This window comes from Butyricicoccus sp. AF18-9LB, from assembly GCF_027684505.1.
GTDB classification, from domain to species: Bacteria; Bacillota; Clostridia; order Oscillospirales; family Butyricicoccaceae; genus Agathobaculum; species Agathobaculum butyriciproducens.
In genome coordinates this window covers 1-57,671 of sequence record NZ_JAQCWA010000001.1, presented here as the reverse complement: position 1 = coordinate 57,671, position 57,671 = coordinate 1, and the positions used below count along the sequence as shown (strand labels likewise).

The 57,671-nt window shown below is 56.6% G+C and carries 51 protein-coding genes, 7 tRNA genes, 1 other RNA gene and 1 riboswitch (1 of these 60 running past the window's edge); of the genes, 43 read left to right on the top strand and 16 right to left on the bottom strand.

The annotated features are described in order from the left end of the window. The 15 genes from PGY33_RS00295 to PGY33_RS00220 all read left to right on the top strand — a co-directional run. Positions 1-3,945, top strand: the 3' portion of a protein-coding gene (locus tag PGY33_RS00295) for a PolC-type DNA polymerase III (RefSeq protein WP_270476857.1). The gene continues 429 nt to the left of window position 1, outside the view; 3,945 of the gene's 4,374 nt are visible here — the last part of the coding sequence; its start codon lies off the left edge, out of view; it ends in the stop codon at positions 3,943-3,945. A 15-nt stretch (positions 3,946-3,960) separates the two neighbouring features. Continuing rightward, the gene (locus PGY33_RS00290; protein WP_118285354.1) at positions 3,961-4,302 is read left to right on the top strand and encodes a DUF6054 family protein; all 342 of its coding nucleotides are present in this window, start codon (positions 3,961-3,963) and stop codon (positions 4,300-4,302) included. After that, entirely contained in the window at positions 4,289-5,269 is a 981-nt protein-coding gene (locus PGY33_RS00285; RefSeq protein WP_118480428.1) for a DUF3658 domain-containing protein, read from the top strand. The genes PGY33_RS00290 and PGY33_RS00285 overlap by 14 nt, the downstream gene beginning before the upstream one ends. Before the next feature lie 85 nt (positions 5,270-5,354). Continuing rightward, positions 5,355-6,989 carry an ATP phosphoribosyltransferase regulatory subunit gene (gene hisZ, locus PGY33_RS14430; RefSeq protein WP_118480430.1) on the top strand — a complete coding sequence of 545 codons (1,635 nt, stop codon included), beginning with the start codon at positions 5,355-5,357 and terminating at the stop codon, positions 6,987-6,989. 108 nt (positions 6,990-7,097) lie between these two features. Further along, positions 7,098-8,399, top strand: a complete 1,302-nt coding sequence (gene hisD, locus PGY33_RS00270) for a histidinol dehydrogenase (RefSeq protein ID WP_118480432.1) — start codon at positions 7,098-7,100, stop codon at positions 8,397-8,399. Further along, positions 8,386-8,961 (top strand): imidazoleglycerol-phosphate dehydratase HisB, encoded by a 576-nt coding sequence (gene hisB / locus PGY33_RS00265; RefSeq protein WP_270476856.1) that lies wholly within the window; start codon positions 8,386-8,388, stop codon positions 8,959-8,961. Before hisD ends, hisB begins: the two co-directional genes overlap by 14 nt. A gap of 78 nt (positions 8,962-9,039) precedes the next feature. After that, positions 9,040-9,657, top strand: a complete 618-nt coding sequence (gene hisH, locus PGY33_RS00260) for an imidazole glycerol phosphate synthase subunit HisH (protein WP_270476854.1) — start codon at positions 9,040-9,042, stop codon at positions 9,655-9,657. Further along, a complete protein-coding gene (gene hisA / locus PGY33_RS00255; protein WP_270476852.1) occupies positions 9,654-10,367 on the top strand; it encodes a 1-(5-phosphoribosyl)-5-[(5-phosphoribosylamino)methylideneamino]imidazole-4-carboxamide isomerase in 714 nt (237 codons plus the stop codon). The genes hisH and hisA overlap by 4 nt, the downstream gene beginning before the upstream one ends. A gap of 48 nt (positions 10,368-10,415) precedes the next feature. Further along, a complete protein-coding gene (hisF, locus tag PGY33_RS00250) occupies positions 10,416-11,180 on the top strand; it encodes an imidazole glycerol phosphate synthase subunit HisF (protein WP_270476850.1) in 765 nt (254 codons plus the stop codon). Between the two features lie 73 nt (positions 11,181-11,253). Next, positions 11,254-11,586, top strand: a complete 333-nt coding sequence (hisI, locus tag PGY33_RS00245) for a phosphoribosyl-AMP cyclohydrolase (RefSeq protein WP_118646253.1) — start codon at positions 11,254-11,256, stop codon at positions 11,584-11,586. A gap of 15 nt (positions 11,587-11,601) precedes the next feature. After that, positions 11,602-11,925 (top strand): phosphoribosyl-ATP diphosphatase, encoded by a 324-nt coding sequence (gene hisE, locus PGY33_RS00240; protein WP_118285349.1) that lies wholly within the window; start codon positions 11,602-11,604, stop codon positions 11,923-11,925. Between the two features lie 114 nt (positions 11,926-12,039). Continuing rightward, positions 12,040-12,525, top strand: coding sequence for a pyridoxamine 5'-phosphate oxidase family protein (locus PGY33_RS00235; protein ID WP_118480440.1), 486 nt, complete (start codon positions 12,040-12,042; stop codon positions 12,523-12,525). Positions 12,526-12,527: 2 nt separating this feature from the next. Further along, on the top strand, positions 12,528-13,748 hold the full coding sequence (locus tag PGY33_RS00230; RefSeq protein ID WP_158575167.1) for a CapA family protein: 1,221 nt from the start codon (positions 12,528-12,530) through the stop codon (positions 13,746-13,748). A 395-nt stretch (positions 13,749-14,143) separates the two neighbouring features. Next, entirely contained in the window at positions 14,144-14,767 is a 624-nt protein-coding gene (locus tag PGY33_RS00225) for a TetR/AcrR family transcriptional regulator (protein ID WP_158575169.1), read from the top strand. A 153-nt stretch (positions 14,768-14,920) separates the two neighbouring features. Next, positions 14,921-16,231: an MATE family efflux transporter gene (locus PGY33_RS00220; RefSeq protein ID WP_243022923.1), complete on the top strand. Its 1,311-nt coding sequence runs from the start codon at positions 14,921-14,923 to the stop codon at positions 16,229-16,231. Between the two features lie 469 nt (positions 16,232-16,700). Here the strand turns inward: PGY33_RS00220 and murD are convergent, their stop codons facing one another. Further along, positions 16,701-18,062, bottom strand: coding sequence for a UDP-N-acetylmuramoyl-L-alanine--D-glutamate ligase (gene murD / locus PGY33_RS00215; RefSeq protein WP_270476845.1), 1,362 nt, complete (start codon positions 18,060-18,062; stop codon positions 16,701-16,703). Positions 18,063-18,166: 104 nt separating this feature from the next. Here murD and rnpB point away from each other — a divergent pair. From rnpB to PGY33_RS00200, 3 genes are all read left to right on the top strand, one after another. Then, positions 18,167-18,506: RNase P RNA component class A (rnpB, locus tag PGY33_RS00210), an RNA gene on the top strand. A 229-nt stretch (positions 18,507-18,735) separates the two neighbouring features. Then, complete coding sequence (locus tag PGY33_RS00205) at positions 18,736-19,380, top strand: hypothetical protein (RefSeq protein ID WP_270476844.1); 645 nt, start codon at positions 18,736-18,738, stop codon at positions 19,378-19,380. A gap of 235 nt (positions 19,381-19,615) precedes the next feature. Continuing rightward, positions 19,616-20,227 (top strand): CpXC domain-containing protein, encoded by a 612-nt coding sequence (locus tag PGY33_RS00200; protein ID WP_116704948.1) that lies wholly within the window; start codon positions 19,616-19,618, stop codon positions 20,225-20,227. Between the two features lie 72 nt (positions 20,228-20,299). Here PGY33_RS00200 and PGY33_RS00195 read toward each other — a convergent pair whose 3' ends face one another. Continuing rightward, positions 20,300-21,148, bottom strand: a complete 849-nt coding sequence (locus tag PGY33_RS00195) for a putative manganese transporter (RefSeq protein WP_147356922.1) — start codon at positions 21,146-21,148, stop codon at positions 20,300-20,302. Between the two features lie 150 nt (positions 21,149-21,298). Between PGY33_RS00195 and PGY33_RS00190 the strand changes: the two genes are divergently transcribed. From PGY33_RS00190 to PGY33_RS00170, 5 genes are all read left to right on the top strand, one after another. Continuing rightward, positions 21,299-23,017: a DEAD/DEAH box helicase gene (locus PGY33_RS00190; RefSeq protein WP_270476841.1), complete on the top strand. Its 1,719-nt coding sequence runs from the start codon at positions 21,299-21,301 to the stop codon at positions 23,015-23,017. Positions 23,018-23,243: 226 nt separating this feature from the next. Next, positions 23,244-24,425: a phosphodiester glycosidase family protein gene (locus tag PGY33_RS00185; RefSeq protein WP_118480456.1), complete on the top strand. Its 1,182-nt coding sequence runs from the start codon at positions 23,244-23,246 to the stop codon at positions 24,423-24,425. A gap of 86 nt (positions 24,426-24,511) precedes the next feature. After that, positions 24,512-24,602: transfer RNA gene (locus PGY33_RS00180), tRNA-Ser, on the top strand. Positions 24,603-25,042: 440 nt separating this feature from the next. Further along, a tRNA-Leu gene (locus PGY33_RS00175) sits at positions 25,043-25,127 on the top strand. A 22-nt stretch (positions 25,128-25,149) separates the two neighbouring features. Next, positions 25,150-25,235, top strand: a tRNA-Leu gene (locus PGY33_RS00170). 165 nt (positions 25,236-25,400) lie between these two features. Here the strand turns inward: PGY33_RS00170 and PGY33_RS00165 are convergent. Further along, positions 25,401-25,718, bottom strand: coding sequence for a site-specific integrase (locus tag PGY33_RS00165; RefSeq protein ID WP_270476840.1), 318 nt, complete (start codon positions 25,716-25,718; stop codon positions 25,401-25,403). A gap of 52 nt (positions 25,719-25,770) precedes the next feature. Beyond that, positions 25,771-25,873: riboswitch (THF riboswitch) on the top strand. Between the two features lie 69 nt (positions 25,874-25,942). Here PGY33_RS00165 and PGY33_RS00160 point away from each other — a divergent pair. The 3 genes from PGY33_RS00160 to PGY33_RS14425 all read left to right on the top strand — a co-directional run bounded on the left by PGY33_RS00160 (position 25,943) and on the right by PGY33_RS14425 (position 28,932). Next, positions 25,943-26,524 (top strand): folate family ECF transporter S component, encoded by a 582-nt coding sequence (locus PGY33_RS00160; RefSeq protein WP_118285340.1) that lies wholly within the window; start codon positions 25,943-25,945, stop codon positions 26,522-26,524. 526 nt (positions 26,525-27,050) lie between these two features. Further along, positions 27,051-28,673, top strand: a complete 1,623-nt coding sequence (locus PGY33_RS00155; RefSeq protein ID WP_227109226.1) for a mannitol dehydrogenase family protein — start codon at positions 27,051-27,053, stop codon at positions 28,671-28,673. A 109-nt stretch (positions 28,674-28,782) separates the two neighbouring features. Next, on the top strand, positions 28,783-28,932 hold the full coding sequence (locus PGY33_RS14425; protein ID WP_413814495.1) for a putative holin-like toxin: 150 nt from the start codon (positions 28,783-28,785) through the stop codon (positions 28,930-28,932). Between the two features lie 421 nt (positions 28,933-29,353). On the opposite strand, the gene PGY33_RS00150 is transcribed toward PGY33_RS14425, so the two are convergent. The 4 genes from PGY33_RS00150 to PGY33_RS00135 are packed head-to-tail and all read right to left on the bottom strand — an operon-like array spanning position 29,354 to position 32,684. Next, on the bottom strand, positions 29,354-30,778 hold the full coding sequence (locus PGY33_RS00150) for an MATE family efflux transporter (RefSeq protein WP_442865555.1): 1,425 nt from the start codon (positions 30,776-30,778) through the stop codon (positions 29,354-29,356). After that, the gene (locus PGY33_RS00145; protein ID WP_118360453.1) at positions 30,733-31,218 is read right to left on the bottom strand and encodes a DNA-deoxyinosine glycosylase; all 486 of its coding nucleotides are present in this window, start codon (positions 31,216-31,218) and stop codon (positions 30,733-30,735) included. Before PGY33_RS00145 ends, PGY33_RS00150 begins: the two co-directional genes overlap by 46 nt. A 3-nt stretch (positions 31,219-31,221) precedes the next feature. Next, the gene (locus PGY33_RS00140; protein WP_270476839.1) at positions 31,222-32,265 is read right to left on the bottom strand and encodes an A/G-specific adenine glycosylase; all 1,044 of its coding nucleotides are present in this window, start codon (positions 32,263-32,265) and stop codon (positions 31,222-31,224) included. Beyond that, a complete protein-coding gene (locus PGY33_RS00135) occupies positions 32,262-32,684 on the bottom strand; it encodes a PaaI family thioesterase (RefSeq protein ID WP_110436509.1) in 423 nt (140 codons plus the stop codon). Before PGY33_RS00135 ends, PGY33_RS00140 begins: the two co-directional genes overlap by 4 nt. 1,300 nt (positions 32,685-33,984) lie before the next feature. Here PGY33_RS00135 and PGY33_RS00130 point away from each other — a divergent pair. The 3 genes from PGY33_RS00130 (at position 33,985) to PGY33_RS00120 (ending at position 34,905) form a co-directional block, all read left to right on the top strand. After that, a complete protein-coding gene (locus tag PGY33_RS00130; protein WP_118480460.1) occupies positions 33,985-34,644 on the top strand; it encodes a helix-turn-helix domain-containing protein in 660 nt (219 codons plus the stop codon). A 79-nt stretch (positions 34,645-34,723) separates the two neighbouring features. Further along, positions 34,724-34,799, top strand: a tRNA-Thr gene (locus PGY33_RS00125). A 21-nt stretch (positions 34,800-34,820) separates the two neighbouring features. Continuing rightward, positions 34,821-34,905, top strand: a tRNA-Tyr gene (locus PGY33_RS00120). 853 nt (positions 34,906-35,758) lie between these two features. Here the strand turns inward: PGY33_RS00120 and tsf are convergent. Further along, entirely contained in the window at positions 35,759-36,691 is a 933-nt protein-coding gene (gene tsf, locus PGY33_RS00115) for a translation elongation factor Ts (RefSeq protein ID WP_270476837.1), read from the bottom strand. Between the two features lie 119 nt (positions 36,692-36,810). Continuing rightward, positions 36,811-37,536, bottom strand: a complete 726-nt coding sequence (gene rpsB / locus PGY33_RS00110) for a 30S ribosomal protein S2 (RefSeq protein WP_110436512.1) — start codon at positions 37,534-37,536, stop codon at positions 36,811-36,813. A gap of 599 nt (positions 37,537-38,135) precedes the next feature. Between rpsB and PGY33_RS00105 the strand changes: the two genes are divergently transcribed. Further along, entirely contained in the window at positions 38,136-38,996 is an 861-nt protein-coding gene (locus PGY33_RS00105; RefSeq protein ID WP_270476836.1) for a polysaccharide deacetylase family protein, read from the top strand. Then, on the top strand, positions 38,997-39,242 hold the full coding sequence (locus tag PGY33_RS00100; protein ID WP_118480466.1) for a YlmC/YmxH family sporulation protein: 246 nt from the start codon (positions 38,997-38,999) through the stop codon (positions 39,240-39,242). It abuts the gene before it with no gap. A gap of 116 nt (positions 39,243-39,358) precedes the next feature. Here the strand turns inward: PGY33_RS00100 and PGY33_RS00095 are convergent, their stop codons facing one another. Further along, positions 39,359-39,913: a FumA C-terminus/TtdB family hydratase beta subunit gene (locus tag PGY33_RS00095; protein WP_118480468.1), complete on the bottom strand. Its 555-nt coding sequence runs from the start codon at positions 39,911-39,913 to the stop codon at positions 39,359-39,361. A gap of 2 nt (positions 39,914-39,915) precedes the next feature. Continuing rightward, positions 39,916-40,662 carry a hypothetical protein gene (locus tag PGY33_RS00090; protein WP_118480470.1) on the bottom strand — a complete coding sequence of 249 codons (747 nt, stop codon included), beginning with the start codon at positions 40,660-40,662 and terminating at the stop codon, positions 39,916-39,918. A gap of 183 nt (positions 40,663-40,845) precedes the next feature. Here PGY33_RS00090 and ilvA point away from each other — a divergent pair, with 183 nt between their 5' ends. From ilvA to PGY33_RS00060, 6 genes are all read left to right on the top strand, one after another. Continuing rightward, the gene (ilvA, locus tag PGY33_RS00085; RefSeq protein ID WP_118646328.1) at positions 40,846-42,057 is read left to right on the top strand and encodes a threonine ammonia-lyase; all 1,212 of its coding nucleotides are present in this window, start codon (positions 40,846-40,848) and stop codon (positions 42,055-42,057) included. A gap of 323 nt (positions 42,058-42,380) precedes the next feature. Then, the gene (locus tag PGY33_RS00080; RefSeq protein WP_117751837.1) at positions 42,381-44,732 is read left to right on the top strand and encodes a phosphoketolase family protein; all 2,352 of its coding nucleotides are present in this window, start codon (positions 42,381-42,383) and stop codon (positions 44,730-44,732) included. A 290-nt stretch (positions 44,733-45,022) separates the two neighbouring features. Beyond that, entirely contained in the window at positions 45,023-45,394 is a 372-nt protein-coding gene (locus PGY33_RS00075) for a GntR family transcriptional regulator (RefSeq protein WP_118753390.1), read from the top strand. Beyond that, the gene (locus PGY33_RS00070; RefSeq protein ID WP_118753389.1) at positions 45,391-46,290 is read left to right on the top strand and encodes an ABC transporter ATP-binding protein; all 900 of its coding nucleotides are present in this window, start codon (positions 45,391-45,393) and stop codon (positions 46,288-46,290) included. The genes PGY33_RS00075 and PGY33_RS00070 overlap by 4 nt, the downstream gene beginning before the upstream one ends. Positions 46,291-46,309: 19 nt before the next feature. Next, the gene (locus PGY33_RS00065; RefSeq protein WP_270476832.1) at positions 46,310-48,430 is read left to right on the top strand and encodes a DUF6449 domain-containing protein; all 2,121 of its coding nucleotides are present in this window, start codon (positions 46,310-46,312) and stop codon (positions 48,428-48,430) included. Then, the gene (locus PGY33_RS00060; protein ID WP_118480478.1) at positions 48,427-48,960 is read left to right on the top strand and encodes a VanZ family protein; all 534 of its coding nucleotides are present in this window, start codon (positions 48,427-48,429) and stop codon (positions 48,958-48,960) included. Before PGY33_RS00065 ends, PGY33_RS00060 begins: the two co-directional genes overlap by 4 nt. Before the next feature lie 908 nt (positions 48,961-49,868). Here the strand turns inward: PGY33_RS00060 and PGY33_RS00055 are convergent. The 5 genes from PGY33_RS00055 to rpmB all read right to left on the bottom strand — a co-directional run bounded on the left by PGY33_RS00055 (position 49,869) and on the right by rpmB (position 51,521). Beyond that, a tRNA-Tyr gene (locus tag PGY33_RS00055) sits at positions 49,869-49,953 on the bottom strand. 21 nt (positions 49,954-49,974) lie between these two features. Continuing rightward, positions 49,975-50,050: transfer RNA gene (locus PGY33_RS00050), tRNA-Thr, on the bottom strand. Positions 50,051-50,223: 173 nt separating this feature from the next. After that, positions 50,224-50,553, bottom strand: a complete 330-nt coding sequence (locus PGY33_RS00045; RefSeq protein WP_117492285.1) for a branched-chain amino acid transporter permease — start codon at positions 50,551-50,553, stop codon at positions 50,224-50,226. A 1-nt stretch (position 50,554) separates the two neighbouring features. Continuing rightward, on the bottom strand, positions 50,555-51,241 hold the full coding sequence (locus PGY33_RS00040) for an AzlC family ABC transporter permease (protein ID WP_270476830.1): 687 nt from the start codon (positions 51,239-51,241) through the stop codon (positions 50,555-50,557). Positions 51,242-51,332: 91 nt separating this feature from the next. After that, complete coding sequence (rpmB, locus tag PGY33_RS00035; protein ID WP_110436524.1) at positions 51,333-51,521, bottom strand: 50S ribosomal protein L28; 189 nt, start codon at positions 51,519-51,521, stop codon at positions 51,333-51,335. Positions 51,522-51,785: 264 nt separating this feature from the next. On the opposite strand from rpmB, the gene hprK reads away from it, so the two are divergent. The 6 genes from hprK to PGY33_RS00005 all read left to right on the top strand — a co-directional run bounded on the left by hprK (position 51,786) and on the right by PGY33_RS00005 (position 57,304). Further along, positions 51,786-52,718: an HPr(Ser) kinase/phosphatase gene (gene hprK, locus PGY33_RS00030; protein WP_117492289.1), complete on the top strand. Its 933-nt coding sequence runs from the start codon at positions 51,786-51,788 to the stop codon at positions 52,716-52,718. A gap of 72 nt (positions 52,719-52,790) precedes the next feature. Next, positions 52,791-53,333 (top strand): hypothetical protein, encoded by a 543-nt coding sequence (locus PGY33_RS00025; RefSeq protein ID WP_270476829.1) that lies wholly within the window; start codon positions 52,791-52,793, stop codon positions 53,331-53,333. Positions 53,334-53,501: 168 nt separating this feature from the next. Next, the gene (locus PGY33_RS00020) at positions 53,502-54,887 is read left to right on the top strand and encodes a copper amine oxidase N-terminal domain-containing protein (RefSeq protein WP_270476827.1); all 1,386 of its coding nucleotides are present in this window, start codon (positions 53,502-53,504) and stop codon (positions 54,885-54,887) included. Between the two features lie 34 nt (positions 54,888-54,921). Then, entirely contained in the window at positions 54,922-55,455 is a 534-nt protein-coding gene (locus tag PGY33_RS00015; RefSeq protein ID WP_270476825.1) for a hypothetical protein, read from the top strand. A 17-nt stretch (positions 55,456-55,472) separates the two neighbouring features. After that, the gene (locus PGY33_RS00010) at positions 55,473-56,321 is read left to right on the top strand and encodes a hypothetical protein (protein WP_147356397.1); all 849 of its coding nucleotides are present in this window, start codon (positions 55,473-55,475) and stop codon (positions 56,319-56,321) included. 86 nt (positions 56,322-56,407) lie between these two features. Further along, on the top strand, positions 56,408-57,304 hold the full coding sequence (locus tag PGY33_RS00005; protein ID WP_270476824.1) for a hypothetical protein: 897 nt from the start codon (positions 56,408-56,410) through the stop codon (positions 57,302-57,304). Positions 57,305-57,671 lie beyond the last annotated feature (367 nt).

The window sequence follows — 57,671 nt, the reverse complement described above, 5'->3', positions numbered from 1 at the left end:
GGGAGAAGCTGTCCGGTGCACGCGGTCCGCGCGGATGCACAGGATTTTGCACCCGCACCCGAGCAGGAGGAGAGCCGCGAGGAAATTCTGCACAAGGCTGTGGAGCAAGCAGCGGCAGCCGCAGCGGAAACGCCCAAGCCGAAAAAGCCGCGTCCGGCGCCGCAGCAGCACACCGGCTATCAGCGTCCGCGCGCCGAGAAGGTGCGCGAGGACGACCTCATCTTCGGCAAGCTGATTCAGGACCCCATTGTTTCGGTCAACGAGGCGATTGCCGCCTATGATATGGTGACGATTCAGGGCGAGGTGTTCTTCACCGACAACAAGGACATCCACAGCAAGAAAACCGGCAAGGATTACGTCAAGATTGCGTTTGACATAACCGACCGCACCAATTCCGTGCGCGTTTCCAAGTTCCTTGCGGCGGACAAGGCGGGCGATACGGCATCTAAAATCAAGAAGGGTCTGTACTGCACCGTGCAGGGCAAGATGGTGTATGACACCTTTGCCAAGGAGATGGTGCTCGAGCCGACCGGCATCGTCAAGGCGAAAAAGCCGGAGCGAAAGGACACCTACGAGGGCATGAAGCGCGTGGAGCTGCATCTGCACACCAACATGAGCGCAATGGACGGCATGAGCAGCACCGCATCTCTGCTGTGCCGCGCCGCCAAGTGGGGACACCGCGCGATGGCGATTACCGACCACGGTGTGGCGCAGGCGTTCCCCGAAGCACTGCACGCGCAGGAGGGCAAGCAGAAGGACACCATCGGTGACATGAAGATTATTTATGGCATCGAGGCGTACTACATCAACGACGAGAACAGTATTTCGGTCGTGCGCGGCAGGAGCGCCGAGCCGCTCGACGGCACGTTCATCGTGTTCGACCTTGAGACCACCGGACTCAATCCGGCGAGCGAGGAAATTACCGAGATTGCTGCTGTGCGCGTTGTGGAGGGCGAGATTCGTGATTCCTTCCAGACCTATGTCAACCCGCACAAGCCGATTCCGGCGGAAATCACCGAGCTGACCGGCATTTCGGACGAGACGGTAGCGGACGCGCCCGACCTCGACAAAGCCGTGCCGGAATTCCTCGCATGGGCAGGCGAGGGACAGTACCCGCTTGTGGCGCACAACGCAGGCTTCGATATGGGCTTCCTGCGGACGGCCTGCCAGAGACTGGGCATCGAGCGGGAGTTTACAAGCATTGATACCCTCGAGATGAGCCGCCTGATGCTGCCGCACATGCACAAGTTCAAGCTGAACATTCTGGCGAAGGAGCTGCAGGTCGGCCCGTTTGAGCACCACCGCGCGAGCGAGGATGCCGCCGTGCTCGGCCGCATTTACGTCAAGCTGCTGAAAAGGCTCAGGGAGGAGATGCACGCGGTTACGACTGCGGATATCAATCCGGTGCTGGCGGCGACGACCGACCGCAAGAACAAGCTGAAAAACCTGCCGCGCTATCACTTTATCATTCTGGTGAAGAACCAGGCGGGACTGCGCAACCTGTATCAGCTGATTTCCAAGAGCTTTCTGGAATATTACAACAAGCGCCCCATTATGCCGCGCAGCGAACTCATCCGTCACCGTGAGGGACTGATTTTCGGCTCGGCGTGTGAGGCGGGCGAGGTGTTCCGCGCGCTGACCAAGGGCGAGCCGTGGGAGGAGATCAAGCGGCTGGCGTCGTTTTACGACTATCTGGAGATTCAGCCGATCGGCAATAACAACTTCATGATCGCAAAGGGTATGGCGAAGGACGAGGAGCAGCTGCGCGACTGGAACCGCGATATTCTCCGCCTGGCGGATGAATTGGGAAAACCGTGCTGCGCCACCGGTGACGTACACTTCCTCGAACCCGAGGATGAGGCGTTCCGCCGTATTCTGATGGCGGGTCAGGGCTTCTCCGATGCGGACAATCAGGCGCCGCTGTACTTTAAGAGCACGGATGAAATGCTGAAGGAGTTCTCCTATCTCGGGGAGGACCGGGCGTATGAGGTGGTCGTGAAGAACACCAACATGATCGCCGACATGTGTGACGTGATTCGTCCGGTGCCGAGGGAAAACTACCCGCCGCACATCGACGGCTGTGAGGACGACCTGCGCAACATGTGCTACGAAAAGGCCAAGCGTATCTACGGCGATCCGCTGCCCGAGCCGGTGCAGGCACGGCTTGACCGTGAGCTTGGCTCCATCATCGGCAACGGCTATGCGGTTATGTACATTATCGCGCAGAAGCTGGTTACCAAGTCGCTCGCGGACGGCTATCTGGTCGGCTCGCGTGGTTCGGTCGGCTCGTCGCTCGCGGCGTTCATGTCGGATATCACCGAGGTAAATTCGCTCGCCCCGCACTATCTGTGCCCGGACGACAAATATCTCGAGTGGCACGAGGATTACTCCTGCGGTGTCGATCTGCCCGATAAGATCTGCCCGAAATGCGGTAAGCCGCTCACCAAACAGGGCTTTAACATTCCGTTCGAGACCTTCCTCGGCTTTGAGGGCGACAAGGTGCCGGATATCGACCTGAACTTTGCGGGCGAGTATCAGTCGCGCATCCACTGGTACACCGGCGAGATCTTCGGTCATGACCATGTGTTCCGAGCGGGCACCATCGGCACGGTTGCCGAGAAAACCGCGTTCGGTTATGTCAAAAAGTACATGGAGGAGCGCGGTGTTGAGTGCTCCCGTGCGGAGGAAAACCGCCTTGCGGCGGGCTGCACGGGCGTGCGCCGCACCTCGGGTCAGCACCCGGGCGGCGTTGTCGTTGTGCCCAAGGAGATTGAGATTTACGACGTCTGTCCGATTCAGCATCCGGCAGATGACCCGGATTCCGATATCATCACCACCCATTTCGAGTATCACTCCATTGACGCGAACCTGCTCAAGCTGGACGAGCTGGGACACGATGACCCGACCATTATCAAGCATCTGGAGAACCTCACCGGCGTGAACGCGCAGGAGATTCCGCTCGACGACCCGGAGACCATGAGCCTGTTCCATTCGTGCAAGGCGCTTAAGTACAAGGGCGAAAACCCGGATACCGATCCGATCCTCGGTGACCTCGGCTGTGTGGCCGTGCCCGAGTTCGGCACCAAGTTCGTGCGCGGCATGGTAAAGGAGACGCACCCATCCACGTTCGCGGAGCTGGTTTCGATTTCCGGCCTGTCGCACGGCACGGACGTTTGGCTCGGCAATGCCGCAGAGCTGGTCCGCAAGGGCATTCCGCTGTCCGGCTGTATCTGCTGCCGAGACGATATTATGAACTACCTGATCCTGCAGGGCGTCAAGCCCAAGCTGTCGTTCAAGACGATGGAGTCCGTCCGAAAGGGCAAGGGACTGACCGAGGAAATGGAAGCCGCCATGAACGAGCAGCATGTGCCCGAGTGGTACATCGACTCGTGCAAGAAGATCAAGTATATGTTCCCGAAGGCGCACGCCGTTGCCTACGTTATGATGGCGTTCCGTATCGCGTGGTTCAAGGTGCATCGTCCGCTTGCGTTCTATTCGGCGTACTTTTCCATCCGTGCCAAGGGCTTTGATGCGTCCTGCATGATCAAGGGCGACAAGGTCTGTCTGGACAAGATGACCGAACTGCGCGGCAAGGAGCGCGATAAGACGATTTCAGCGGCGGAAAAGGACATGATGACGACCCTTGAGGTCTGCCACGAGTTTTACCGGCGCGGATTTACGTTCGAGCCGATGGACGTTTATAAATCGGACGCAACGCGCTTTCTCGTGACGGAAACCGGTTTGATTCCGCCGTTTACATCCATGCCGGGCATCGGTGAGCAGGCGGCGCTCAGCATCGTGGAGGAGAGAAAGAATGGTAAGTTCCTCTCGGCGGAAGAGCTGATCGTCCGGTGCCCGAAGGCGTCCAAGGCGGTCGTCGAGCTGCTCGAGCAGATCGGCGCGCTTGGCTCCATGCCGAAAACAACGCAGATGACCCTCTTTTAGAAAGGTGTGACGATTATGGCAAAGTACGAAAAGCATCTGACGGGAAATTTTGACGAGCTGCTGGAGCTTGTAACGGACGGCGTGCTGAACGGCAGCATGTCTGCGTCCTACGAGAACGGCTCGGATTGGACAAACGGCACGGTCCGCTGCGCGGTGCGTGTGTTCGAGCGTTACAGCTACATGGGCGGCAACCGCGTCAGCATGAATGTCACTCTGGTCGGCAACGACCGCGATCTGTTTCTCTCCGCCATCACTTCGGGCGGCAGTCAGGCCGTGTTCTTCAAGCTCAATACCCTCGGCGAGGAGAGCTTTCTGGAAAAGCTGGTGCCGATCGTGGAGAACTATGCAAGACGGTAAACATTCGTGCTGGTTCTGCTGGGGAGACAGCGCGCACGCCCTTCTGCGGGAAGCGCAGATATGCTATCCCTCTGTGTTCCCAAAAGCCGAGGTTTTCGGCCCGCAGGACGATCTCAGCGAAGGCACACTGCAAAACTGGAACGATCCGGCGGCGCGTGAGCAGATGCTTCGGGTACGCTATGCGGATTTTGATGCGGACACGTCCGATGCCTTCGTGCGCGAGAACGAGCGGGCGGCGACTGCGCTCGATACCGCGGATGAAATCGTGCTATGGACGGCGCAGGACTGCCCCGCAGAGCGGTGCATGATGCTGTCCCTTATCAACCACTTGCAGGGAAGGGACGTTCCGATCTGGCTGGTCGAGGTGAGCGAGATGCCGCTCATCGAACTGCGCGAGCCAGAGGGCACGATCGGCGGCGCGACTGCCATCGCCGTCATGATGGATGATAAGATACCGTGGTATTGGCGGCTGTTCCGCCATCCGCTGACGTGGTGGTATCTGCGAAAACGCAAAAAGCTGGCGCGTCAGGAGACCCGCGCGGGCGGCACGGTGCGCTACGGCCTTGTCGGCGAGATGGAGTATCGTGCCGCGCCGTATTTCTGGGAAAAGCGGCGGCGGCTCACCGATGAGGAACGCCAGCGCGCCGCCGAACAGTGGGCGCAGCTTGTGCGTGAGGACGCGATGCTCCGCGCGGTCGTGAATGGGGAGGTGCGCTCGGTCGGTGAGGATTTCTACGACGAGATCATCCTTTCCTGCGTCAGCAAGACAGAAAAAACAGCGGCCATCGCCATCGGCAGCGCAATGGCAAAGATCGATGCTGAAATGTGCAGCCGCGTCGGTGACCTGCTGATCTACCGCCGTCTGCGCGCGCTGGCAGATGCAGGACGGGTCGCGCTCGTGCGCACCGAGCCGCAGGAGGCTGGCGGCGCACCGTATTGGGGCGTCAGCGTCAAGCGCACCTGCTGAGCGGATGCGAAATAAGGACTTGACAGACCTTGGTTTGATATGGTATCATTTCATCATGATAAAGCGATAAAGGAGCAGCGGAGCCATGAACCGTTTTCGTATTTCCACCCCGGAGGGTACCCGAGATCTGTTATTTTCCTCGTGCCGTGCGCTGCGGCAGACGGAAAATGCTGTGCGCGACGCGCTGGAGGAGCGCGGCTACAGCGAGATCATCACCCCGGCGGTTGAGTATTTTGATGTATTTGCGCAGGCAAACCCCGAGCTGGATCAGGATCAGATGCTGAAGATCATCGACAAGTCCGGCCGCATTTGCGTGGCGCGTCCGGATAACACCACGCCGATCGCGCGTATCGCGGCCACCCGACTGGATGACGCAGCGCTGCCGGTCCGGCTGTATTACAGCCAGAAGGTGTTTCGCTCGGTGTCCGGCGACCACGGCCACAAGGGCGAGTTCCTGCAGGTCGGCGCGGAATTTATCGGCGCGGACGGTCTGGAGGCCGACAAGGACATTCTCACGGCTGCGTTTGCCGCACTCAGCAAGACCGGTGCGGACAACTTCCGCGTAGAGCTTGGTCACGCTGAGATCTACAAGGCGCTGATGGATGAGCTTGGCGCGGATGCACAGTCCGCCGAGGGCATCCGCCGCCTGATCGAGAACAAGTCGTTTGCCGCGCTCGGTGACGCACTTGAGCCGTTTAAGGGCAAGCCCGCCGCAAAGGCGCTCAGCGCTATGCCGAATCTGTTCGGCGGCATCGAGGTGCTCGACGAGGTCGAGTCGCTCACCGGCAACGTGCGCGTGCTCGGCGCGACCGCTTATCTGCGCCGGCTGTATCAGGCACTGGATGAGGCAGGCTACGGCGACCGCATCATGATCGACCTCGGCCTTGTCCACGAGATGGATTACTACACCGGCATCATGTTCCGCGGCTACATCGGCGGTGCGGGCGCGGCGATTCTCGCAGGCGGCCGTTACAACGCGCTGTGCGCCAAGTTCGGCAAGGATATGCCCGCGGGCGGCTTCGGCATTGACGTGGAGAGCGTCGCGGACAGCCTTGCAGGACAGAGCCGTCCTGAGGTCGCAACCCGCCGGGATACCGTGCGTATCGCACTGACCAAGGGCCGTCTGGAGAAGAAAACGCTCGCGCTGCTCAAGGCCGCAGGCTACGATATCTCCGAGCTGGAGGCCGGAACGCGCAAGCTCATCTTCACCCTGCCGGACAGCGGCGTGGAGATCGTGCTTTCCAAGGCCGCGGACGTAATCACCTACGTTGAGCACGGCGTGTGCGACATGGGCGTGGTCGGCAAGGATACCATCATGGAAAAGGGCGGCAGTTTCTATGAAATGGTAGACCTCGGCTTCGGCAAATGCCGCTTCGCCCTCGCCACCAAGAAGGGCAAGGACGTGTACGGCGGCTATAAGACCCCGGTGATCGCTACCAAGTATCCGGCGGTCACCAAGGCCTTTTTCAATAAGAAGAATATGGACGTTGAGACTATCAAGATCGAAGGATCGGTCGAGCTGGCGCCGCTGCTCGAGCTGGCGGACGGCATTGTGGATATCGTGGAGACCGGCACGACGCTCAAGGAGAACGGCCTCGAGGTCGTTGAGAATGTAGCGCCCATCTCGGCAAGAGTTATCGTCAATCTCGCCAGCGCGAAGATGAAGAAGGCAGCGATTCAGAAGGTTATTGCAGAACTGGAAAGTGGCCTGGAGAGGTAAGCCAATACCTATATAACATAAATCATATCCATAGGGCGGGGTGCCCTGCGGAATATTGATACCAATGCCGGTGGACGAAAACGGTTGACACAAAAGGGGAATACCACAATGTTTATGAAAACAGTCCTCGCGGACGGACAGGCAGAGCAGCAGGTCATCCGCGAAATGAAAGCCCGTGCGGCTGGTGCGCGCGGCGATATTGAGCAGATTGTCCGCGGTGTGATGGCGGACGTACAGCAGCGCGGCTGGGATGCGGTCGTGGAGTACGCCGAGCGGTTTGACGGCAAGGCGCCGTACATTGTCGAGCCGAAGGTGCTGGACGATGCGTACAACGCCTGCGACCCGAAGCTGATCGCGGCGCTGGAAAAGGCGGCGACGAACATCCGCGACTACCACGAGCAGATGCTCGTCAAAACGTGGGAGTGGAACCGCTCGGGGGGCGAAACGCTCGGTCAGACCGTGCGCGGGCTTTCGCGCGTCGGCATTTATGTGCCGGGCGGCACGGCAGCGTATCCGTCGAGCGTGCTGATGAACGCCATTCCGGCCAAGGTTGCCGGTGTCGGTGAGCTGATTATGGTCACGCCGCCGACCGAAAACATGTCCAACGAAGTGCTTGCGGCGGCGAAGATCGCCGGTGTAGATACCGTTATTGCCATCGGCGGCACGCAGGCGATTGCCGCGCTGACCTACGGCGCAGGCTTTATCCCACAGGTGGACAAGATCGTCGGCCCGGGCAACGCCTTTGTTGCGGCAGCCAAGAAGCTGGCGTTCGGCACGGTCGATATCGACATGATCGCCGGTCCGTCCGAGGTGCTGGTCATTGCCGATCACACCGCCAACCCGACCTACGTTGCCGCCGACCTGCTCAGTCAGGCCGAGCACGACAAGCTGGCTTCCGCCGTCCTGCTGACCGATTCCATGGCGCAGGCGCAGGCGATTTCCTGCGAGATGGAGCGGCAGGCAAAGCTCCTCCCGCGGTGGGACATCATCAAGGAGAGTGTGGCGAACTACGGCTGCGCCATCGTGTTTGACGACCTGAAAGACGCCTGCAGGATGGCTGATGTGGTTGCACCCGAGCATCTGGAGGTCGTAACCGCCGCTCCGCGTGAGCTGCTGCCGTACCTGCACAACGCAGGCGCGATCTTCCTCGGTCAGTATGCGCCCGAGCCGCTTGGTGACTATATGGCAGGCCCGTGTCACGTTCTGCCGACCTCGGGCACGGCAAGATTCTTCTCGCCGCTGTCCACGGACACGTTTTTGAAGAAAACCAGCGTTATCGAGTACACGCGGGACGCGCTCGAAAGCTATGCACAGGATATTATCGCGCTCGCGCAGAGCGAGCATCTGGACGCGCACGCAAACTCCATCGCGGTGCGCTTTGCGGAGGAAAACAACGATGAGAACCGCTGAAATCAAACGAAAGACCAAGGAAACCGACATTTCGCTCAAGCTGACGCTCGAGGGCGGCGAACGCAAGATCGACACCGGCATCGGCTTTTTCGACCATATGCTGAACAGCTTTGCCGTGCATTCCGGCTTCGGTCTGGAACTGACCTGCAAGGGCGATCTGGAGGTGGACGGTCACCATTCGGTCGAGGACTGCGGCATCGCGCTCGGTCAGGCACTGGCACAGTGCGTCGGTGACAAGGCGGGTATCGCGCGTTTCGGACAGGCGTTCGTGCCGATGGATGAGGCGCTCGGCTTCTGTGCGCTGGATATCTCCGGCCGCCCGTACCTCGTGTTCGACGCACCCATGCCGCAGCCGATGTGCGGTCAGTACGACACCTGCCTGACGGTCGAGTTCATGCGTGCGCTGGCGGTACACGCCGGACTGACGCTGCACCTCAAGTGCGAGTACGGCGAGAACGCGCACCATATCACAGAGGCGCTGTTCAAGGCGCTTGCACGCGCGCTCAAGCAGGCCGTTACCGTGACGGGCGGCGGTGTTCTGAGCGCGAAGGGTGTTCTCTAAATTTCAAAAACATGGCGCCAACCGTTACGGCAGGATGAGGTCATCCCGCCCTGCGGAACAGATTCCGAGAGGTACAACATGAGTTATATTGCAATCGTAGATTATGGCGCAGGCAATCTGATGAGCGTACACAACACGCTTGATTACCTGGGTTATGAAAATAAAATCGCGGCTTCGGCGGACGTGATCGAGAACGCCGCGGGCGTGATCCTGCCCGGTGTAGGCGCATTTCCGGATGCGATGGCGGCGCTCGAGCACTCCGGTTTGACGGAGGTCGTGCTGAAAGCTGCAAAAGGGAAACCGTTCCTCGGCATCTGCCTCGGTATGCAGATGCTGTTCGAGGAGTCGGACGAGGTGCGCCCGTGCAAGGGTCTGGGATTGCTCCCGGGCCGCATCGAGCGCATCGAAACCGAGCTCAAGCTGCCGCAGATCGGCTGGAACGCGCTGGACATCCTGCGCCCGAACGCCATGACCGAGGGACTGGAAAACGGCAGTTATGTGTATTTTGTGCACAGCTTCATGGCGCATCCGGCGGATGAGAACGACCTTGCCGCCGTGACGGATTACGGCACGCGCGTGCCGGCGATGGTGGCACGAGGCAGCCTGTTCGGGTGCCAGTTTCATCCGGAAAAGAGCGGTGAAGTGGGACTTCGGATGCTCCAAAACTTTGCAAAACTGACGGAGGTGGGAAAATGAGAGTTATCCCGGCGATCGATTTGAAAGACGGACAGTGCGTGCGCCTGCAAAAGGGCGACTACGGCACTGCACATAAAGTGGCAGAGAACGCAGTTGAAACCGCGAAGCGGTTTCTCGAGGCGGGTGCGACACTTGTCCACATGGTAGACCTTGACGCAGCCAAGGACGGCTCGCACGCGAATTACGGCGTGGTAGAGCAGGTCATCCGCGAAACCGGCGCGACGGTCGAGCTCGGCGGCGGCATCCGCTCTATGCAGGACGTTGAAACCGTGCTTGCACTGGGCGTTTCGCGTGTCATTATCGGCTCGGCGGCGGTGCGTCATCCGGAGTTCGTGGCCGAGGCCGTGAAGAAGTACGGCGACAGGATCGTGGTCGGCATCGATGCCAAGAGCGAAACCGTCCGCACGGACGGCTGGCTGGATGACAGCGGCGAGAATTACATCGCGTTCGCGGAGCGCATGGAGGCGATGGGCGTGAAGCACATCATCTTCACCGACATCGATAAGGACGGTATGCTGGCAGGCCCGAACTTCGACCAGCTGGCCGCGCTGCGCGCCTCGGTTTCGTGCGAGATCATCGCCTCGGGCGGCGTTTCCACCCTTGAGGACATCGCAGGACTGAAAAAGCTCGGCATCGACGGCGCTATCGCGGGCAAGGCGGTGTATACCGGCACCCTCGATTTGGCAAAGGCCATCGAACAGGCCAAGTAACCGCCCTACGGTTACGATTGAACCTTCGATTTGAACGGAGTGAAAAACTTGTTAGCAAAACGCATCATCCCCTGTCTGGACGTAAAGGACGGGCGCGTGGTAAAGGGCGTGAACTTTGTCGGGCTGCGCGACGCAGGCGACCCGGTCGAGCTGGCAAAGTTCTACTCGCAGGAGGGCGCGGACGAGATCGTGTTTCTCGACATCACCGCCACGAGCGACAACCGCGACACCATTGCCGACGTTGTGCGCCGCACCTGCCGTGAGGTATTCGTGCCGGTCACGGTTGGCGGCGGCATCCGCACCGTGGACGATTTCCGCGAGATTTTACGCGCCGGTGCAGATAAAATTTCCATCAATTCCTCGGCGGTCAAGAATCCCGATCTGGTGAACGCCGCTGCGGAGAAGTACGGCAGCCAGTGCGTTGTGGTTGCGATCGACGCGCGTGCGAACGCCGAAATGCCGTCCGGCTTTGAGGTTTACGTTGCAGGCGGCCGCACCCCGACCGGCAAGGACGCGGTTGCGTGGGCGAAAGAGGTTTACGAGCGCGGCGCAGGCGAGATCCTGCTGACCTCGATGGACAAGGACGGCACCAAGTCCGGCTTTGACCTAAAGCTGACCAAGGCGGTCGTGGACGTGGTCGGCATTCCGGTCATCGCGTCCGGCGGCTGCGGCTCGCTCGAGCATTTCTCCGAGGTGTTCGAGAAAACCGGCTGCGATGCTGCACTGGCGGCCAGCCTGTTTCATTATCGGGAGCTCACGGTCGGTGAGGTCAAAAAACACCTGAAAGAGAAGGGTATTCCGGTTAGAAAATAAAGCACAGGCTATACCGTAGTCGGCGCACCCTACGGTAAACATGAATCATTACCTTAATAGGGAAGTGAATATTTTGGATTTAAGCAAATTTTTTGTAAAGGCACCTCTGGTTCCTGTCGTGTGCCAGGATGAGCGAAACGGCGAAGTCCTGATGCTCGGCTACGCGAACGAGGAGGCCCTGCAGCTGACGATGGACACCGGCACGGCGTGGTTTTTCTCGCGCTCGCGCCAGAAGCTGTGGAACAAGGGCGAGACTTCGGGCAATTTTATCTTTGTCAGCAGGATTCTGTCCGACTGCGACGATGACACGCTCATCTATGTCGGCACGCCCAAGGGTCCGGTCTGCCACACCGGACACCGTACCTGCTTTTTCACCACGCTGTGGGAGAAGCCGGAAGAAAAGTAAAAGGAGAGCAGTATTATGAATTCGTTTGAGCAAATGGAAGCCGTTATCGCGCAGCGCCGCGCCGAGCCGCAGGAAGGCTCGTACACCTGCTATCTGTTTGAGAAGGGCATTGACAAGATTCTCAAGAAGGTCGGTGAGGAGTGCGCCGAGACCATCATTGCAGCCAAGAACGGCGACAAGACCGAGCTGGTCGGTGAGATCAACGACGTATTCTACCACATGATGGTAATGATGAACGAGTGCGGCGTGACCATGGAGGATGTCTGCAAGGAAATGGACATCCGCGCCCAGAAGATCGGCAACCTGAAGAAATTCCACGTTTCCGACCACAACACCTGATTTAGACTGCTGCAAGACTGCAGTTTCGAGATAATATAGGACCTGTGCCAAAAATGCACAGGTCTTATTGTTTTGTCGGAAGGAATATGGTATGATGAACTTGAGGTGAGCAATATGCGCAGAAAAGACAGAGAAATCACCGGCCGAGAGAACATCGAGCCGATCCTGCAGGCCTGCAAGGTCTGCCGCGTCGCCATGACCGGCACGGACGGCTGGCCGTACGTCATTCCGATGAACTTTGGCTACACCTGGGATGAGGACGGGCTGACGCTCTACTTTCACGGCGGCGTGAAGGGCAAGAAGATTGATTCGCTGAGGGCCGACCCGCGTATCTGCTTTGAGCTGGACTGCGAGGAGGGTCTGACCGGCGAGGGCGACTTGGCCTGCCGGTACAGCTATGCATTCTCGTCCATCGTGGGGTACGGCAAGGTCGAGTTCGCGGAGGACAATGAGGAGAAACGGCAGGGCTTTGACGTTATCATGCAGCACCAGACCGGCAAGGGCGGCTGGACGTACACGGACGCGGCTCTGTCCGTCACCGAGGTGATGCGCGTGCGCGCGGAGTCGTTTGAGGCCTCGCGCAAGGCGCCGAAGAGATGAGCATGAAGCACATCGGTACCAAAATTCTGGCAGGCGTGCTGGTGGTGCTGCTGGCGGGAGCGGGCGTGCTGATCTGGCGCAATCTGCCGGAGGATGCACCGCGCCTGCAGGAGCCGGAGGAGACCGTTCGGCAGGAGCCGGAGGTGCAGCCGGACACCACAGCGACCCTGTGCGTGGCGGGCGATATTGTGGCGCACATGCCGCTTGTCGCGGATGCGTGGAACGGCGAAGCGTATGATTTTACGCACCTATTTGCGGACGCAAGACCGTATTACGAGGCTGCGGATTACACAACGGCCTGTCTGGAGACCACGTTCAACGGTCCGCCGTATTCGGGCTATCCGCAGTTCTGCGCACCGGATGCGCTGGCCTACGGCCTGAAAACGGTCGGGTTTAACCTGCTCTCCACGGCGAGCAACCACAGCATGGATACTTGGTACAGCGGTCTTGTTCGCACACTGGATGTGCTGGACGCCGCCGGTCTGGAGCACGTCGGCACTTACCGCACACAGCAGGAGCGCGATGCGGTGAAGATCATCGACGTGGGCGGCATCAAACTGGCCATGCTGGCGTACACGTTCAGCACAAACGGTCTGCCGGTGGACAGCGAGCACCCGTACTGCGTCAGCGTCTACACGAGCGACTACATGACCGACTGCAGTGCGGTGGATTACGACCTCATCCAGTCGGATCTGGATAAGGCGGGGCAGTCCGGTGCGGATGCGATCGCCGTGTATGTACACTGGGGAAACGAGTACCACACCGAGCCGTCCGAGCAGCAGGAGCAGCTGGCAGACTACCTGTTTGCGCACGGTGCGACACTGGTGCTCGGCGGGCACGCGCATGTGCCGCAGCCGATGGAGCTGCGGACGCTGCCGGACGGACGCACCGGCTATCTGTGCTACTGTCTCGGCAACCTGATCTCTAATCAGTTTGACCCGTACACCAACCTGACGGCGGCTGTCACGCTGACACTCACCAAAAGCGGCGAGACCGGACAGGTGACGGTTTCCGGCGCGGAGTACGCGCCGATGTTCATGCTGCACGCAAGCGACTCCAACGAGGGACGCTACCGCCTGCTGGATATTCGGAAATCCATGCAGGATTTTGAGCAGGGGGATACGTCGGTTGTAAACCGGTCGGTATATGACCGAATGAAGCAGGGACGTTCCGATCTGCACCGTATCTTCGGCACGGATGAGGTGCTTTCGCTTGCAGCCTAAGAAAACCAGCAGGTTTCCCTGCTGGTTTGAGGCTGTCGAAAAACTCCGTTTTTCGAGCAGCCTCTCGATTGAAACCACGCTTTCAATCGAATCTTGACGAAAAGCCGCGCCCTACGGGCACAATTTTTCGTCCCTTGTATAATTCCCGAGGTACACGCCCCCGGGAATTATGAATTTGCTGTGCAAATTCTATTTTATGCGTGCTGCCGCACGAAAAATAAAAACGATAGATTGACTTTATCGACAGACTGAAACCAGCAGGTTTCCCTGCTGGTTTTTTAACACTTTGGTAACATTTGATTTTCGACACGGTGTTGACTTGCGGACACAACGCTGATAAAATAAGTACCATCCACAGAAAACCGTCCTGCTGAGCACCAAGGAGGAAAATGCTCATGCCCGAAGCCAAAAACAACCGCAGAGTACGCTTTACACGGTCTGCGCTGCGTGAAGCCCTGATTGACCTGATTCTGGAGAAGCCGCTGGTCTCTATCACGGTCAAGGATATCTGCGCGAGAGCGGACATCAACCGCTCGACCTTCTACCTGCATTTCAAGGACGTGACCGACATCCTTCGCACGACCGAGGACGAGATCATCGAGCACATGCACGAGCATGCGCCGATGCACGAACGGGAGTGCCGCGATCTGCAGGAGATCAAGGGATTCTTTATCGACTTTCTGGAGCAGATCCGGAACAATCCGCGCATAATGAAGGTGATTCAGGTGCTGTGCAGCGAGCAGGGAGACCCGTATTTTGTACGCAAGCTGCAGACCATGACGTATGAAGCCTTCCTCGACGGCTGGGATATGCACATGATGCTGGAAATGAGCGAGCAGCGGAAGCTGCTTGTGTTTTCGTATATCATTTCGGGCATGGTATCCATGCTGTCCACCTGGGCGACCAGAGCGCAGGACACGCCGACCGAGCAGGTCGTATCGCTTTTGATGGGGTTGATGTGGCACGGACTGGACTGTTTCGCAGCATCCGACCCAAAAAGTGCTTTTCCGACCGAATAAGCCACTTGACATTTCTATGGGAAGATGGTATATTATAACTGCTTCGTAAATAAGCAATGTTTTCCGTCGATAGCATTGCAGATCGGCCCTTTTCGGTGTATTCCGGGAAGGGTCGATCACTTTTTATATAAAAACTTTGAGGGGGAGAAGGAATTGCACAAACAGGGAGCTTTGCGCGAATTCGGGCACTATGCCGCGATGAACATCCTGGGGATGATCGGCATTTCGTGCTACATTCTCGCGGATACATTTTTTGTCGCACAGGGCACGGGCTCGCTCGGATTGGCGGCGCTCAACATCGCCATACCGGCGTACAACCTGATGAACGGCATCGGCCTGATGCTCGGCGTGGGCGCGGCAACGCAGTACATGATCGCGCGGGCGCAGAACGATCAGAGACAGGCGGACAGCGTATTCACGCACGCGGCGGCACTCGGGCTGCTGCTCGGCGTGCTGTTCCTGCTCGGCGGACTGTGCTTTGCGCAGCCGATCGCGCTGCTGCTCGGCGCGGACGCGCAGACACTCGGCATGACGACAACCTACCTGCGCATGCTGTGGTGCTTCGGGCCGTTCTTTGTGATGAACAACGTGCTGCTGGCGTTTACGCGCAATGACGGTGCGCCGACCGTTGCCATGTGCGGCATGATCGCGGGCAGCCTGTTCAACATCGTGTTCGATTACATTTTCATTTTCCCGTGCGGACTGGGCATGTTCGGTGCGGCGCTTGCGACCGGCTTTTCGCCGTTTGTCAGCATTCTGGTGCTGCTGACGCACCTGCGGAGGCCGTCCCGCGGATTCCATCTTGTCAAAACGCCGCTGCGTGTCAGCCGTGTGCCGAGCCTGTGCGCGCCCGGTCTGTCCTCGCTCATCGGTGAAATCGCCTCCGGCGTGGTGCTGCTGCTGTTCAATCTGGTGCTGCTGCGCCTCAGCGGCAATACCGGCGTGGCGGCTTACGGCGTGGTGGCCAATCTTGCTCTGGTGGGAATCGCTGTCTTTACCGGACTGTGCACCGGCATACAGCCGCTGGTCAGCCGCAGCTCGGGTCTCGGTGACAGGGAACAGATGCGGCGGCTGTTCCGTTGGGGCATCTGCACCGCGCTCGGGATTGCAGCCGTGCTGTGCGTGTCGGTTTTCCTCGGCGCGGAGCCGCTGACGGCGGTGTTCAACAGTGAGCATGACCCGCAGCTTGCCGCCTACGCGGAGAGCGGCCTGCGGATCTACTTCACAGGTTTCCTGTTCGCGGGCGTGAACATGGTCACGGCAGCATTTTTCAGCGCGTCGGATAAGACCGTGCAGGGCTTTGCCATTTCGCTGCTGCGCGGCGTGATTGCTGTGCCGCCGATCCTGTTCCCGCTCGCGTGGGTGCTCGGCGTCGATGGCGTCTGGCTGACGTTCCCGATGGTGGAGCTGGTCACGGCGGTCGCCGCACTTGTCTGGGCGCGGAAGTACATTATTGAGAATTAGTAATTGTGCGAGGCAGGAGTTTTCCTCGAAGGTGCAGATTACTGTAGGGGCGGACCAATGTGTCCGCCCTTTTTTAACAATAATCAATCTGTAAAACTGTATAATGTGCCATAAAACAGCGAAAAAGACGTGCATTGCACGTCTTTCGCTTAACAGGATTTCATCTGTATGGTATAATACTGGTGTTGCCCTACTTATTCCCGGCAACGGGAAGGAGGTGCGCCAAGTGAACTTCACCGTATCGTTAATCTGCTCCATTATGGCAAATGTAATTGCACACTACATTTGCAAGTGGCTGGATGAGCAGAAGTAAGGCAACATCAGCCCCGGCTTAAGCCACCGAAAAACGGAATAGAAAACCCCCGGAGACTGGTACTCTCCGGGGGTTTTCGCCAAGTGAACTAATTCATATCGTTGCTTATAGTATAGCACCGATTGTGAAATAATGCAAGCGTTTATCCTGTTAAACTTACAGATCTTCCACAAGCGCCTTAAACAGCTTGCCGCGTTCCATGAAATTCTTGAAGCGGTCGAACGACGCGCTGGCCGGACTCATGATAACGACATCGCCGCTTTCTGCGCGGGCAGCGGCCTCCTGCACGGCTGTTTCGAGGTTCTCCACCTCAACGATCGGCGGGTGTTCCCCCTCGATATTCTCCACGCACTCGCGAATCTTGGGTGCAGTAGCGCCGGTGAGCAGCAGCAGCTTTACATGGTCGCAGATAGGCTGACCGAGCACGTCATACGGGATATGCTTGTCGTAGCCGCCTGCGATCAGGATGACCTTCTGCTGGAAGGAATTCAGGCCTGCGATGGTTCTCGTTGGACTGGAGGCGATGGAGTCGTTGTAATACTTCACACCGTCCTTCTCGCGCACGAACTCGATGCGGTGCTCAACGCCGCCGAACGTGGTCGCCACAGCGCGGATATCGTCGTCAGAGGCATAACCCTGCACGACAGCCGCCGCCATCATCATGTTGTACACGTTGTGCGCGCCCGGAATGCGGATATCGGATGCGGGCATCAGCTCACGGCGCACGCCGCCGTCTGCGATGTAGATCATGCCGTCCTTGAGGAACACGCCGTTGGCCAGCTCCTGCGTTTTGCTGGTGCAGAACAGATTGCCGGACGCCTTGAGCGAGCGCGTCACCTCATCGTCGAGATTGAGGATCAGCTTGTCGTTTTCGCCCTGATTGCGGTAAATGGCAGTCTTGGCCTGCACATACTCGTCAAAATCCTTGTGGTAGTCCAGATGATTGGGCGTCAGATTGGTAATCGCCGCAATGTGCGGAGAGTGCTTCATGCCCATCAGCTGGAACGAGGACAGCTCCACAACTGCAAGGTCGTTTTCGGTCATCGTGTCCACGCGGGGGAGCAGGGGCGTGCCGATATTGCCGCCGAGATGCACGGTATAGCCCGCGTGCTTCAAAATCTCGCTGACGAGCGTGGTGGTCGTGGTCTTGCCGTCCGAGCCGGTGATGCCGATGATCGGACACGGGCAGACCGCGAAGAAAAGCTCCATCTCGCTGGTGATCTCCGAGCCATTTGCACGCGCCTTCTCAAGAAAACGCGGGTGAACACCCGGAGTACGGAAGATAACGTCCTCATCGAGCGCATCAAGGTAATGCGGGCCGAGAACGAAGTCTACGCCGAGGGTAGCGAGGGTAGCATAGCCGTCGCCAAGCTCGGTGGGTTCTTTTTTGTCATGCACGGTAACGCGCACGCCTGCAGCGCGCAGCATACGGATGAGCGGCATATTGCTCACGCCCGCGCCGATTACGCCGACCCGCTTATCCGACAGGCCGCCGAGGTATTGTTCTAATGCTGTCATAAATGCGTAACACCGCCTTTGTACGAGGAACAGTATACATGATTTTTCATGATTTTGCAAGTCCGGTTTGACGGCAGGCGATTTTTACGGTATAATGCTATTTGTGACTGGTGCAGACGGTCGCGTGCCTTCGGGCATGAGGAAAGTCCGGGCTGCACAGGGCAAGGATAACGGATAACGTCCGCCGAGGGTGACCTTAGGAATAGTGCAACAGAGATATACCGCTGTTTTATGTCCGCATAAGGCAGTAAGGGTGGAAAGGCGAGGTAAGAGCTCACCACGTCCCATGGTAACATGGGAGGTCTGTAAACTCTATCCGCAGCAACGCCGACTGGGACTATGATTTGCCCGATCGTCCCGACTGGCGGCTTGAGATGCACGGCAACGTGCATTCGAGATAGATGACCGTCCACGACAGAACCCGGCTTACGCACCAGTCATGCCATAGCACCGCAGGAGTTTGCTCTTGCGGTGCTTTTTATATATATAATTAGTAATTAGGAATTAGTAATTAGGAATTATTTAGAGGGGGAGTGGAGAGAGCGTAAGATGCAGCTGGTTCGCGCCCTGCGGGATGGGTGCATAAAATCCGCGATTGAAATTTGTCGCATCCACCATATTCGGCACCGAAAAAATTTGTTATACTTTAGGTAAAGGATAGGAGGTGCATTTTATGAAAGGACTGGGAAAACGAATCCTCGTGATGGCGGCTGTGACGGCGGTCTGTGTGTGGGCAGCCGGAAAATCCGGCTACGCGGTAAAACCGTACCGGCTGGATGAAACAGAGCTTGCACAGCAGGTGCAGATGCTCAAGGAGAACAATCTGACGATGTTTTCCGGTGTAACGATATACGATGGTATCGTGATCGGTGACACGGCGTATTATGTAATGACGCAGGAGGGCATCGAGCAGGAATGCTTTCTGGGCGAAATGACTGCGAAACGCAGCTGGCTCGGTACATGGAAATTTTACAGTATGGGCTCCGGCGATTCCGGCATTAACTACGATATCACCTGCTGCGGCGGACACAATTTTTTGCTGCTGAGCGGCAAGGAACCGGAACAGCAGGTTGCAAAGGTGACGCTCAACTGGTATGGACAGACCTATGAGATGACGAATGAGAGTGCAAAGCCGTATTTTCTGCTCTGCACCGAGCTGACCGGATACATGCCGGAGGCTGGGTTGCCCTCGGCGGATATGTTCCGTTTTTACGATAAAAACGGCAAGGAGATTCCGCGCTGGTACGATTCATACAGCGGCTCGGCAGATGGTTCAAGTATTGCGGTCGCACAAGGCAGCATTTATAAGGCGGAATAAACAAGGAGCACCTGCGGTCGGCAGGTGCTTTCTTTTGATACCGAGATTGAATGGTTTGCGGGCGAACACTGTTCGCCCCTGCGGTAAAGCCGGCGATTACTCGACGCAGCGCAGACGGAACTCGCGCAAGGATAGCGACAATTCCTAATTACTGATGATCCGAACTTGCTTACAGCTATATAAATGTGTTATAATAAAATTTAATTGGACACACACAAGGGGAGGAACCACTGTTATGATGATCGAATGTCCGCACTGTCATATGGAAACCGAACACAAGGTGATCGACCATATCAATATCGACCGAAATCCCGAGCTGCGGGCAAAGGTACAGGATCTGTCTGTCTTTCGTGTAAAATGTCCAAACTGCGGCGAAACCGTGCTCGCCGTACACCCGTGTCTGTACCATGACATGGCAAACCAGTTTATGGTATGGCTGTGGACCGAGGACGGTCAGGTTCCCAAGGCGGAATTTGATCCGCTGGCAGGCTACACCCTGCGTGTGACCGACAGCCTCAACACCTTCCGTGAGAAGATCAACATCCTCGAGCGCGGTCTGGACGACCGTACCATTGAGATCATGAAGCTGCTGCTGTTCGCACAGCTTAACCGCGACCTCGATGTTGTCGAGCTGCTCTTCCACGAGCTGGATGAGCGCACGGGTGATTTCCGCTTCGTGGCCGTGCTTTCCGACGGCGCGGAGCAGTATGCCGCCATGCCGGGCGCGGCGTATCAGCGCCTGCACGCGGATGTGGAAACCTATCTGTACACGCCGGGCGGCGAGTTCTCGCGCATTGATATGACGTGGGCGCATCAGGCACTCGAGCTGCTGCACGAGATGGGCTGACGGTTTACCTTCTCCGCAGGGCATAAAAAAGGACGTGCTGTTCAAACACGTCCTTCGATTATTTTTTCATTCTCAGCCGATAAGCAGCTGCACCAGCGTACCGCCGATCACGGCGGTGGCAAACGTTGCGGCGATGACCGGCAGGGCACGATGACGGCCTTCCTTCTCCTCGAGCAGAACGATGTAGCCGAAGCCTGCGCCGGTGGAAAGACCGGCAACCAGAGCGCCGAAGCTGATCGTGCCGCCGACAAACAGCTCGCTGAGCAGCACGCTCATCGCACAGCTCGGGATCAGACCGAGCACTGCGCACAGCAGCGGCTGGAAGATGCTGTTGGTCAGCATGAGGGAAGCGACACGCTCCTCACCGATGCCGTGCACGACCATGTTGAGCGCGAACAGCACGACAAACAGGAAGATGGTGGTCTTGATGGTGTGGGACAGGATGTTCGCCACCGGCGAGGTCTCACAGCCGCAGTCGCCCATCTCGATCTCGAGCGGGCCGTCGGTTCCGGCTTTGTGCTTACGGAACACGGTGCAGCGCAGAATATAGCCGCCGATGACCGCGATCGCAAACTTGACCACGAGCAGCAGCACCACCTGCTGTACGCTTGCGCCGCCTGCCAGCATGATGGGCACCGCCTCATCCGAGGTGGCAAGGAACACGGCAACCAGCGTTGCCGGTGCAAGAAAGCCTGCCGAGAACAGCGCGGACGCTGCCGCGGAAAATCCGCACTGGGGGATGGAGCCGGCGAGCGCGCCGACCACCGGACCGAACTGCGCCGCACGCGAGAGCAGCTCCGGCGTATTGGTCAGCCGGTTTTCAATGTAGTACAGCAGTGCGTACACGACCAGCAGCAGCGGTACGGTCTTGAGTACATCGAAAAATGCTTCCGGCAGAACGTGATGGATAATTTCTAACAAATAGGTCACCTCATAGTTGATCTGTGGGTTGATAACATTCGTGTTGTCTCAGGGACAATTATAATAAGTATAGCATAGAACCCAGTCCGCAGGCAAGCGGGATTTGCCGGACTGCATACCAAAGATAGCAAAAGGAATCGAATATTTACCATGAAATTTAACGAACTCAAGTTGGAGAAAAACATCCTCAAGGCACTGAAGGAGGCCGGCTATTCCGAGCCGACGCCCATTCAGCAGCAGGCGATCCCGCCGGTGCTCGAGGGCCGCGACCTGATGGGCTGCGCCCAGACCGGCACGGGCAAGACCTGTGCGTTCTCGGTGCCGATCATCCAGCGTCTGGCAAAGAGCGAGGGCGGAAAGGGAACCATCCGTGCGCTCATCCTCACGCCGACGCGCGAGCTTGCTCTGCAGATTTACGAAAACGTGTGCCAGTACGCGCGCTACATGCCGTGCAGTGCGGCGGTCATCTTCGGCGGCGTATCGCAGGTGCCGCAGGTCGAGGCAATCGAACGCGGTGTGGACATTCTCATTGCTACGCCGGGCCGTCTGTGGGATCTGATGGGCCAGAAGATCGTAAAGCTGGACAAGGTAGAGTTTTTCGTGCTCGACGAGGCCGACCGTATGCTGGACATGGGCTTCTTCCCGGATGTCAAGCGCATCGTGAAATTCCTGCCGAAAAAGCGCCAGACCCTGCTGTTCTCGGCTACCATTCCGGTGGAGATCGCTGATCTGGCAGAGAAAATGCTGCATGAGCCGGAGCATATCTCGGTAACGCCGAGCGCAAAACCGGCGGACAAGATCGAGCAGCAGCTTTATTTTGTAGAAAAGCAGGAAAAGCGGGAACTTCTGCCGGATATCATCCGTCAAAGCAATGTACACCAGGTTCTGGTGTTCACCCGCACCAAGCACGGCGCAGACAGGGTCGCGCGCGACCTCAACCGTGCGGGCATCAAGACCAAGTCCATCCACGGCGACAAGTCGCAGAATCAGCGCCAGCGTGCGCTCGCGGACTTTAAGGAGTGCAAGATTGCGGTTCTGGTTGCGACCGACATTGCCGCGCGCGGCATCGACATCAACGACCTGCCGCTCGTTATCAACTTTGACCTGCCGAACATTCCGGAAACCTATGTGCACCGTATCGGCCGCACCGGCCGTGCCGGTCAGGAGGGCACCGCGATTTCCTTCTGCGACCGCTCCGAGCGTCCGTACCTCAAGGATATCGAAAAGCTGATCGGCAAGCGCATTCCGGTTGCCGGTGAGATTCCGCACGAGGAAAAGGAGGAGGAGAAGCGCGAGTCCGGTCAGCGCAAGACCGCGAACAAGCGCAGCCGCTGCAAGCCGGTCTCCGAGAACGCCACCGCCGAGGAGGTCGCCGCAGACGCTGCCCGCGAGAAGGAAGCCAAAAAGAAGGCGCGTCAGGCGAGAGCGAATGCCAAGCGTCCGTCCCGCCGCGAGAAGGCTGCCGAGAAGCAGACCGAGCAGCAGGCGAAGGCAGCCGCGCCGCGCTCCCGCAAGGGCAGAAACGACCGAAACGATAGAAATGATTCGAGCCGCAGAGGCCGCCGGAACGACCCGTACGCCCGCTTCGAGAAGAACGAGCCGCGCGTAGACGCCCACACGCCGAGCCGCGCGTATGCGCTCAGCGATGAGGCTGCCGCACGCATCCGCAGAAAGGTCGAGGTCGCACTGGCCGCTCGTGCCGCAAAGGCGGATGGCAAGGCCGCTCCGCAGCAGGAGAAGAAGGGCAGGGGACACGGCAGCAGGTCTGCGCAGAAGCCCGCACCGCAGCAGAACAAGACGGCACAGAGCAAGACGACGAACCATCGTCATAGACGCCGTCGTACCCCGAACAGCAACCGCAAGGGTTAAGAAGTTGCTGTCATAACCATTGCACACCGCCTGAACGGCTTTTTTGCCAGCATACTGCGTTGTTTTCCCTTGCAATCCGTCAGGATTCCTGCGGAAAAACGCCTTGTCTGCTGACAAAAAATCTCGTTCATCCGGCGCACTCTGGCTATGAAAGCAACTTCAGCGATAGAGACAAACCTGAACCGTATCCCGCGGTTCCCGGATTGAGAGAGAAGGAGCAACACGAATGAACGGCGCAAAACACCGCTTCGCACTGGGACTGACCTGCTTTTTTCTGATCGGCATCACGGTTGTGTATCCGTTTCTGCTGTACACACCGAACGCGTTCGTCACTCGCTGGCGTGAGTGGTACATCGAAACCGCAATGGGCACCATGACGCACCAGTGGCTGGCCACCTGGTTTATCCCGGAGGATATCATCAACGAGGTGATGACCAAGCGCTACCTGATGAACCAGAAGCAGGAGGGCATCGTCAGCAACTGGGACGGCGCATGGGAGGAGAAGGACACCGCCGAAACACCGAAGGACAAATTCTATGCCATGTTCAGTGAGCTGAACGAGAGCGAATTTGAGAGCTTTCTGGCGGATAATCCGGAGTATCTGGAAAACGGCTATGACCAGATCAACATCGATCTGATCGGTGAGCCGAGCCAGACGCATTACAACACCGGCCTCAAGACCAGGCAGGGCGACACGGTGTTGGCGGTCAACGCCGAGCACGGCATTCTGATCGTCGAGCAGACCGGCGAGGACACGCTCGGCATGGAGTACGCGGGCAAGATCGCGCTCTGCAAAAAGCCTGAGAATATCTTTGTCGGCACGAGCGAGGGCCTTGGCGATTACGGCTCGTTCGTATCCGATATGGTGAGAGATTATGACGCCATTCTGGGCATCAACGCCTCCGGCTTTGCCGATTTTGACGGCAACGGCACGGGCGGCACCGTGTACGGCTTCCTGAAAAGCCAGGGAGAGAAGTATCAGGACGCAGTAGGCGACGGCTGGAAGATCATCGGCTTTGACAACGAGGATCATCTGCAGGTCGGTGCGTTCAACGATACCTCCAGTCTGCGCGACGCGGTGGAGTTTCACCCGGCGCTCATCATCAACGGCGAGAATCTGGTCGCAGGCACCGGCCTGAACGAGCAGCAGCCGCGCACGGCCATCGGTCAGGCGAAGGACGGCACGGTTATCATGATGGTCATTGACGGCCGTCAGATGCACTCGTTCGGCATTTCGATCGAGCGCTGCGGCGAGATCATGGAGCAGTATGGCGCGTATCAGGCGTCCATGCTGGACGGCGGCTCGTCCTCCGTTATGGTCTATCGCGGCCGCGAGATTACCAGTCCGACTACGCTTTCCCAGAATGAGGAAGGCCGTTATCTGCCGGATGCATTCCTGGTGAAATAAAAATTATCACGATTTCGGAAAAAACACTTGTATTTTCCGCCATTGCATGATAAAATAAATAAGCGCCTGTGAGACAGGCGCGATACGGAGAAGTATCGAAGTGGTCATAACGAGCTCGACTCGAAATCGAGTTGGCGGTAACACGCCACGTGGGTTCGAATCCCACCTTCTCCGCCAAAATACAGACCATCCATTTGGATGGTCTGTATTTTTTTGCGGCAGAGAAGGTGGAATTTGAAAGGCGGCTCTTGGCAATGTGCCGGTGGCACTCTGCAACCGCCGTGGGTGCCCGTAGGCCGACAACCTCTAAAATATTTAATGGTTGCTTTCCGCAGAAAAGGAATCCTACCTTCTCCGCCGGCAGGGCAGGTGAGATTCGAACTCACCTGAAAAATTTTCCTCAATCAACAAAATTTTTTCTCCGCACAGCAAATTTTCTATCATGTAAATCACCGCAAAAGCCGCGAAAAAGTTCGATATTTCACCGATTTTACCGACAATTCACGGTGTTTGAAAATTTCTCAAATTTTTTCGCAAATTTTGTTGACAAAGGGGGATACCCCTGCTATAATATATCTTGTCGCTGAGAGACAAGCGGTTCACCGCGAGAGATCAATGCGAGTGTGCTGGAACTGGTAGACAGGCACGTTTGAGGGGCGTGTGTCGATCGACGTACGGGTTCAAGTCCCGTCACTCGCACCACCTTCTTTCAACAACAAAATATGCGGATGTGGCGGAATGGCAGACGCGCTAGCTTCAGGTGCTAGTGTTCGCAAGGACGTGGGGGTTCAAGTCCCCCCATCCGCACCAAGTGAAAGAGCTGAAATATTTTGATTTCAGCTCTTTTTCTATACATTTTAGAATATTTAGTTTTATGATGTAATTTGTGAAAAACTGCTGTCTAATACCGGTGTCTAATACTTTGCACGACCTGTGATTTCACACTAAATTCTTTGCGCTAACATTAGCATTGTATTAGACAAGTTTCAGCACCTTTCCCATAGCCGCCGCCGTTTCCTTTTTCGCTTCCTCATCGGTGTGTACGTAGATATTCAGCGTGGTCGTTACATCGGAGTGACCGAGGAATTCCTGAATCTGTTTAATATTCACTCCCTGCGCCAGAAGCAGGCTTCCTGCGGTATGGCGCAAATCGTGGAACCGAATTTCCGGCAGGCCGTACTTTCCGGAAAACCCGCCGGAGCAGGGAAGCGGTGGTCTGATACCTTGTCTAACAGATTGTCTGCCACAGTATCCAATTCCACAGAATGCACCAAAACGAAGCCGACAGAACACGGATTTTCTGTATTGACACCTGCTCAAACCGTGGTACAATTATAACAGAAAAAGCAGAGTAGAGCACAATGCGTTAAGTGCCGCTGAAACGGGGAGTTGTTCGGCGGACGAAAGGGAGCCTTTTCCTTGCGGTATTGTGGTCGCATCCCGCTGCTGCAACTGTTTAGGCACTTTCCTAAATCGCTGTGGCAACAGATGAATTTGATTAGGAGGTGTCTTTTTCTATGTCTAAAACTCCGAATATCTTTGTCCGCTCGCTGCGTGAGCTGAGGTCCACCCGCTGTCTGGCGGTCACGGCGCTGCTCATTGCGATCAACGTCACGCTGGATCTGCTCGGTCTGTCGATCAAGCTGCCGCCCAACCTGCGTATCGGCTTCGGCTTCCTGTGCAATGCGTCGATCGGCATGCTGTTCGGCCCGGTCGTCGGCATGATGGCCGGCGTGTGCACCGACGTGCTCGGCTACTTTGCGGGCAACCTGTCCATGGGCGCGTATTTCCCGGGCTATACGCTGACAGCCGTTGTTGGCGGTCTGATCTGGGGTCTGTGGCTGTATCCGCGCAAGATCACAGTATGGCGTGCCATCGGCGCAAAGACCTGCATCAACCTGTTCTGCAATATCTGCCTGAACACCCTGTGGCTGACCGTCACCGGCGGCAAGGCGATGAGCGTGCTGCTCGTTACGCGCGTGCCGAAAAACCTTATTCTGCTGCCGATCGAGATCGTGCTGGTCTACTTCGGCATGAAGCTGGTCAACCGTATCTATGGCGCGCTGCCGAATGGAAAGACCGCTGCGGAAAACTCTTGAGTAAGGGCGGAGAGGAACCTGTCTCCACCTGATAACAGTCCCCCGGCTCTGTCGCTTGACAAAGCCGGGGGATATGCTATAATAAAGTCAAAGGGACACTGTTACAGCAGTCAGGCCCTTGTACTTTCATCAGTTAAATTTTGATGACCGTTTCGGGTACCAGCCGGACGGTCATCGCGCTTTTATACAGAAAATGTACAGTACAATGACCGCACATACAAAAAGCTGAAATGCTTTCTTCTGCACTTGCGCCACCTCCTTCCTGCCGCGGACTGCGGGAAAGGAAAAGAGGGTCTGACCGCCTTATGTAACAGTATCCGCAATGATTATAGCATATAACACCGAATAAAGTCAATCAGCCGCCTTTTCGGGCGGTTTTTGTTTTATTTGAAAACATTGGCAGCATGCTTTCAGCTTTTTGTGAATAATTCTGTTTTTCCCTATGCAAACGGCTGATTTTTTGTTATACTATATATGATTGGAGAAGAACGGTACAGTCCGTTCGCTGAAAGGGAGTGACCTCTTTATGAAACTTACAAAAGAGAGTATTAAACATAACGTGGCATGGAAGGGTTATCGTCTGCCGCAGTACGACATTGACGCCGTGCGCGAAAACACCCACAAGGCACCGACTTGGCTGCATTTCGGCGCCGGAAACCTGTTCCGTGCTTTCCCGGCTGTACTGGCGCAGCGCCTGCTGACCGCCGGTCTGTCCGACACCGGCATTATCTGCTGCGACGGCTACGATGAGGAGCTGATCGACCGCTGCTACCGCGCCTGCGATCATCTGTCGCTGGTTGTCACCCTGTATTCCAACGGCACGATCAACAAGGAAGTGGTTGCGTCCGTTACCGAAAGCCTCAAGCTGAGCGAGGACATGCTGCGCCTGAAGGACATTTTCCTGGCGCCGAGCCTGCAGATGATCAGCTTTACGCTGACCGAGAAGGGCTATATCATCCAGGACGACACCCGCGAGTTCCTGCCGGACTACAAGCACGACCGCGAGAACGGTCCGGAAGGCTGCCAGTCCTTCTTCGGCAAGCTGACCGCGCTGTGCCTCGAGCGCTGCCGCGCCGGTCTGTCTCCGCTGGCACTCGTTTCGCTGGATAACTGCTCGGACAACGGCACCCGTCTGGAGCGTGCTGTCCGTCACATGGCACGCGCATGGCAGCGTAACGGCTTCATCACCGAGGATGAGTATTACTTCCTGCTCAAGAAGAATACCTTCCCGCTGTCCATGATTGATAAGATTACCCCGCATCCGGATAACCGCATCGCTGACAAGCTGGCGGCTGACGGTCTGGAGAACGCAAAGCCGTTCGTAACCGAAAAGGGCACGCACGCGGCTGTTTACGTCAACTCCGAAAGCCCGCACTACCTGCTCATCGAGAACGCATTCCCGAACGGTCATCCGGCTCTCGAGCAGTGCGGCGTTATCATCACCCGCCGCGACATCGTTGAGAAGTCTGCGATGATGAAGGTAAGCACCTGCATGAACCCGATGGATACCGCCCTCGGCGTATTCGGCTGCATGCTCGGCTACACCCGCATCAGCGACGAGATGAAGGACACCGAGCTGGTCAACCTCATCACGCGCCTGAGCGAGCAGGAGGCAATGCCGATGGTAGCCGACCCGGGCGTTATCGACCCGGAGGCATTCCTGCACGAGGTTCTCGGCGAACGTTATCCGAACCCGTTCCTGCAGGATTCCCCGCAGCGTACCGCAACCGATACCTCGCGTAAGATTGCGCCGCGCTTCGGCACCACGCTGTACGCTTACTATAACTCCATGCTGCCCGCACACCGTGCCACCAAGCTGATTTACATTCCGCTGGTACTGGCCGGCTGGCTGCGCTATCTGGAAGGCGTGGACGATAACGGCAGCGAGTTCACCCTCAGCCCCGACGCGAATATCGAGCATGTCCGTGCGCTGATGGGCAACCCGAAGCTGGGCGACGACGTAAGCGAGGCTCAGCTGTATCCGCTGCTGGCAAACCGCTACTACTTCGGTGTCAACCTGTTTGAGATCGGCGTAGGCGAGACCGTTGTCCGCATGTTTGGCGAGATGAACCGCGGCCCGCACGCTGTCCGCGAGACGCTGCAGAAGTACTGCGGCGAGGAGCAGGAGCAGGAGTGGATTTTCTCTTAATTACCGAAAAACCGTAAGACAAAAGGCGAACCGTAGGGTTCGCCTTTTTGCGTGCAGATAAAACAAAAACCGCCGCAAAAGGCGGTTGATTGACAAGGTATTGCAATATATGCTATACTCGGAATGTCAACAACGATGTGAAACAGGTTGTTCCTCCCAACATAAGGGAGGTGATGACATGGTCACTTATTCCGATCTGTTCCAGTTCGGTCTTCTGATCGTTGCTATCATCAGTCTATGTCTGAAACATAGAAGATAACCGCCCCTGAAAAGGAGCGGCGTTTCCTCAATTAACCAAGTTTTTTAGGAACGACCGCTCTTGCCAGAGAGCCATCGTTGTTGATACAATTATAACGCAGTGCCCCGGTTTTGTCAAGCGACAGAGCCGGGGCACTGTTATTCCGTTATCCGTTAACAAGGGTTACAATACCTTTCCAAAGAGCGTAAAGCAAGTCCTCGAATGACGCCTGCGGGTTATGAATTGCAATCCATACAAAGCCCGCTGTTAAAAGGACAGTCACTACGATTATCACCCAAAAACAATACCATCGCTGTTTAGGTGTCATATGATTTCCCTCCTCAGTCATAACGGTAATTTTCACCTCGGGGAGTTTACGGCTTATATCTATATTAACAGATATTCACGGTTTGCAAAGGGATTTTGCACAGAAGCCGGTGCATTATTTTTGTCCGGCGGCTACCCGTAATCCCGGCGCATACCTCAGCCATTTCCCGCTTTTGAGCCGCAGGAAGAAGCAGATCGATCGGCACAGCCAGTCACCGATCATGGCAATCCAGATGCCGATCGCGCCCATGCCGAAGTGCACCGCGAGAATATATCCCGCGACAAGCCGCAATCCCAGCATAGAGATAATCGAGCATACCATCGGATACCTTACGTCATTTGCCGCACGCAGGATATTCGGCATGGCAAACGAGGTCGGCCACAGGAAGATCGCGCAGCCGTTGTGAATCATGATCAGCGTCATGCCGAGCGCAAGCGCTTCCGCGGACACGCTGTAAATCTTGAGGATAAGCGGCGTGCACGCAATCGTGACAAGGCAGGTGCTCGCGGTAACGGCGTAGGTGATCACCATCAGCTTTTTCGCCATGCGGCGCGTCTGCGGCTCATCGCCCGAGCCGATGCACTGCCCGATAACGGTTATCATCGCCAGGCTCATCGCCTGACCCGGAATGACGGCTACGGCGTCCAGATTGTTCGCAAGCGCATTCGCGGTAATCTGCGTCGTGCCGAACAGCGAGATCATGCTCACGACGAGCACGCGGCCAAGCTGAAACAGGCTGTTTTCCAGTCCGTTCGGCACACCAATCTGCAGAATGCGGCGGATCAGCTCCTTATCCGGTCGAAACCGCTGTCCGCGCCGCAGAGAGACCGTGTGCTCGGGGTTCAGCAGCAGAATCGTGATAGCGACAGCCGCCGTGCCGCGCGACAGCACGGACGAAAGCGCTGCGCCTCCGACGCCCCACTTGAACACGAAAATGAACAGCGAGTTGCCGATGAGGTTGACGATGTTGATCAGTCCCGCAATCAGCATGGAGATACGCGAGTTGCCCTGTGCGCGGAACAGCGCCGCACCGGCGTTGTAAATCGCCAGAACAGGGTAGGAGAACACGCTGACCGTCAGGTAGGTGAGCGCACTGTCCATCACGCTGTCCTCGATCGTGCCGAACAGCAGGCGCAGCAACGGTGCGCGGAACAGCATGACGAGTGCCGAGATGATCAGCGCAATGACCGTCACAACTAAGTACAGCTGCTTGGAGGCGTCGCATGCACGGTCATTCTTTCTCGCACCGAGCAGCTGCGCGACCACGACCGCGCCGCCGGTTGCCAGCGCGGAAAAGATGTTGATGATGAGCACGTTGAGCATATCGACCAGCGATACGCCGGAAACCGCCGCTTCACCGACCGAGGAGACCATCATCGTGTCGGCCAGACCGACCGTGATGGCGAGCACCTGCTCGATAACGAGCGGAAAAATCAGCTTTTTGAGTGCAGCATTGGGAAATAACTCTTTACTCGTAAAAAATACACCTCGAATCAGAGAATAACGCGGTACGCCTCGATCAGTCGTTCGAGCGACCAAGCGGCGTTCGCCGGACTGGTGGAGGGCAGCTGCGTGATGGGAACGCCGGTTTTCGGCTCGATCAGCCTGCGGTACAGCTGCGCCGACTTGCCGCCGGTGGCAAAAATGCGCGTAATTTTGCTCTCGCGGAGCAGGCGGCCTATGTCGTTCGGCTCGGCGTTGCGAATAGACGTGTCGGACGCGCCCGCAATATCGCATTTGGCGATGGTGTCCCACAGCGCCACATGATGCCGCAGGCACATCGCGCGCTTGTCCTCGATGGAGACCGGCACCTCCTCGCCAAGCACAGCCGCCAGCACGCGCCAGAACCGGTTCTGCGGGTGGCCGTAAAAGAACCCGACCTCGCGGGATTTCGGGCTTGGAATCGAGCCGAGCAGCAGCACGCGCGACTCGCTGTCGTACAGCGGCGGAATGGTGTGAATGATGGTTTGAAGTTGCATGGATCAGTCCTCCAGTACGGAAACAAAGCTGCGGAACGCGCTCGGCAGCGCGTAAGCGTCGCGCAGCTCGGCGGGTGTGACAAAGGTGAGAGCGGGTGCAGGTGCGTCCAGTTCGACATACACGCCGTTCATGTGCCACTCCACATGGGTGAAAATATGCTTGTCAGGCCGCAGAGAGAGCAGCTTTCGCACGCTCCAGCCCATTTCGGTGAGCACCGCGCGCAGCTCGTCCGGCGAGAGATGACCATCGAGCGACGGCAGCTCCCACAGACCGGCGAGCAGACCCTTTTGGGGTCTCTGCCGCAGACCGACCAGTTCGCCGCAGCGCACAAGGAGCACGGTGCGGTTTTCCACTCTCCGCGCCTTTTTCGCCGCGCGGAGCGGCAGCACAGCCGCGTTCCCGCGGTGAAAGCCCTCGCAGAGATGCTGAATCGGGCAGTCGTCACAGCGCGGTGCGCCGTTCGGCAGACAGACCGTTGCACCGAGTTCCATCAGCGACTGGTTGAGATCGCCGGAACGGTCGGACGGCATGAGCGCGGCGAACCGCTCGCGCGTCTGTTTTTTGAACTTTGCGTCCGTGATCGGCGTGAAATCGTTATCCAGCCGCGCCGCCACACGCAGAACATTGCCGTCCACCGCCGGAACGGGCAGTCCGAACGCGATAGACGCCACCGCGCCTGCCGTGTACTCGCCGACACCGGGCAGGGAAAGCAGCCTGTCGTAATCGGCAGGCAGTTCGCCGCCGTATTCCTCGCACAGCAGGACCGCTGCACGGTGCAGGTTGCGCACGCGGCTGTAGTAGCCGAGCCCCTCCCAGAGCTTGGTGTAAACGGCCTCGTCCGCCGCCGCGAGAGCGGGAATATCGGGCAGCGCGTTCATCCAACGGGAAAAATAGCCGCGCACGGCCTCCACGCGCGTCTGCTGCAGCATGATCTCGCTCACCCAGACGCGGTAGGGAGTAGGCTCAGACCGCCACGGCAGGTCGCGGTGACCGGCGTCATACCAGTCCAGCAGCGGCTGCACGATGGCTTTGCTTACCCCGCTCAATATTTCATGTCATCCAGCGTAGCGCCGGTGTAGAACATGGTGAAGGTCGCGTCGGCAATGTGCTTGCCCTCGTCGTCGTGCACCTCGACCATGTAGACTGACACCTTGCGGCCGCGCTTGCGCTCGTACGCCACAGCGGTCAGCTTTTTGCCGCAGCGGCCCGGACGGTAGTAGTGGATGGTGCTGTCGAGCGTGACGGCCACCGTGCCCTGAGACGCTGCCGCAGAGCCTGCCGCAATGTCGCACAGCGTGAAGATCGTGCCGCCGTGCGCCATGCCGAGCGGATTGAGCAGCTCGGGGGTCAGGTCAAGCTCTACGGTTGCGCCGCCGTCCTTGTCGAGCGTCACAACGTGCATGTGCATCAGTTTGTTTAAGCCGCCGGCTTCCTGCCGCAGCTTGAGGATTTCTTCGATGGTCAAGGTTAGGACTCCTTTATATATTCTATAATCTTTTGATAAACGATGGTTTTTCGCCTTCGAGGCGAACGGTTCTTGCCTACGCGGCAGGCGCACAAGAGGGTAGACACCAAGGTTTCTACCCTCTTGAGAATCACCCATTTCCTTAGAGGGCACGGCGCAGATTGCCGACATGTGACCGCTGCGAAGCAGGGGAACGGCAGAGGATTTTTTCTCTGCTGCGGACGAACTACCTTCGGAGTCCGTCCTCATGAGCAACCTGTTCGCAGTGTCAGATACCGTTCTGCTACACAGACCAGCTACTCTACGCAGGCGCGACATACCCGTGTCGCGCAATTCGTGAGCGCGTAATGATAGACAGGGCCTACGAAGATAAATTGTACCAAACGCCTAATTCGTAGGTGCCGTGCGGTATAACGTGTTAAAGAGTTGCGCAACACGGGTATGTTGCGCCTGCGTTGACTAAACCGCCTGTGTAGCAGTACGCTATCTGACACTGCGAACAGGCTGTGAAAGATACGGAAGAAAAAATCCTCTGCCGTACCCCATTTTCGAAGCGGTCGCCGCTCTCCGATTTTCGCCGGGCTAACAAACAAGGGAAAGGTAGGAGTTCAAAGAGGAAGGGAAACCGCAGGTGTCCCTTCCTTTTTGCCCCCCCGCGGCGGGCGCCGCAGTCTCCCGCGCTCCGCAGAGCGCAACTCCTCGCTGAGGTTCAGCAAAAAAACGGCCGCCCGTTAGGGGCGAACACGCTAACGCAGTTCGCGTGCCCCGGTCAGCCGGTGCTGAAAAACTCCCCGCCCGTTAGGGGCGAACACGCTAACGCAGTTCGCGTTCCCCGGTCAGCCCGTGCTGAAAACACTCCCGCCCGTCAGGGGCGAACCGCCTGCGCAGTTCGCGTGCCCCGGTCAGCCGGTGCTGAAAAAACTCCCGCCCGTCAGGGACGAACCCGCTTACGCAGTTCGGGTGCACCGCTCAATCGGTGCAGGATAGCAGGTGAAATCTGCGATACTACTCTATTTTATTATAAAATGCACCCGCTCCTGCGTCAAGCGCAACCGTCCGGCGAAGCCTGACGAATTTTTCTAACAACCGTCGGATTACACAATCCCCAATATGTAGTTACCAATCGGAAACAGGACAACAAAATGCAGGGAAAAGTGCCGGAAACCCAAAGCGAGCCTGTCGAAATGCGTCGAATATGACTGTTTTCTGTACTTTACAAACGGTAATACAGCGAGTATAATATGAATATATATTTTATAGTTGTGCCTTCTGCGGCACAACGCAGACGGAGAATGTTGGAATGAGTGATTTTTCGCGCACGCTTGCGCTTCTGCGACGGGAAAAGAAAATAAGTCAAAGAGCGGCAGCGGGCGACCTCGGCGTTTCGCAGGCGCTTCTCAGCCACTATGAGAACGGACTACGTGAACCCGGTCTGTCTTTTGTCGTGCGTGCGGCGGATTATTACGGCGTGTCCTGTGACTACCTGCTCGGCCGTTCGATGGCGCGTGACGGCTCTGCTGTGCCTGCCGAGCGCATGGAGGGCACGGACACCGAGACGGAGCACAGCCGGATCGTGCAGGCGACAGCCCTGCTGCTGCAGGTTGCCGAATCACTCGAGAGCAAGCAGCTTTCGCACGAGATCGAGTCGTATTTCGCGGTTGCAATCTACAAGGTGTACCGCTATCTCTACATGGCCGACCCGGCCGGTGTGGATGCGGTGTTCCGCGCGCCGCAGGATCGCTTCGAGTACCTGTGCGATGCCCGCATGAAGGAGCATGAGCTGAAAATCCGTCTGGCGGCCAACGGCGAGGAAGGCTGCGGTCTGACGCAGGAGAATATCCGGCGGATGCCGCTCGCCCCGAGCGAGATTGCACGGCGTTATCCGGATTTGTCGAGCGCGCTGCTGACCGTTCTGCAGCAGGTGTCGGATTCGATCGACCGGAAAAATAAAATGCAATAATTTCGGACAAACCTATTGACAAATACACCGGCGTGAGGTATACTAAACAAGTCGCTGAGACAAGACGACTTGATGAAATGCTGGTGTAGCTCAGTTGGTAGAGCAGCTGATTTGTAATCAGCAGGTCGGGGGTTCAAGTCCGTCCACCAGCTCCAATCAAGCTGGTAATTAAATATGGAAGGTTTCCCGAGTGGCCAAAGGGAACAGACTGTAAATCTGTCGTCTATGACTTCGGTGGTTCGAATCCACCACCTTCCACCAAAACAGAAGGACATTCCAAAAGGAATGTCCTTTTTCTGTTTTGGCGGAAGGTGGTTGTGGATTCGAAAGGTGGCTCTTAGAAACAGCCCAGTGGGCTGTTTCAACCACCGTGGCTTTCACCGCAGTGAAAGCGAATCCACCACCGGACGGGCAGGCAGGCGTGTGGCTGTGCGGTTATGGGACTGCATCAGACGCTCAAGTTAGGCACGCGCCTTAAACGGAGCGCCGGCTCTTAGAAACGTGCCGGTGGCACGTTTCAACCGGCGTGGCTTCCGTCGCAACGGAAGCGAATCCACCACCGGACGGGTCGGCACACGTGTGGCAGTAAAGCCATAAGGCTGCATCCGCCAATCATGGCAGACACGCGCCCAATCCGAAGGTACACGTCGTTTGTGACAATGTGCAGATGGTTTATACAGCAGGGGGCACTCCGCGCTACGGAATAGCTTATGCAGACCGAAAAAAATTCCCGGAGTTGACCATTCATGGTCAATTTTCCGCACAATCCGCGGTATAGATAAGAACGCAAACCGCGCCACAGCCTTGTTGGGAATCAACAGGGCTTATTCCAATGCCCATCGTTTTTTCTCGCCCGGAAAACGCGATTTCTCGCCCGGAAAACGGCATTTCTCGTCCGGAAAATCCACAGAGCAGAGAAGAGCAGAGGACAGAACAGAAGAGCAGAGAAGAGTATAGCAGAGAACAGCAGAGCAGAAACAAAATTAAGAATGGAGAATGATTCTGACTGATCTGACCCTGACTGACGAAAAGAGATTTTCTAAATTGCTTTCTACAAATAAAAAGGACCTCCGGTAAAACCGGAAGTCCTTGATCTATCGTTTTGGTAACGAGATTACTTAGCCATGGAAGCAACTTCTGCTGCGAAGTCGTCAACCTTCTTCTCGATGCCCTCGCCCTTCTCGAAACGAACGCACTTTACAAGCTTGATCTCGCCGCCCAGCTCCTTGGCAACAGCCTTGATGTGAGCCTCAACGGAAACCTTGTTCTCCTTAACGAAAGCCTGCTGCAGGAGGCAGTTCTCCTCGTAGTACTTGCCGATACGGCCGTCTACCATCTTGTGGATGATCTGCTCCGGCTTCGGCTTAGCAGCGGTCTTGTTCTCCTCGAGAGCCTGGATCAGGAGGATCTCCTTCTCCTTTGCGAGGGTAGCCTCGTCAACGTTGGACTTGTCCAGGAAGGACGGGTTCATAGCAGCAGCCTGCATGCCGATGTCCTTGCCCAGCTCCTTAACAGCAGCGTTGTCCTTCAGACCCTCGGAAACTTCCAGACCAACCAGAACGCCGATTACGCCGCCCATGTGGTTGTAAGCAACGTTAACGGTGGAGTCGTCGAAACGCTCGAAACGACGGATCTGCAGGTTCTCGCCGATGGTCAGAACCTTCTCCTGCAGAGCGTCCTGAACGGTGCCTTCGCCCATCTTGCAAGCCTTGAGAGCCTCAACGTCAGCCGGAGCGTCCTTGATAACAACGTTAGCAACGTCGGAAACGAACTGCTGGAAGTCAGCGTTCTTAGCAACGAAGTCAGTCTCGGAGTTTACCTCGATGATTGCGCCTACGCCGCACTCATCACATACGGTAGCCTTGACCAGACCCTCAGCAGCGATGCGGTCTGCCTTCTTGGCAGCCTTAGCCAGGCCCTTCTCACGGAGCAGCTCGATAGCCTTGTCGAAGTCGCCGTCGGCCTCGGTCAGTGCCTTCTTGCAGTCCATCATGCCTACGCTGGTCATTTCGCGGAGCTTCTTTACGTCAGCAGCGGTAAAAGCCATTTTATTATTCCTCCAATTTATGATTTTACGATGAAAAAAACGTAGGGCACAACGAACACCGGCGCGCCGGGTCGTCGCGCCCTACGAACAACTCACTGAATGTTATATTGAGTTATGAATTACTCAGCCTTTGCGTCAGCCTTAGCCTCAACCTCGAGCTGCTCGCCCTGCTTGCCTTCCAGAACAGCGTTAGCCATGGTCTGGGAGATCAGCTTGATAGCGCGGATAGCGTCGTCGTTGCCCGGGATAACGTAGTCGATCTCGTCCGGATCGCAGTTGGTATCAACGATTGCAACGATCGGAATGCCCAGCTTGCGTGCTTCTGCGATCGCGTTCTTCTCCTTGCGGGAGTCAACTACGAACAGAGCGCCCGGAAGCTCCTTCATTTCCTTAACGCCGCCGAGGTACTTCTCGAGCTTAGCGATCTCGAGCTGGAGCTTGATAACTTCCTTCTTCGGGAGCAGATCGAAGGTGCCGTCAGCCTGCATCTTCTGCAGCTGGTTCAGACGAGCGATACGGGTACGCATGGTCTTGAAGTTGGTCAGCATGCCGCCCAGCCAACGTGCGTTAACGTAGAACTGACCGCAACGCTCAGCCTCTTCCTTGATTGCGTCCTGTGCCTGCTTCTTGGTGCCGACAAACAGGATGGACTTGCCGGAAGCTGCCATATCGCGTACGAAGAAGTATGCTTCCTCGAGCTTCTTTACAGTCTTCTGGAGGTCAATGATGTAGATACCATTGCGCTCGGTGAAGATGTAGGTAGCCATTTTCGGGTTCCAACGACGGGTCTGATGGCCGAAGTGTACGCCGGCCTCCAGCAGCTGCTTCATAGAAATTACTGCCATTTTGTTTTTCCTCCTTGGTTTTTCCTCCATCCCTGATCATCTGACAGCGGCAACAGAACGAGCGTCCCATCACCGACCGCTTTCATCACGGGATGTGTGAATTCATGCTATGATAGTTTACACCAAAGGAGGAGGGATGTCAAGAGAAAATTGAAAATTGTGAATGGAAAATGGAGAATGCAGAATGAACGATACGGTTTACGGGGATTCTGTGGGTTTGGATTACATTAAAAATACACCGTATCGAATGATTGGAATGCTTTGCGGTCAATTAAATGAATATCGTAGGGTGCGACGACCTCGGCGCACTGTTTCTAACGATTGTAACGTGCGTAACCGTAGGGGCGACCAGTGTTCGCCCGCAGCGCGACCGGAGCCTGCGCAAGGAGCGGCCGCGCATCCGGTTAACCATAGTGTGGGAGGCCAATGGCCTCCCCTACGGGGTAGATGTTGCAGATGAATTTACATACGGTGCGCCGAGGTCGTACCCCAGGGCACCTTCTCTTGCGGCTTTGCCGCAATTCACCTTGTCGCACCCTACGATAAAACCGGTAATGAAATATTTTTCGCTGCATAAATTATGACAGGAGGGGATTTCTTTGCGATTGGGTTTTCGTCACACCGCGTTTCAGGCGGTATGCACGGTTTTGGTTTTATGCTTTGCGCTTGGACTGCTTGCGCGTGCCGACACGGTGCAGCCGGTATTCGGGGAGGACAGCGTGCGCGTGCCGATTCTAATGTACCACAGCATTCTCAAGGACAGCGCACGGCAGGGCAAATATGTTATCTCGCCGGCGGTTTTGGCGGCCGATCTGGACGCCCTGCAGGCGAAGGGGTATACCGCCGTAACGGTGAGCGATCTGCTGGCGTATGTACAGGACGGCGCAGACCTGCCGGAGAAGCCGGTGATGATCACCTTCGATGACGGCTACTACAACAACTACATTTATGCCTATCCGCTGCTCAAACAGCGCGGAATGAAGGCGGTTGTGTCCATCATCGGCAGCCAGACCGCGCTTTTCACCGACAACGGAGAGGAAAACGCCTACTGGTCGCATTTGCGGCTTGACCGCCTGCGCGAAATGCAGGATGTGTTTGAGGTGCAGAATCACTCGTGGAACCTGCACGAGTACGGTGAACGCCGCGGCTGTCTGCGCCGGAGAGGCGAGGACGAAATGCGCTATGAGACCCTGCTCCGCGAGGACACCGAGCAGACGCAGACGCTCATCACAGACGCCGGACTGCCCGCGCCGACCTGCTACACCTATCCGTTCGGTGCGTGCTCCAAGGAGAGCGAAGCGCTGCTTAAAAGCATGGGCTTCCGGTGTACGCTCGGGTGCGAGGAGCGCATCAATACCGTTACACGAAACCCGGACTGTCTGTTTGAACTGGGGCGGTTCAACCGTCCGGCAGGGCAGAGCACGGAACGTTTCCTGCACCGCGCGTTAGGAGAGGATTAAATGCAGAATACCATGCGATTTTCCGAGCTGCACTGCCGTGAGGTGATCAATCTGTGCGACGGAGCACGGATGGGCGAGGTGAGCGATCTGCTGTTCGATCCGGTCTGCGGACAGATTACCGCACTCGTTGTGCCCGCGCAAAGCGGCATTGTCGGGCTGTTCTCCAAAAATGACTGCGTTATTCCGTGGGGGTGCATTGAAACCCTTGGGGAGGACTATATTCTGGTGAGATACAGGGAGAAATAATGCAGGATTAAATCTATACCGTAGGGCGGAGCACTCCGGAGTGCCCCGCCCTGCGGAGAAGGCAAAACCACATCAAATGCAAAAAGAAAAAGGCGGACAACCGTCCGCCTTTTGGCTCAATCCTTCTTATACTTTGCAACGCCCTCGGTGTAGAGGTTGCCGCCGACCGAATCCTGCGACACGATGGCGGAGAAATTCTCCACGGTGAGACGCTTGACCGACTCACAGCCCAGCTCGTCATATGCGATGACCTCGACATTCTTAATGGATGCCGCCTTCGCCGCGCCTGCGCCGCCGATGGCTACCATATAAACCGCGCCGTTGCGCGCCATTGCGTCCTGCACGCCCTGATTGCGCACGCCCTTGCCGATCATGCAGGCAAGACCTGCATCGAGCAGACGCGGTGCGAACGGGTCCATACGGCCGGAGGTGGTCGGGCCGACCGAGCCGATGACCTGACCCGGCTTTGCGGGGGTCGGTCCGGCGTAGTAGATCGCCGCGCCGTCGAGGTCGAACGGCAGCTTGTCGCCTGCGTCCATCGCGGCAACGATCTTCTTGTGTGCGGCGTCGCGCGCGGTGTAGACCGTGCCGGTCAGCGTTACGGTGTCGCCCGCGCGCAGCTTCGGCGCCATTTCCTTGAGCTGTTCGGTTTTCAAATCGTAGTGTGCCATGCTTATTCCTCCGTTTTCGGGCGCAGATTGTTCAGAACCTCACGCAGTCCGTTTTTTGTCTTGTCCGGCTCGGGATGGGGCGCCTCGCCGTCCTTTTTGCCGAGCGACGCGCTGATCTTGTCAATTTCGCCGAGCACTTCACCGGCTTTGCGGGCCATCTCGGCGGATTCCTGCTGGTTGCGTGCCAGCACGGTGCGGTAGTTCTCCTTGGTGGCATCCAACTGACGGCGCACCTGCTCGATGGTCTCCATCGACTTGCGGCGCAGCTTCTGCAGCTCTACCTTGGCATCCTCCTCGATCTGCTTGGCGCGCCGGTACGCGGAAAGCTCCATCTCGGCGATCTTCTCTCTGGTCGCATCGTATTCACCGCATTTGGCTGACAGCTTGGCGTTCTCCGAGGTCAGCCGGTCGTTTTCCGCCGCAAGCTGCGCCGCGCGGGCGTTCTGCGCCTCGATCTCGGTCGCCTGCAGGGAAAAACCGCTTTCGATCTGGTCCAGCTGTGCGCGGATCTTATCGGTATCCAGCGTCATTTCGCCCAGCCGCTCGAGCAGCTCGGCGTTCTTCGCGGTAAGCGCCTCGTTCTGCGTGCGCAGCTCGTTCATCGCGGACTGCGCTTCGGTCAGCTGAGAGCGAAGCTCGGCGGTCTCGATGTAGTATTTCGTGTCGGTTTCTTCTATGTAATGCAGTACGTCCTCGCGGTTAAAGCCGCCGAAGATGGCACTGCGGAATCCACGGGTTTGCTCGTCCATTGCAGTTCCTCCCACAATAATCTTTCTTTAGTATAGCAAATTCATGAGATAAAGGCAAATAATAATTAGTAATTACTAATTCCTAACTGCTAATTACTGACTCATATATATAATATGTGTCTTGCAATCAAAAAAAGAACGTGCTATTATTATCTTAACTTGCAAAAACGAGGAAGATGCTCAATGTTAGAATTAAAAGATTTCGAGGCAGCTGCGGACCGACTGAAAAACGTCATCCACAACATTCCGCTGTCTACGTCCTGCACCTTCTCCGCCATGACCGGCGCAGAGGTTTATCTGAAGTACGAAAATCAGCAGAAGACCGGCTCTTTTAAGGTGCGCGGTGCTTACAATAAGATTATGAAGCGCTTCGCTGAGGGCGACCTGCACGCCGTTGTTGCGTCCTCTGCGGGTAACCATGCACAGGGCGTTGCCTTTGCGGCAACCGCTGCCGGTGTAAAGTCCACCATCGTTATGCCGCGTTCCGCGCCGATCGCCAAGGTTTCCGCAACCCAGGGCTACGGCGCCGAGGTTGTTCTGGCGGGCAACATTTACGATGAAGCCTATGCCAAGGCATGCGAGATCTGCGAGGAGACCGGCGCAGAGTTCATCCACCCGTTTGACGATGAGGATGTTATGGCGGGTCAGGGCACCATCGCGCTGGAAATCCTGCGCGACCTGCCGGGCGTTGACATGATCTTCGTTCCGGCCGGCGGCGGCGGACTGATCTCTGGCGTGGCTGCCTGCGCAAAGCAGATCAACCCGCGCATCCAGATCATCGGCGTACAGGCTGAGGGCGCACCGGCGATCGCAAATTCGTTCCGCACCGGTGAGCGTACTCCGTCCGATACCGTGCACACCATCGCTGACGGTATCGCTGTAAAGACCCCGGGCGAAAAGACCTTTGAGTATATCAAGAAGTATGTGGACCGCGTTGTCACGGTTTCCGATGACGAGATTGCTTCCGCTGTTCTGCTGCTGCTCGAGCGCTGCAAGCAGGTCGTTGAGACCTCCGGTGCGGCTCCGCTCGCGGCTGTACTCAACAACAAGGTGGATGTAAAGGGCAAAAAGGTCGTCTGCGTGCTGTCCGGCGGCAATATCGACGTATCCTTTATTCACAAGATTGTGGAAAAGGGCCTGATTACCCGCTGCCGTCAGCTGAAGTTCTCCGTGCTCATGCCGGATGCACCGGGCGCACTCGAGCATTTCTCGCACATCGTTGCACAGCAGAATGCCAATATCATCCTGTTCCAGCATGACCGCGTACAGACGGACCTCGAGATCGGCGAGGCGATTATCCATGTCGTCTGTGAGGTCGGCGGCGTTGACCACGCCAAGCGCCTCATCGACACCCTCACCGATGATGGCTATAAGGTGTTTACTTCGCAGATTTGATAAAAATGCAATGAAATTACAGCGTTCCGCTTGGATAGAGCGGGACGCTGTTCTTTTTTCGGAAGAATGGAGAATTGAAAATTGAAAGTGAACGTAAACCATCACATTCATTTTCCACTCTCCATTTTCAAGTACTCCTGCCTTGTATAATGCTCTGCTCTCATGGCAAGATATTATATTGACAAATAAATAACGATGTGCTATTATCTCAGCGTGATAAGGAATGAAAAAACAGGTGGACGTTTTATCGCATTATTTGCCTTAAAACGGATAGAATAATAAAACCACGCATACAGTCAATCGCAGAAAGGAAGCATTACGCTATGGCAGCACACATCAACGACGAAATGCTGAACAAAATGGACGCATACTGGCGGGCGGCAAATTATCTTGCAGCCGGTCAGCTTTACCTGCTCGACAACCCGCTCCTCAAGGAGCCGCTGAAGCCCGAGCACATCAAGAAGAAGATCGTCGGTCACTGGGGCACGGTGCCCGGTCAGAACCTGATTTACGTTCACCTGAACCGCATCATCAAGCAGTATAATCTGGATATGATCCTGCTGTCCGGTCCGGGTCACGGCGGCAATTTCTTCGTGGCGAACACCTATCTCGAGGGCACCTACAGCGAGGTTTACCCGAACATCAGCGAGGACACCGAGGGCATGAAGCGCCTGTTCAAGCAGTTCTCGTTCCCGGGCGGCATTGCCAGCCATGTTGCACCGGAGACCCCGGGCTCCATCCACGAGGGCGGTGAACTGGGTTATTCTCTGGCGCACGGCTTTGGTGCGGTGCTGGATAACCCCGATCTGATCGCAACCGTAGTTGTCGGTGACGGCGAGGCGGAGACCGGCCCGCTGGCAACCTCGTGGCACGGCAACAAGTTCCTCAATCCGGTGACGGACGGCGTTGTTCTGCCGATCCTGCATCTGAACGGCTACAAGATCTCCAACCCGACCCTGCTGTCGCGCATTCCGGAGGAGGAACTGCGAAAAATGCTCGAGGGCTGCGGCTGGAAGCCGTATTTCGTCGAGGGCGATGAGCCGATGAAGGTACACCGCGCACTGGCGGACACGCTCGACACCGTAACCGAGGAAATCCTCGCCATCCGCAAGCACGCCCGCGAGACCGGCGACACGACCCGTCCGATCTACCCGATGATCGTGCTGCGCACCCCGAAGGGCTGGACCGGCCCGAAAAACGTGGACGGCAAGCAGATCGAGGGCAGCTTCCGCGCGCATCAGGTGCCGCTGATGATGGACAGCCCGGAGCACCTGCCCATGCTCGAGCAGTGGCTGCGCAGCTACCATCCGGAGGAGCTGTTCGACGAAAACGGCAAGCTGATTCCCGAACTCAAGGCGCTGGCGCCGACCGGCGAGCACCGCATCGGCGCAAACCCGCACGCCAACGGCGGTCTGCTCATGCACCAGCTGCGCCTGCCGGATTTCCGCGATTACGGACTGAATGTTCCGGCTCCGGGCAGTGTTGAGGGTCAGGATATGATCGAGCTTGGCGCTTATGTCCGCGATGTCATCAAGCTGAACATGGACAGCCGCAACTTCCGTGTATTCGGCCCGGACGAGACCATGTCCAACCGCCTGAGCCACATTTTCGAGGTCACCGACCGCGAGTGGAACGCCGAGCGTCTGGACACCGACGAATTCCTGTCCGCAAGCGGCCGCGTGATGGACGGCATGCTGTCCGAGCACATGTGCGAGGGTTGGCTTGAGGGCTATCTGCTGACCGGCCGTCACGGCTTTTTCGCAAGCTATGAGGCGTTCATCCGCATTATCGACTCGATGGCGGCACAGCACGCCAAGTGGCTCAAGGTCTGCAACGGTCTGCCGTGGCGTCAGCCGATCGCGTCGCTCAACCTGATTCTGGCTTCCAACGTATGGCAGCAGGACCACAACGGCTTTACCCATCAGGACCCGGGTTTCCTTGACCACATCGCCAACAAAAAGGCGGATGTTGTCCGTCTGTACCTGCCGCCCGATGCAAACTGCCTGCTCAGCTGCTTCGATCACTGCATCAAGAGCCGCAACTATGTCAACGTCATCGTGGCGTCCAAGCATCCGCGTCCGCAGTGGCTGACCATGGAGCAGGCTGTGCAGCACTGCACCCAGGGCATCGGCATCTGGGAGTGGGCGTCCAACGATCAGGGCGCAGAGCCGGACGTTGTTATGGCGTGCTGCGGCGAGACGCCGACGCTCGAAACGTTGGCTGCCGTGTCCATCCTGCGGGAAGAGCTGCCCGAACTCAAGGTTCGCGTTGTCAACGTGGTTGACCTGATGAAGCTGCAGCCCGAGCGGGAACATCCGCATGGCCTGTCCGATGCCGAGTACGACATGCTGTTCACCAAGGATAAGCCGATCATCTTCGCCTTCCACGGCTACCCGACGCTCGTCCATGAGCTGACCTACCGCCGTCATAACCGCAACCTGCACGTTCGCGGCTACAGGGAGGAGGGCACCATCACCACGCCGTTTGATATGCGCGTGCAGAATGATATCGACCGCTTCCATCTCGTCAAGGATGTTCTGCTGCGCCTGCCGCAGCTGGGCAACCGCGGCGCGTACCTCTACCAGAAGATGAGCGATAAGCTGGTGCAGCATCAGCAGTATATCACCGAGTACGGTGAGGATATGCCGGAAGTTCGCGAGTGGAAATGGAAATAATGGAGAATTGAAAATGGAGAATGACCGTGAAGGGATAGTTCTCCGCAGGGCGCACATTGTGCGCCCTTTTTCTTTTGCAACGATAAATCATGTTCATACCGACAAATAACTGCACAAACATTACCGTAGGGTGCGGCAAGGCTTTCTATCACGTTAATTACTAACTTCTAATTCCTAATTACTAATTATGCTTGACATACCGTCTGGTTCATGTTATATTCTAATTGTACTAAAACACACAGTACAGTTGATACACTCTCAAATCAACAAAAGGAAAGGAGGCGCGTCAGGTGATTAAAATCGACTATCGGGATGCCCGACCCATCTATGAACAGGTGGTGGACGGCATTGAGGGACTGGCTCTGCGTGGGGCACTGCCGGCGGACACCCAGCTGCCCAGTGTACGGCAGCTTGCGATGGAACTGTCGATCAACCCGAACACAATACAGCGCGCTTACGGAGAGCTGGAACGCCGCGGTGTGATCTACGCCGCAAAAGGACGGGGAAATTTTATATCGGACAATGCAGCGGTGCTGCGTTCCCAGAGGCTTAACGAACTGGGTGAGCAGATTACCGCACTGGCCGGTCAGGCGCGTTCGCTCGGGGCGACCGAGGAACAGATGCGCGGCTGGGTAGAGAGGAAAGGAGAGAGCGGAACATGATTACGGCAACCAACGCGACTAAGCGGTTTGAGGACATCACGGCGGTCGATCACATCTGCGCGGAAGTGAAGGACGGCTCGGTCTACGGCCTGATCGGCTCGAACGGCGCAGGCAAGTCCACGTTCCTGCGCATGCTGGCAGGCATTTTGCAGCCGGATGAGGGCACGGTGCAGATCGACGGAGAGGACATTTTCGAGAACATCGGTATGAAGGAACGGTTTTTCTTCATCTCGGATGAGCAGTTCTTTTTCCCGAACAGCACGCCGAAGGAAATGAAAAACTACTACAAGCGCTTTTACAGCAAATTCGATGAAGCGCGCTACCGCAAGCTGATGAACGGCTTCGGTCTGGACGAAAACCGCAAGCTGCGGACGTTCTCCAAGGGCATGAAAAAGCAGGTTTCGGTCATCTGCGGCGTATGCAGCGGCACGGACTACTTATTCTGCGATGAGACGTTCGACGGTCTCGACCCGGTCGTTCGCCAGACGGTAAAGAGCCTGTTTGCCGAGGATGTAGCCGACAGAGGTCTGACGCCCATCATCGCCTCGCATAACCTGCGTGAGCTGGAGGACATCTGCGACCACGTCGGTCTGCTGCATCGCGGCGGCATCCTGTTCTCGCGCGATCTGGACGACATGAAGCTCGGTATGTACAAAATGCAGTGCATTTTCCCGAATCCGCTGCCGGATTCCGCTTGGGAAGGCTTTGACATTCTGCACAAGGAGCAGCGCGGCTCGCTGTACACCATCACGGCACGCGGCAGCCGCGAGGAGCTGCTCACCAGAGTGAACGCGCTGAACCCGACCTTCTGCGAAATGCTCCCGCTGACGCTAGAGGAAATCTTTATCAATGAAACGGAGGTGGCAGGCTATGATGTCAAGAAACTCCTGTTCTAAGGGTCTCGTGCGGGATTGCATGAAACGCAATCTGTGGGCCATCGTGCTGTCCACGGTGGGATTCTTTATGGCGCAGCTGCTGCCGGTGATTATGACGGCGCAGCACAGCCTGTCGGCACATAAGCAGGATCTGGTCAATCTGAGTGCGGCAGATGCTGCGGCAAGCTGGCAGGGCTATGTGGAGAGTGTCGGTGAGATGCTCGGCGGACAGAATGTGTTTGTCAAGCTGGCCGTCATTATTCTGGCGGTCACCTGCGGTGTGAGCATGTTCGCGTACCTGCACAATCGCCGCAAGGTGGATTTCTATCACAGCCTGCCGATTTCGCGCAGCCGTCTGTTTGCGGTAAACTACGCGACCGGTGCGCTGTGCGCGCTCGTGCCGTACCTCGTGCTGCATGCGCTGAGCATCGTCTGCACGTGCGCGATGGGCTTCGGTGAGGTAGTCAACGCATCGCTCATCGGCGTGATCGCGTCCAACGTCATTTTCTTCTTCCTGCTGTACGCGATGGCGGCTGTTACGACCATCCTGTGCGGCAACACGGTCATCACGCTGCTGCTCGGTCTGTGGGTGTACTTCGGACCGACGCTCGTAACCGCACTGTGGCAGGGTCTCAAGAGCATGTTCTTCCAGACCTATGTGACGGATGCCTCCATGACTTCGCTGCTGTTCTGCAACAAATTTGCACCGCTGATTCAGTATTTCGGCGTAAACGGCACGAAAATGCATAGCTGGGCAGTGGAGCCTGTCTATACGATGGATTACGCCGCCGGACTGCAGGAGTCGAGTGCTATCGGTCTGCTGATCGGCTATGCGGTTGCGGCGATCGTTATCACCGCACTGGCGCTGTTCCTGTTCCGCATCCGAAAGAGTGAGCGGGCGGGCACGGCACTGGCATTTAAGCCCGCAAAGCTGCCCGTCAAGATTATTATCTGCGTGGTTATGGGTACGGCGTTCGCTGAGATTTTCAAAATGCTGGTCTACGAATCCGAGCTGTGGTTCTGGGTCGGTCTGGTACTCGGCACGGTCATTTTCCACTGCGTGGTGGAGATTATTTATGCGTTCGACTTCCGCGCCATCTTCCGCAAGCCGCTGCAGCTGGTTATCATCCTTGCAGTGCTGTGTGCGGGTCTGCTGACCATGCAGTTCGACGTGTTCGGCTACGACAAGTGGCTGCCGGATGAGGGCAGCATTGCAGCGGCAGCGCCGATGGGTTACGTCGGTGAATCGGCACTGCTCAGTGAGCCGGAAAACATCGCGGCAGCGCGGCAGCTGGCGGCGCTCGGCGTGGAAAGCCTGAATAATACGGATGAAAATGCACAGAAGGCGTGCATCACCGTCACCTTCAAGCTGAAGAACGGCAAGGTGAAGAGCCGTTCGTATGAGCTGCCGGCCACAGACGAAGTGTTCACGCTCAAAAAGCAGATTTACCAGTCCGCAGAGTACAAGCAGAAGGCGTGGTCGCTGTTTGCGCTCGGCGAGGTCAATGAAGGTTATCACCGCAACATTGTTTTCTACACCAACGGTGACGGCTACAACGGCGTCGGCACACTCAGCGACTCGCAGAAGGCACAGGAGATCATTGACACGCTCAAGGCAGAGACGCTGACCCACACCGGTGATGCCATGCCGGTGCTGCGCATGGAATTCTCGCAGCAGAACAACGACGATTATTACAGCGAGGGTGCCGTATGCGTGACCGACAAGGACGTAAAGACGCTTGCACTCATCAAAAAGTACGCCAATATCGTTCCCAAGGCCATTAGCGCGAAAAACGTAAAGCTGATTACACTGAGCATCTATCTGCCGGATAAAGACTTCTGGCAGGGCGTGCAGGTGACCGATAGAGCAGACATCGACGCGCTGCTCAAGAATGCGGTCAACATTGACGCAATGAATCTGTACGGCAGCGATGCGATGGCGTACGGCGTTATGCAGCAGTTTACCCGCAGCGACGTATCCGTGACCTACACGGACGAAAAGGGCGATGAGTGGAACGCAAGCGCAGGCTATATCGAAGAGGATTATCCGAAGGATATCATCGAGAAATACCGTGCACAGGCCGAGAAGGACGCGGAAAACGGCGTCGAGTCTGCACAGGACGGTGATGTTGCCTATACAACGGAAGTGCCCCTCGGATGAGAAAGCGCGGTATCATCGGCACGCTGCTTCTGCTGGTGTACCTTGCAGGTGTGGGACTGTTTACCGGTCCCTCGCTGGCGCAGCTGCTCGTCGGCAGGCTGCCGCAGCCAAGGCTGGAGCTCGTTCCGTTTGCGGACATCATTTCGGTCGTGACGGACAGCGCAGCGCCCGGTCTGGGCTCGTTCGTGAACATTGCCGGAAATATCGCGCTGCTGTTTCCGCTCGGGCTGTTCCTGCCGCTGTTCTGGCGGTGGTTCGAGCGGGCAGGCCGCACCATCGGCTGGTGCTTCGGCACCTCGCTCAGCATTGAGCTGATACAGCTGGCCGCGGGCGGCGTAACCTCAGTGGATGATCTGCTGCTGAATACGCTCGGCGGTGCGCTCGGCTTCGCGGCGGCAAGGCTTCTGATGAGAGCGTGTCCCAAGCTCGCGCCGCAGGGCGAGGGAAGGGCAGAGTGGGCAGCACCGCTTGTCTGCTGGCTCGTCATCATCGCGGCAAGTACAATATCCGATCTGCTGATTCTGTGGTAGGAGACAGCGGGTCGCAGGATAGAGAGTAATATACGGAAAACAGGCACACCGAGAGGTGTGCCTGTTTTGGGGTTTATGTGATTGAAATACGAGGTAAATGCACAAAAGCCGCCCCGAAGAGCGGCTTATTGACAGTATGAAGCTGCTGATATGGAACGGTGAGGTTATCCCCACGGAATAAGGGGGTGACGCGCATGACAACAATGGAGGTACTTACGCTTCTGATGCTGCTTGCGACGGTTGTCTTCGGTATTTTGAACCTCAAGAAATAACCGCCACCTAAAAAGGCAGCGGCGTTTTCCTCAAGCTCTAAACTTGTTCGGGGAACGACCGCACCTGACACGTGAGAGCCGTTCTTATATCAGTATAATAAACGGACGCTCCGGTTTTGTCAAGTGATGAAACCGGAGCGCTTGTTTGTTGAGAGACATGGTTTTGTACCATATATCCCGTAGGGCGAACAGCGTTCGCCTAAATTGCACGTTGTCATTGATTGGTAGGGGGGCGCACACTCCGACTCGCTAAGAGCCGCCTACGGCGGTTGCTCGCTGGACGCCCACTGCGGTGGGTGTGTGCGCCCCCTACGAGGTAACGTCGCAAACGGCAATATATCGTTACAAACGGTCCGCGCTGGTAGATTTCATCATTGAACGACCGCTCTTTCCTTCGGATTGGGCGCGTGCTGACTTGGCGTTCCTTCGGATTGGGCGCGTGCCTGCCGGGATTGGCTATTGCCGCCCATGGTCGCACTGCCACACGCGTGCCGACCCGTCCGGTGGTGGATTCGCTTTGCTGCGGCAAAGCCACGCCGATTGAAACGTGCCACTGGCACGTTTCTAAGAGCCGGCTCTCGAATCCATTCCACCTGACACCAAAAGAACCGATACTCGAATGAGTATCGGTTCTTTTGGTGGAAGGTGGTGGATTCGAACCACCGAAGTCATAGACGACAGATTTACAGTCTGTTCCCTTTGGCCACTCGGGAAACCTTCCATATTCAATTACCAGCTTGATTGGAGCTGGTGGACGGACTTGAACCCCCGACCTGCTGATTACAAATCAGCTGCTCTACCAACTGAGCTACACCAGCGTTTTGTCAAGCCGTCTGTCTCAGCGACTTATATATAATAGCATGCGAAGCGCGAATTGTCAACAGCTTTTTGCAAAGTTATCGAAAATAATTGTAAAACCCTGTGCATCGCTATTACCTGTGCATCGCTATTAAGAAAAGGGCGGACACACCGATCCGCCCCTGCGTACGGATTAAACGAACACATTTTGCACCAGCACCATGTAAAGCACCGTGCCGACGCCGATGGACAGCAGGTTATTATGTTTCCAGATGTGCAGCAGCGCCGTGATGGCGATGCACAGCAGTTCGGGAATACCATGTGTACCCGTCACCCAGCCGACGTTTTTCAGGCAGTACACGACCAGCAGCGCGATGACTGCGGGCGGCAGGGTAGAGCCGAGGTATCGGATGATCGGCGGGATGGGCTTGGAGCCGTTGAACAGCAGGAACGGCGCGACGCGCGTTGCAAATGTGCAGACGGCTGCCACGGCGATCATGGCGATAGCGTATGTCGTTGTCATATCAGGCGACCTCCTTTGCCAGACGGCCGCGCATAGCGACCAGCATGACGCAGATTGCGAGCATGGCGGGCAGGATGAAATTGTCCGGCCCGAGGATGGAGAGCGACACAGCTGCCGCAGCCAGCCCCATCAGTGCGGGGATGTGGCACTTGGTGCTCTGCCACTGCTCTACGAAGATAACCGTGAACAGCGAGGTCATGGCAAAATCAATGCCGGTGGTGTCAAACGGCAGTATGCCGCCGATGATCGTGCCGAGCACGCCGCCGAGGATCCAGTAGCTATGATCCAGCATGGCGATCCAGAAGCGCATATCGCCCGCATCGATGCCCTCCGGCGTTTTGACCGAGCACAGCAGGGAATAGGTTTCGTCGGTGAGCGAAAAGATCATGTACCACTTGCGGTGTCCCATCGCATGAAAAGTCTCCAAAAAGGACAGACCGTAGAAGATATGCCGGCAGTTGAGCAGCAGTGTCATCACAGCAACGGTAACAAGGGATGCCTTGGCTGCCAGAAGCGACACAAGCAGATACTGTCCCGAGCCTGCGTAGATGGTCAGGCTGCAGAAGAAGGACCAGATCGATCCGAAGCCGATATCGCGCAGCATAACGCCGAATGCGAAACCGATGAACAGATAGCCGCACAGTACGGGTATCGTGGCGGTAAAGGCAGGACGAAGCGCCTTTTTCATGGAAATCACCTACATACTATAAGGGTAAAAGAAAAGCGCTCTGCGAACAGAGCGCTTTGGCATTTCAACGTAAACGCACAAATCGTTAAAATCAGATAGCGCGGGTAACCTTGCCGGAACGGAGGCACCGAGTACATACGTTGATATGGCGGGGAGTACCATCGACCATAGCCTTTACGCGACGAACGTTCGGCTTCCAGGTTCGATTGGAACGACGGTGAGAGTGGGAAACCTGAATACCAAAGGTCACACCCTTATTGCAAATATCGCACTTTGCCATTTTCCTGCACCTCCTTCTTTCGGGCATTGCATAGCAGATATTATATTACCACATGTATAGGATGAATGCAAGCATTTTTTTCAGAAAAAGAGAAAATTTCAAGTTTTCCTGCGGTCCATGCGGAAATCGTTGAAAATAACAGGAAAATAGGGTATAATACATCTATATCTACTTTATGTATTATACTATGTATTATACAGTAATAAAACAGCAGAGTAAAGAGGATATAGAATACCTGCCACAGCGGAAGGGAGCATTATACTTATGCAGTTAAAAGAATTCGGTGTCAGCTTGGGCGATCTGATCCATGAATTTAATTTTGAGGTCGTTTACGGTCCGGAAGGCTTTGAAAAGACCGAGATCACCAAGGACGACGTAAACCGTCCCGGTTTGCAGCTGGCAGGATTTTTTGATTATTTCGATCCGAACCGTATCCAGATCATGGGCAAGGTTGAGTCCAGTTATGTAGAGGGTCTGTCGAGCGAGGAGCGCCGCAGCCGTTTCGACCGTCTGTTCGAGACCGGCATCCCTGTGCTGCTGCTCTCGCGCAACATTGACGTATTTCCGGAGTGCCTTGCGGCTGCACAGGAGCACGGTGTGCCGATCCTCCGTACCAACGAGTTTACCTCTACCATCATGAGTGCGATCATCGCCTCCCTCAAGGTCAATCTTGCACCGCGTGTTACGCTGCACGGCGTACTCATCGAAATCTACGGCGAAGGTGTGCTTCTGCTCGGTGACTCCGGTGTCGGCAAGTCCGAGACTGCGATCGAGCTGGTAAAGCGCGGCCACCGTCTGATCGCGGACGACGCGGTTGAGATCAAGCGCGTATCCGACAAGACGCTCGTCGGTACGGCGCCGGAGGTTATCCGCCACTTTATCGAGCTGCGCGGCATCGGCATTGTTGATGTTCGCCGTATCTTCGGTGTCGGCGCGATTAAAATGACCGAAAAGGTTGAGCTTGTCATCAACCTCGAGCCGTGGGAGGACGGCAAGCAGTACGACCGTCTCGGCATGGACAGCCAGACGACCTCCATCCTCGATATCGCGGTTCCGAGCCTGACCATTCCGGTAAAGCCCGGCCGTAACCTTGCCGTTATCATCGAGGTTGCAGCGATGAATGACCGTCAGAAGAAGATGGGCTTCAACGCCGCAAAAGAACTGCAGGAGCGTATGCTCAAGCAGTACGGCAACTGATAAAAGGTAAGGCAATACCGCACCATGCAAGCGGTGCTGCCTTCAACAATTTAATAAAAGGTGGGGATCTTTATGAAAAAAGCAGCGGTATTGGTATGTATGGCGTCTGTTCTTCTTTCAGGATGCAGCGGTGCCGGTGGGGAAAAGGTGTCGCAGACGGCGGATTCCTGCGCGCAGGCGGTTGCGTCCGAGCTGGCGAAGACCGACTGGACGGCAGTCAGCACCGATGCAAACAGCGAGGACGCTGCGTATGTGATGGCGCATACGGACACGGTCGCGCTCGACAGGCTGATCGCGTTTACACTCACGTCCGATGGCGGGCCGAGTGAGGGCGCGTGCGAGGAGCTGCGGAGCCGTTTTCTGGAATCGCCGCACACTGTTCTGGCGTATCTGGTGCTGATGGGCGATCAGCCGGTATCGTCGGACGACAGCACACCGGCAGCAGAGTTCATCTGCGGGCAGATTGCCTCGGCGGATGCCGCATGGCATGACGGCTCGGAGGAGTTTGCACAGGTAATGGAATCGTGCAAAGCCGACTATCCGGAAGGACCGGCGGCAGAGCTGCTGAGCAAAATGGAGACGGCACACGAAGCCTCTCTGGAACGAAATAAATAAGGGATGCAGGCAAAAGCGTGACTTTAGCGGTCATGTCTTTTGCCTGCGTTTTCTTTTAGGGAAAACGACTAAACAGAGCGGATGTTTTTTGTTGCACTCACCAAAAGAAAACCGGGAACAAAACCACTTCCGGACCGTCTAACTGGGTATAAAAAGGAGGTAGTTATTATGATGGAGAAAAAACGAATGGCGGCATTGCTTGCAGCGGTGCTGTTCGGCATGAGCGCGATTCCCGCCGGAGCGGTGAACCTGATCGACACGGACGCGGCAGCGACCGACTCCGCCGAGCACGCGGAGCTTGATCTGTACGGCGTGCGCGCCACAGTAACCGACAGGCAGGACGGCGAGCTGACCGTCAGCACTGAAACCGCAGGCACAGTTGTGGTGCACATTGCGGAGCAGACGATCATCATGGACACGCAGACCGGTCTGCCGGCAGGCGCACAGGATATCAAAAAGGGTGACGAGGTGTACCTCTACTGCGGGGAAATGATGGCGCTGTCCGAGCCGCCGCAGGTGTATGCCAAGGCGGTTCTGGTCAATCTGTCCGACGAACACGAGCCTGCAAGCCTGCTGTCTGCCGAGCAGGTGAAGAGGAACGCGGACGGCAGTCTGATCGTGCAGGCAAGCGACGGCGGGCTGATGCTGAACATTGCACGGAATGCGTCTGTTACGCCGTTCGACACGAAAAACAAGGCAAAACTTGAGGATATCCGCATGGGAACCCGGTTTTTTGCATGGTATGATACGATTCTGGAATCCTATCCGGCACAGGCGGGCACGGACAAGGTTGTGCTGCTGCCTTCTGAGGACGATACGTTCGCCATCGTTATTGAGGGCGACATAGTCGCAGGCGAAGGCCGCATGACAAACGGCGTGGCCATGGTTCCGCTGCGCCTGACCGCCGAGCTGTGCGGCTTTACGGTCAAGTGGAATGCGAAGGACCGCACGGTACACCTCACCAACGGCACGGTGCAGACGACTGTGACCATTGGTCGGGATGAGTATTTCCGCGCAACCGCTCTGCCGGACGCGGACGGCATGAGCCGCCCGGGAGCACTCGGTGCCGCGCCCTATATCGCACAGAGCAGAACGTGGGTTCCGGCGGAGCTGTTCGGCCTGCTCGGCGAGCAGATTGAGATGCGCGGGGACGCGCTGTATCTCGGCGGGGTGCCGAATGCTTTCACCGGAGAAGCCGATGAGACGAATGCGTTTAACATCGTGTGCAAGGACAAGACACTCGACAAAGGGCGCATGGAAAACGGCGTGGCTATGGTGCCGCTCCGTGAGGTCGGCGAAGCCCTCGGCTACACCGTGACGTGGGACATAGAGAACCGTCAGGCGAAGATGAACAACGGCAAGGTTATGACGCATATAAACATCGGTGAGGATTCCTATATCCGTTCGGTGATGAACGGCGACGGCACGGAAGCACCGGTTTCGTTCGGCGCGGCGCCGTATTTCGCTGATGGCAAGACGTGGGTTCCGGCAAAGCTGTTTGAACTGCTCGGAGAACAGGTTGAAATGAAGGGGAATGTGCTGTATCTGGATTAAATGTAGCGTTCTGTCATGAAAGGAGAGGCCGCCTATGAAAAAGATTGCAGCAATGCTCCTGCTGGTGCTCCTCGCCGCAGGATGCGCAAAAACACCGGCTCAGACGGTAAAAACAGAGCAGATGCCGCAGGATTTTGCAATTTGCTTTGCGTGGTGGTATAATCTGGAGCAGAAAAACAGCATGGACACCGTGACCGGCAAACTGCAGAAGGATTTGCTGGCTGACGGAACCGCATCTGCGGAATTTCAGCCGGATGAGGAACTGCTGCAGCAGCTTTACGAACTGGTAAGCCGAGACGGCTTTCTATCAATCAGCAGGGAAATGACAGCGCAGGAATTGGCGACAGATGGCACAGCAGCCGGTGTATCGCCGAACACCTGCTATGAAATTACCGTGACGATGAACGGCAAACAGACGGTTGTCCGCGGCGACCAGACCGCGGCAGCGTACACGGACACCGATGCGGATGCGGCCTGCTTTGTGGCAGTAACGGACGAACTGCAGCAGATTGTGCGGGAACTGCCGGAATGGAAGGCGATGCCGGAATCGGACGGGGCCTATCAGTAAGAGAAAGGATGACCGCCATGAAACGAAAGTGGAAAGCCTGCCTGTGCATAGCCGCGTTCCTGCTGGCCGTGCTGCCGGTCTCCGCAAGTGCGGATATGGGCCCGAAACCGCAGATCACCATTCAGGTGCAGAATGCGCCGGACGGCGATTACTACGTTGACCTGCTCATTCCGGGCGAGATACCCGAGCGCTGCATCGACAATATCGAGTGGAATCATATCGACCGCGCGTCTCTGCCGCTGGATGCGCTGGAGCGCGACCGCATGGACGGCTGGCACTATGCCATGCTGGACGGCACACAACCGCCTCTGTTTTACAAGCATCCGGACAAGAACACGTTTGTGTTCAGCTATTTCGGCACGCCGGACACGTTTCGGATTGCGATTTATGATGATTCTCAGCAGAAAGTAAACTTTTCTGAGGTGATGAAGCGTACACAGCTGCAGCAGGTATTCACCTGTGACTTTGCGGATAATACGGTAAAAACCGGAAATCCGCTGCTGACATATCTCAAACAGTTCGCGTCCTCGCTGCTGCCGACGCTGCTGATAGAGGGAATCCTGTTGCTGCCGTTCGGCTTCTGGGACAGGCGCAACGCAAAGCTGTTCTTCGTCGTCAACATCGGCACACAGCTGCTGCTCACGGTCGTAACGGCGGCCTGCATGTGGATTGGCATGCCGTTCTATCGGTATCTGGTGTTTGCGCCGCTTGAGCTTGTGATTTGGATCATCGAGGCCGTTATTTACCGCAAACGGCTGCAAACCCGGCGGGAAACGGCTCATCCGATCGTTTACGCGCTGTGCGCCAACGCACTGAGCGCAGCCGCAACTTTGTTCAGCGTGCACATGATATTTCCGTGGGTTTGAGTGAAAAGAACCTGTCAATCGACAGGTTCTTTTGCGTATTTCGGCATTTTGTGGTATGCTATACGGAGCAAAGGAGGCGAGCGGCCGTGTCAGCCAAAGCATACTATCATCTGCCCGGATTGTTTGAATTTTACGAGTTTTACCGCGCATTTCTGCCGTTATACCGCGCAAATCGTGACTGGTTTTATGACTGGTGTGAGATTGGGTCCATTTACGGCGCACCGGCGGACTGCCTCTGGGGAGGCGGACGAGCGGGGTTCGGTGAGTGCGGCGCACGCGAAGCGCTGGCTCTGGCGCAGGAATACGGCATTTCCGCACGGCTGACATTCAGCAATTCGCTTCTGCGCGAGGAACACCTGTCCGACCGCAAATGCAATGCACTCTGCGAGCTGTTTTCGCAGGCAAACGGCGTGCAGAACGGCGTAATCGTGCATTCCGAGCTGCTGACCGACTACCTGCGGACGCGGTATCCGGCGCTGTACCTCGTGTCGTCTACGACCAAGGTGCTGACCGATTTTGAAGATTTCCGGCGCGAGCTGGACAGGGAAGAATTTCGGTATGTCGTGCCGGATTTTCGATTGAATAAACGGTTTGAGGAATTAAACGCCTTGTCGCAGGTGCACAAAGATAAGGTGGAATTTTTGTGCAATGAGTGCTGCTGGTTCGGATGCAGTGACCGTAAGCAATGCTACGAGGTTGTCAGCCGCAAAAATCTCGGCGAGGACTGCGAGCACCGGTGTAAAGCACCGGAGGCACAGAGCGGCTATCGGTTCTCCAGGGCGATGGAAAATCCGGGGTTCATCGGCGTTGATGCTGTTCTGCGGACGTATCTGCCAATGGGATTTTCGCAGTTCAAGATTGAAGGCAGGGGACTGGGCAGCGCGCTGATCCTCGAGTTTTTGCTGTATTATATGACAAAACCGGCGTATCAGCTGCGCGTGAGAGAAGAAATTTATCTGGATAATATGTTAGACCTGTTTTAACGCATAAGAAAAGAACCTGTCGTAAGACAGGTTCTTTCAGTCTGTCAAAAAAGTATTATTTTAATTTTTACGCTTCGTGCGGCAGCACGCATAAAATAGAATTTGCGGAGCAAATTCATAAAAAGTCGGGGCGTGTACCTGACTTTTTATACAAGGGAAGAAAAAATGTGCCCGCAGGGCGCGGTTTTTCTTCAGTATTCGCTCGAAAGCGTGGTTTCGAGCGAGAGGCTGTCGAAAAACGGAGTTTTTCGACAGCCTCAAAGAACCTGCCGTAAGACAGGTTCTTTTTCGCATAAGCAAGCAGAAATTACTTGTTCTTATTCTTGATGTACTCGTCCATCGCAGCCGCAGCGCGCTTGCCTGCGCC

What these genes read in the sequence shown, in the direction of transcription:
- PGY33_RS00290 (WP_118285354.1), top strand. Translation starts at nt 3,961, where the DNA reads ATGGCAAAGTACGAAAAGCATCTGACGGGAAATTTTGACGAGCTGCTG.
- PGY33_RS00285 (WP_118480428.1), top strand. Translation starts at nt 4,289, where the DNA reads ATGCAAGACGGTAAACATTCGTGCTGGTTCTGCTGGGGAGACAGCGCG.
- hisZ (WP_118480430.1), top strand. Translation starts at nt 5,355, where the DNA reads ATGAACCGTTTTCGTATTTCCACCCCGGAGGGTACCCGAGATCTGTTA.
- hisD (WP_118480432.1), top strand. Translation starts at nt 7,098, where the DNA reads ATGTTTATGAAAACAGTCCTCGCGGACGGACAGGCAGAGCAGCAGGTC.
- hisB (WP_270476856.1), top strand. Translation starts at nt 8,386, where the DNA reads ATGAGAACCGCTGAAATCAAACGAAAGACCAAGGAAACCGACATTTCG.
- hisH (WP_270476854.1), top strand. Translation starts at nt 9,040, where the DNA reads ATGAGTTATATTGCAATCGTAGATTATGGCGCAGGCAATCTGATGAGC.
- hisA (WP_270476852.1), top strand. Translation starts at nt 9,654, where the DNA reads ATGAGAGTTATCCCGGCGATCGATTTGAAAGACGGACAGTGCGTGCGC.
- hisE (WP_118285349.1), top strand. Translation starts at nt 11,602, where the DNA reads ATGAATTCGTTTGAGCAAATGGAAGCCGTTATCGCGCAGCGCCGCGCC.
- PGY33_RS00235 (WP_118480440.1), top strand. Translation starts at nt 12,040, where the DNA reads ATGCGCAGAAAAGACAGAGAAATCACCGGCCGAGAGAACATCGAGCCG.
- PGY33_RS00230 (WP_158575167.1), top strand. Translation starts at nt 12,528, where the DNA reads ATGAAGCACATCGGTACCAAAATTCTGGCAGGCGTGCTGGTGGTGCTG.
- PGY33_RS00225 (WP_158575169.1), top strand. Translation starts at nt 14,144, where the DNA reads ATGCCCGAAGCCAAAAACAACCGCAGAGTACGCTTTACACGGTCTGCG.
- murD (WP_270476845.1), bottom strand. Translation starts at nt 18,062, where the DNA reads ATGACAGCATTAGAACAATACCTCGGCGGCCTGTCGGATAAGCGGGTC.
- PGY33_RS00205 (WP_270476844.1), top strand. Translation starts at nt 18,736, where the DNA reads ATGAAAGGACTGGGAAAACGAATCCTCGTGATGGCGGCTGTGACGGCG.
- PGY33_RS00200 (WP_116704948.1), top strand. Translation starts at nt 19,616, where the DNA reads ATGATGATCGAATGTCCGCACTGTCATATGGAAACCGAACACAAGGTG.
- PGY33_RS00190 (WP_270476841.1), top strand. Translation starts at nt 21,299, where the DNA reads ATGAAATTTAACGAACTCAAGTTGGAGAAAAACATCCTCAAGGCACTG.
- PGY33_RS00185 (WP_118480456.1), top strand. Translation starts at nt 23,244, where the DNA reads ATGAACGGCGCAAAACACCGCTTCGCACTGGGACTGACCTGCTTTTTT.
- PGY33_RS00160 (WP_118285340.1), top strand. Translation starts at nt 25,943, where the DNA reads ATGTCTAAAACTCCGAATATCTTTGTCCGCTCGCTGCGTGAGCTGAGG.
- PGY33_RS00155 (WP_227109226.1), top strand. Translation starts at nt 27,051, where the DNA reads ATGAAACTTACAAAAGAGAGTATTAAACATAACGTGGCATGGAAGGGT.
- PGY33_RS14425 (WP_413814495.1), top strand. Translation starts at nt 28,783, where the DNA reads ATGCTATACTCGGAATGTCAACAACGATGTGAAACAGGTTGTTCCTCC.
- PGY33_RS00145 (WP_118360453.1), bottom strand. Translation starts at nt 31,218, where the DNA reads ATGCAACTTCAAACCATCATTCACACCATTCCGCCGCTGTACGACAGC.
- PGY33_RS00130 (WP_118480460.1), top strand. Translation starts at nt 33,985, where the DNA reads ATGAGTGATTTTTCGCGCACGCTTGCGCTTCTGCGACGGGAAAAGAAA.
- tsf (WP_270476837.1), bottom strand. Translation starts at nt 36,691, where the DNA reads ATGGCTTTTACCGCTGCTGACGTAAAGAAGCTCCGCGAAATGACCAGC.
- rpsB (WP_110436512.1), bottom strand. Translation starts at nt 37,536, where the DNA reads ATGGCAGTAATTTCTATGAAGCAGCTGCTGGAGGCCGGCGTACACTTC.
- PGY33_RS00100 (WP_118480466.1), top strand. Translation starts at nt 38,997, where the DNA reads ATGCAGAATACCATGCGATTTTCCGAGCTGCACTGCCGTGAGGTGATC.
- PGY33_RS00095 (WP_118480468.1), bottom strand. Translation starts at nt 39,913, where the DNA reads ATGGCACACTACGATTTGAAAACCGAACAGCTCAAGGAAATGGCGCCG.
- PGY33_RS00090 (WP_118480470.1), bottom strand. Translation starts at nt 40,662, where the DNA reads ATGGACGAGCAAACCCGTGGATTCCGCAGTGCCATCTTCGGCGGCTTT.
- ilvA (WP_118646328.1), top strand. Translation starts at nt 40,846, where the DNA reads ATGTTAGAATTAAAAGATTTCGAGGCAGCTGCGGACCGACTGAAAAAC.
- PGY33_RS00080 (WP_117751837.1), top strand. Translation starts at nt 42,381, where the DNA reads ATGGCAGCACACATCAACGACGAAATGCTGAACAAAATGGACGCATAC.
- PGY33_RS00070 (WP_118753389.1), top strand. Translation starts at nt 45,391, where the DNA reads ATGATTACGGCAACCAACGCGACTAAGCGGTTTGAGGACATCACGGCG.
- PGY33_RS00065 (WP_270476832.1), top strand. Translation starts at nt 46,310, where the DNA reads ATGAAACGCAATCTGTGGGCCATCGTGCTGTCCACGGTGGGATTCTTT.
- PGY33_RS00060 (WP_118480478.1), top strand. Translation starts at nt 48,427, where the DNA reads ATGAGAAAGCGCGGTATCATCGGCACGCTGCTTCTGCTGGTGTACCTT.
- PGY33_RS00045 (WP_117492285.1), bottom strand. Translation starts at nt 50,553, where the DNA reads ATGACAACGACATACGCTATCGCCATGATCGCCGTGGCAGCCGTCTGC.
- PGY33_RS00040 (WP_270476830.1), bottom strand. Translation starts at nt 51,241, where the DNA reads ATGAAAAAGGCGCTTCGTCCTGCCTTTACCGCCACGATACCCGTACTG.
- rpmB (WP_110436524.1), bottom strand. Translation starts at nt 51,521, where the DNA reads ATGGCAAAGTGCGATATTTGCAATAAGGGTGTGACCTTTGGTATTCAG.
- hprK (WP_117492289.1), top strand. Translation starts at nt 51,786, where the DNA reads ATGCAGTTAAAAGAATTCGGTGTCAGCTTGGGCGATCTGATCCATGAA.
- PGY33_RS00025 (WP_270476829.1), top strand. Translation starts at nt 52,791, where the DNA reads ATGAAAAAAGCAGCGGTATTGGTATGTATGGCGTCTGTTCTTCTTTCA.
- PGY33_RS00020 (WP_270476827.1), top strand. Translation starts at nt 53,502, where the DNA reads ATGATGGAGAAAAAACGAATGGCGGCATTGCTTGCAGCGGTGCTGTTC.
- PGY33_RS00015 (WP_270476825.1), top strand. Translation starts at nt 54,922, where the DNA reads ATGAAAAAGATTGCAGCAATGCTCCTGCTGGTGCTCCTCGCCGCAGGA.
- PGY33_RS00010 (WP_147356397.1), top strand. Translation starts at nt 55,473, where the DNA reads ATGAAACGAAAGTGGAAAGCCTGCCTGTGCATAGCCGCGTTCCTGCTG.